Raw genomic sequence first — 41621 nt, forward strand, 5'->3', positions numbered from 1 at the left:
AGACGAAATTTCGGGACGGTTAATCATAAGCTTAAGGGATTGGCCTGGAATCGCATTGCCGAAAGCTAAATGGCCACTGGATGCGAGGACGATCTCTTAAGGAAGCTCCGGTACAGCTGCCCGATAATCGACCTTCCAAACAAGACGGGTAACGACGGCCCGCGGCCCAGGGACCTGACGATGGACGATTCGGTTCAAATCCGCTGCCACCGCTGCAAATCGTGTTTTCGCGAAAAGGCGCGACGGCTGCAGAGCGGCTACTCCCGGCAGTGCATCAGCTGCGAAACGATGCTGTTCTTTGACGACGGGTCCGCCGACAAGAACATCCAGCGGACGCTGCGGGATGCGAGAAGAATTCGCAAGGAGCTTCGCGAAGCCGAAGCCGAAAAGTTCGCCACCTCGGCGCTGGTGTCCTCAAGCCGTGAGTCCTCAAACGCAAGGTCCACGACTTCGGGTCGCGAAGATTAGGCCGGCCCTGTAAATTGAGCTAGCATTGGCGTCCCCGGGGGGCACGCCAATGAAAATTCAACGCCGACAATTCCTGCAGCTCACGGCCGCCAGCCTCGCCGCGCCGGCGTTTCCACATTCCGCCGTGGCGGAGGATTATCCGGCGCGGCCGGTGCGCATCGTTGCCGGCTTTGCCGCCGGCGGCGGCGTCGACATCACGGCGCGGCTGATCGGCCAGTGGCTCAACGAGCGGCTCGGGCAATCCTTCGTGGTCGAGAACCGCACCGGCGCCGGCGGCAATATCGGCACCGAGGCCGTGGTCGGCGCCGCGCCCGACGGCTACACGCTGCTGCTCGCCACCGTGCCGAACGCGGTCAACGCCGCGCTCTACAATAATCTCAAATTCAATTTCATCCGCGACATCGCCCCGGTCGCCGGCATCATCCACGTGCCGATGATCATCCTGCTGCATCCGTCGATGCCGGTCAAAACCGTCCCCGAATTAATCGCCTATGCCAAGGCCAATCCGGGCAAGGTCAACATGGCCTCCGCCGGCAATGGCAGCGCGCCGCATATGGCGGGCGAGCTTTTCAAGATGATGACCGGCGTCAACATGGTGCACGTGCCCTATCGCGGCCAGGGCCCGGCGCTGACCGATCTCTTGGGCGGCGAGGTGCAGGTGCTGTTCGCAACCGCGCCGGGCACGACGGATTACATCGCGAGCGGCAGACTGCGCGCGCTGGCGGTGACATCAGCGGCGCGGGCGGAAGTGGCGCCGGAGCTGCCGCCGGTCGGCGATTTCGTGCCGGGCTACGAGACCAGCCAGTGGTACGGCATGTGCGCGCCCGCCAAGACGCCGACGCAAATCATCGGCAAGCTCAACAGCGAAATCAACGCGGCCATCGCCGACGCCCGCATGAAAGCCCGCCTCGCCGCGATCGGCGGCGAACCACTGCCGGGCACGCCGGCCAATTTCGGCAAGCTGATCGCGGAAGAGACCGAGAAATGGGCCAAGGTGGTTCAGGCGGGCGGATTGAAGCCGGATTGAGGTTGGCATGAGCTGGAACGAATCCGACATTCTGGCCGCCCGTCGCGCGATATTTGAGGCCGCGCAAGATATGCTGGCGGGCACCCTTTCCTATGTCGAAGGTGCGCGGAAAATTTTCGCCGCGATGGAGGCGTCGAGACTTGATCAATGGGATGCCGATCTGTTGCCCTTCGTTGGCATCGTTTCCGAAACCGACGCGCTGCCGTTTGGCGAAATGAGAACGCATTGGCAAGCCGCCGCACTCGATGCTCTCCAGCCCAAAATCGCAGAGATGGAAGCTTGGGCTCGACGGGTTGGCGAACCCTATTGCATCAATCTCGTGGATCGGTTCTCAAGCGGCAAGATCGAACTCAGGCCGTGGGGTGGGTAGAGCGAAGCGAAACCCGCCGCAGATGTGGCCACGAAGATGGTGGGTTACGCTGCGCTAACCCACCCTACGAAGTATCGCTCTGCACTACCTTCCCTTATAAACCGCCCGGCGCTTTTCCTTGACCGCGGCGGCGGCCTCGATCGCGTCTTCGCTTTCCTTGACTTCATGAAGCTGGCGCTGGGCACGGCCGGATTGTTCGGAGGGTCCGTGCGGCAGGACGCCTTCGGTGACAAAGCGCTTCAGGGTTTTCAGCACCAGCGGCGAGAACTCGGCCATCTCGCGCGCCATCTTCAGCGCGACCTCGACCTGCTGCCCGACCGGCACCACCTCGTTGACGAGGCCGATATTCCAGGCGCGCTGCACCTCGACGATGCGGCACAGCAGCATCATCTCCATCGCGATCTTGTGCGGGATGCGCGCAGCTAACCCCGCGATCATGCCGCCGGTAAATCCCATCCGCGCTTCGGGGTAGGAGAATTTGGCGTTCTCGGCCGCGACCGTGAGATCGCACATCATCGACAGCACCAGCGCGCCGCCGACGCACCAGCCGCCCACCGCCGATATGATCGGCTTTGTCGTCTCAAAGCCGACGGTCGGAATGCAGCGCCACAGTTCGGGAAAATTTCCGGTATCGGCACCGCCGGAAAACGCCTCATTGCCGGCGCCGGTCAATACCGCGGCCTTCTGCATCGGCGAGCGCTCGAACTCCACAAAGGCCTTCTGCAGCAACAGCGCCGTCTCGGCGCAGATGGCGTTGCGGCGCTCGGGCCGGTTGATCGTGACCAGCGTGGTGCCGTCGGAATTGTTTTCGACCAGAACTTTTTGCATGTTGTTTTCCTCCCCGAATGCGGGGAGGTTAGCATCGCTCGTTCGCCTGTGCGACCCGCCCGGAAGGCGCGCCGGTGCCCGCTCAGCGCATGCGCCAGCTCTTGTCGATGTAGCGCTGGCGGTCGAGTTCGGTGAGCTGCAACGCGGCGCGATAGCTGTCGTCATCGGTTTTGACGAAATAGGTTTTGACCTGGATCGGCACCTGCTCCTCGTCGGGGCCACCAGCGAAGGCCTCGCGCAGCGGCCGTCCGTCAAAGCGGCTGAGGTCGACCTCGCTGTCGAGATTCATCAGTGCCAGCAAGGTCGGCGCAAGGTCGACATTGCTCGAAGGCGTGCGCACGGTCACGCCACGCTTGAAATCGGCGCCCCAGGCCAGGAACGTGTTGCGGACGGTCCATGGGCTCATGCTGCCGTGGTTGCCGGCGGTGCCGGTGAGCGGCCCCGTGGTGGCCGCCTCGGTGTAGTCGGATCCGCTCACGCCCGAGGGGCTCTTGGCCGAACTCCAGGGAAAGGTAAACACGATGTCGGGACCGCGCTCGCTGTTGGCGAGATGAACCAGTTCGAGCGCGAAGGTGCCGGGCACCTGCCCCTCCACCGGCACGCCCGAGCCGCCGGGTTTACCCGCGGTGAAAAGCACGCCGACCCATTGCTGCCGCTGCAGGAAGGAAACAATGGCGCCGATCCGCTCCGGATTTCGATCGCGGACGTGCAGCGACATGGTCTGTCCGCTGCTGGCCAGGACGACGTCATCGCTGTCAGGACCGAGCTTGAGCCCGGCCTTGATCAGTTCATCAGCGACATTGACGCCGAAGATGCCGTGACCAAAGCCATGGTCGGAAACGACGATGATATTGGTCTTGTCGATCAGTCCGAGTTCGCGCAACCGGTCGAGCACGAGGCCGACCTCGCGGTCGTCGTGACGGATGGCGGCGCGGGCCTCCGTGGAGCCTGCGCCGGCCGCGTGCTGGACGTGGTCCGGCTCGGTGAGCCAGTTGACGATCACATCGGGCTTGAGCTCGGGCAGCACGTAGTCGCGCAGCACCTGCCCGGTCCAGCTGACCTGATCGAGATACGGATCCTTGGCGCCGCCCTTTTTCGGTGCGGCCGGAAAGCGGCGCAGGATTGCCTCGTTCGCATTGTCGGGGAATGCCACCCGCACGCCCGGCTCCCAATCGGCATTCACGAGCACGCCGACGCCCTTTGGCGCGCGCGGGTTGACCAAAAGCGCGCTCCCGGTCGAACCCGAACTGACGACAGCCAGGGTCTTGCCGCGCTCGGCGAGAATTTCACCCAGGGTCTTGGTCAGCACCATGCGCTCGCCGGTGACGGCATCGAGGTGGAGCAGGTTCTTGTGATTATCATTGTTGAATGCCCGGTTCGGATCGACCTGCCGGACATAGAGTCTATTGCCGAAAATGCCATTGCGGTCGGGATAGACGCCGGTCCCGATCGCCGCCGCGTTGGCACGGGTCACGGTCGGAAATACCGCGTGACCGTTTGGAAAATTCACGCCCTCCTCGCGCAGCCGCCAAAGATTGGGGGTTTCCTGCTCGGTAATGGAGTCGGGCCGCAAGCCGTCGAGCACAAGCACGAGATTCAGGGTCGCTTTGCCGGCCGCTGCCGGGCTGGCCGCGGTTGCCGCGATGGCGGCGGCAATTGCAACCACGAAGGAAGGCTTCATCATCGATTGTCCCCGCTAAGCGCATTTTTCAGGATTTGGTGATGCGCGTGGATTAGACAAAAGCTGTTGCAGTTCGATGACTTGCAGGCGGAATAGCAAGAACCGCTCAGCACCATCAAGCCGTGGCCCCTAGCTGGGATATTTCGCCTCTACGAGTTGCGGAATGGTTCGTATCAGCCCGCCAAGCTCGCCTGACGTCAGCAACAGGACAACATCATCCGGCCGCAAGATGTCGTCCAATCTCGCCAATGCCTCGTCCGGGTCGCTTATCGCCTCGGCATCGTAGTTCGCCGCCCTGACGCGGGCGACGATTTCATCCTGGGTCAATTGGGCATGGGTACCGGCGCCCTGCGAAGCCGGCTGATAGATGAAAATCCTGGACGCTCCTGCAAATGCGTCGTCATAGGCTGATATCGCCGCCCGGTTTCGCCAGGTGAACGTATGCGGCTCGAACACGATGATCAGCCGACGATCGGGGAAATGGAGTTTCGTGGCGACGATGGCGCTTCTGGCCTTTTCGTAGGACGATCCAAAACCTTCGTAGACCGGCACCTTCGATGCGGGCGAGAGCAATTCCATGCGGCGCTTGACGCCCAGGAACGTGCTCATGCCGGCCTTCAGCTCCTCGGGCGACAGCAGCTTCTTCTCCAGCAGCATCGCGCTGACGCCCACGATATTTTCGATGTTGTGATCGCCGAGCATCCGGGTCGAGAGCCGAATGATCTTTTCGCTGCCGCGCATCAGGTCGAAACCGGTTTCCGCGCCACGCTCGATGTTGGCGGCATGCCAATGCGCCTTGTCGTCCAAGGCATAAAAAACCGTGGGACAGGCGAGGCTTCCGGCCAGGGCGCGCGCGTGAGGCTCGCTGCTGCAGACCACCAGAAGTCCGTCTGAAGGCAGTGAGCCAAGCAGGCTTTGATACGGGGCCAGATAATCCGCGTGCGTCGGAAAGACGTTGATGTGGTCGTGGGTCGCCGAGGTGAGCAGGACGTTTTTAGCGTTGTAGCGAAGGAATTTCGATCTGTTGTCCCAGTTCGAGGCCGGGTATTCGTCGCCTTCGAGAACGAACGTCGGGCCCTGCCCGCGGTGCGCGTGGCGCTCGAACCCATTGGTGATCTCACCGATAAAATAGCTCGGGTCCCTGTCCGAGACCTTCAGGCACCACGCCAGCAGCGCAGAGCAGGTCGATTTGCCGTAGCTTCCTGCGGCTACGATCGTCTCGGAATTGACGGTCATGTCGTGCAGCAAATCCGCAAACGATCGCACCAGCTTTCCGCTGTCCATCGCCGCGCGAACTTCTTCATTGCTGTCAGGCTGAAGCTTTGCGTTCTTGCCGATCACGATGACATCGGCATCATCAGGAATGTTCTCTTTCCGGTATCCCGCGGCAAACGGGATCTTCTCGTTCCTGAGATAGTCGCTGACCGGCGGGTAAAAGCCTTCGTCGGAGCCGCTGATCTGCACGCCCATCTGCCGGAGCAGCAGCGCGGTTGCGCTCATGCCCTTTCCGGCAATGCCAATGAAATGCGCTTTCGAAAAATTCATCTGTCCCCCCGATTCGGCGATATTAGAGCGTTTTCCAGCGAAGTGGATACCGGTTCGCTTCAAGAAAACGCGTCAAATCAAGAATCTGGAGCCCCGTTCCAATTCAATAGGAACGGGGCTCCGCTTGCCGAGGGGTGATGAAACCGGCGCAGCGCCAACCGTGACGCGTATTCGCGCGGCCGGGCAGCTCAATCTTCCCGGGCTGCCAGGCAAAAAGGGCCCCCGCATATCACGAGGGCCCCGTCCGCCTATTCCTCTGTTGTCTGCAATTCCTCTGTCTCGACCTTATCCGACGAAGATCTGATCCGCTCCAGCAGTTGCAGGAATTCAGCGGTTTCGTCCGCGATCGACTTCGGCTGGGGCTTGGGTGGGAACGGTATCACTTCAGACATGGGCAAAACCTCCCTGGGTGCAATTCCCTGCGGCATGTCCTTCTCATGCGCAATTGGCGCGTTTCTGCGGCGCGCAATTTCGCGCGCGCCCGGAAGCCGCCTTAAATAATTCCAATTCTGCTCGGGCGATCAGCCCCTGGATAATCCACGCACAACGCGATTGCGGACCGGGTGCCTGGCATCGAAGCCATCAGGCAATTTTCCCGCGCGGTTTCGATCGGGTTCAGGCGACTGTTCTTCGCGCGGGATCAGCGTGGCCTCGAACGGCAGGCCCGGCGCCTGCTTGGCGGTTCCCGAGCACGACGCCAGCCTGCCCTTGAATCTCCCCGCAAGTTCTACGTCAACCACGTCGAGGCCGAACAGCGTGGGCGGACCTGCGGCATGCCGCGTGGTCGTCAACGCCGCCGTGAAATGGTCGTTATCGACCTGGTAGGAGCCGCTATAGGTGAAGAAGCTGTCGCCGCCCGATATAATGCCATTTGCAAGGTGCACGATGCCGGTGCCTTCGCCGCGCGACGTCTTGAACCAAACCGCATACTGGCCGTCCCTGCGCATGAAGAAACTCTCGCATGAGGAGAACTAACAATCGGCACCAACTAAGGGTTGGCGCATCGAACCGCTACAAAGGCGTCGCGCGGTAGTTAATGATCCAGAAAACGCGAGGAGAAAATTGTAATCGCCTCAACACGTGAGCTGATTTGCAAACTGAATGCGCATGCCGATGCGCGCGCGAACGGCGGCCGCGGTCCGATGCCTGGCTTTTCGCGCGCTTCAAATGTTCACGTGAGTTTCAGTTAACAGAAGCTTTCGCAAGTGCCGCGGCATCCTTTCCTGGACAAGACAACCGTCACGCGTGACGACATTACCGCAGGATTTACCGCCGGCCATAGCGCTGTAGCACACAGTACATAACGGACCCAACCTGAGAGGTTAGCAAGTTTAGGTTGTGAAGTTAAGGAGTGCGTAAACTTTCCTCAGTATTTTCCCCTATATCGAACTGCCAGGGTCCCGGAAAGAACCCATGGCTGCGGCCGCTTCAATAACAACAACCGTCGCGGCTGCGCCGCGCTAGGGGGCTCTGTTGGCACTGCCGTTTCCATACAATCCAGCATTGGATGGATTGCGGGCGGTCGCAGTGCTCCTGGTCATCGCAGACCATTGCGACGTTACTGTATTCGACCAGGGTTATTTTGGCGTCGATCTGTTTTTCGTTCTGAGCGGCTTTCTGATTACGCGGCTTCTCGTGGACGAAATCGACGCGACGGGAAAGATCGACCTGCGGAGATTCTATCTGCGCCGGTTACTCCGTCTCACCCCGCCCCTGCTTCTGTTGCTGGCGGCGTATCTGCTGATTGCCCCCCTGCTCTGGCCGCAGCTCGACCTCATGTCGCATGTGCGCGACGCCGCGCTGGTGGCATTTTATCTGTCCGATTATTCGCAGGCTTTCTGGCATAATCCGAAAGTGCTGATTCACACATGGTCGCTCTCGGTCGAGGAGCACTTTTATCTGATCTGGCCGTTCGCAGTTCTGCTGCTCGCGCGCATCGGGCCTCGCGGGCGTGTGGTCGTTCTCTTCGGCCTCTACGTGCTCGCCAGCGCATGGCGCATATACATCTATGAAACCCTGGGATGGGACGCGACGTATTATCGCTTTGATACGCGGATCGACGGCCTGATTTGTGGCGCGCTGCTGGCGACAGCCCTCCGGCACAAGGACCTGATCTCGGAAAGAGCAGCCAATATCGCGGGCGTCGTCGCGTGGGCAGCACTCACCGTCTGCCTCTCGATCGGCTTTTGGCGCGCGCCCTGGTCGTTGGTGATCATGACCAATGTTGCCCATATCGCCGCGTTTGGTTTGCTGATCTCGGCCTCGAAAAAAGAATCGAGGGTCAGTTTGGTATTGTCCGCACCGCCGCTGGTTGGCATCGGCGTCATCTCTTACGGCATGTATCTGTGGCATTATCCGGCAGCCATCTACTTCAGAGAATTGTTTCCCTGGTACCTGACTGGCCCGATCGTCCTCGGCTTTTCGATCGCCATGGCTACGGTCAGCTACCTGGCTGTTGAACGGCCACTGCAACGCTATCGCCGCAGTCTCGGAGGATATCAGCGCAACGCCGCGACCAAGCCCGCAGCAGTGGGCGGCGAGCAAGTGCCACAGACCGCAATTGTCGCCACGACGACGTAGCGCGCAGTAGTCGCGCGCGACGACATCACCGTTGCCAACGGTCGACCGCAGCCCTTCGCCGCTCTAACGCACCTGCACGTCCACGACGCCGATGCCCTCGAGACTGAAACGATAGCTGGCATCGCTGTCCGGAAACACCGTCTTCATGACGCTGCCGGTCATCACCACCTGGCCGGCTTTCAGCCCCGCCCCCCGCGAATTGAGCTGCGTGGCAAGCCAGGCGACGGAGTTGAAGGGATGACCGAGGATGTCGCGGCCATGGCCCTCGCCGAGGTCAACGTCATCCTTTGTGGCACGTCCCATCACTGGCTCCAGGTCGGGCCATTTCGCCGCGAATTCCGACAGGACGATGCCGCCGTTCCAGGAATTATCCGATACCAGCGAAAGCACATCGAGATTGCCGTAATCGGCGTTGCGGTCATCCACCAGTTCGATGGCCGCGCTGACGCCGCCGACATGCGGCGCAATCATTGCGGCGGTCACCGGCGCAGCCGTGACCGGCACGTCGGATTTGATGCGAACGGCGATTTCGAATTCGAGACCGAGCCGCCCGAAATCCGCACGACGGACGATCGCACCGGATCGATGCACGCGGCTTGCGAGCACGACGCCAGCAATCGGATGATCGATCCCGCAGAATTTCTGCATCGTTGCCGACGTCAGCCCGACCTTGTAGCCCACGGCGTCGCCGTGCTCGCCACGAAGCAGCGCGACATAGCTGTCCTGGATGTCATAGGCGTCCGAGATCGTGGCGGGCTTGTCCGGCGGAGCAAGCGACGTGAACCGAACGTTGGCCTTGTGTGCCGCAAGCAGCGATTGCGCCGCGCGCCGGGCTGTTGCGTCATCCATGGGTGGTCTCCCCTTGTTGTTTGCTTGTAGCCCGCATAAGCGTACCGACCTGGAGGCCAGAAGGGGCTATGTCGCTGCAAAGGTCAAGATGCCCTTATATGATGTTGCTCCGATCGAAGTCCTTCGCGAAGCTCTCTCCCTCCGATCGGCCGGCATTGATCGTACTTTCAATAATTGCGTGAACGGCCGACATCCGTGTTGGCGGGCCACTTTGTTTTCGGTAGTGACTCAATTTGAAGTTTCGACGTGGTGAACGGCAGACCGGCGGGACTGACAAGTTCGCCATATTGAGGAGCGCTTCTCATGGGGACCAAGGCAGCACTGACCGCAGGGACGACTGCGGTCGCCTTGCTCCTATTGCTTGCCGGGTGCTCGGCAACGCCGGAATCCCTTGAGTCCAAATCGGACAACGTCAGCCAGAATTATGCCGATAACTACGAGGAAGTTTATCGGCGTCTAACCAGCACAGCCAGGCGCTGTGTTACGGGAGGTACCAACGCTGCAAGGAATGAGGTCGTCTCCAATCTTCACCAAGAACTCGGATTCGCAGTCGTTCGTTTCGTGGTGATCGGCGTATTCGCAGATAACTACTTTCTTTCGGCAAAAATTGAAAAGATGGGATCAGGGTCTCGCGTTTCCGTTAAGACCAATAACCCGATCATCAGCGACAGGCTAAACAAGAAGGTTTTCCGGTGGGCCGGGGGAGACCAAGAATGTAACCCGTAGAAAAGCCGGATGTTGCTTCCGCTCATCCGACGCTAGCGTTTGCCCGAAACTACCCGCTTGAACGCTCCGTTCGCCAGTTCAAAGTAATGCGGACCGTCCGGGCCCTGCTCGTTGATCATTCCGTTCAGGGCAACGAGACGGCTCTGCAACTGGAAATCGACCGGTTCGAAATTCTGGGGCACGTCGATCGCCCAACAGCAAACCGACCCTGGCAGAAAAATCACCTTTCCAGACTTCAGGTCCACCGCGGCGCCGAGCACGCAGCCGGTGCCACAGCCCCATGTGGTGAGAACGTAGTGGCCCGCGAAATTGGCCGGCTGGCTGGCCGCCTCCCTGAGCCGCGTCCGATATTCCCGGTTCTCCGGTGGACGCAAATCGACCTTTGCCGCGCGGCCTCGAAACACCTCGCCCGCCGGGTAATCCTTGGGCTGTGGAACGGGCGCGTCGGATTGGGCGTGCGCATCTTTCGATACGGCAAGCGCGAGCATCAGGAAGGCGAATGCCAGAGCAGGACGACAGGTTTTGAACGTTGGATCGGCCTGTCGCATCATGGATCGTGCAAATGGCGGGTCAAGAAGTAGGATGGGTTAGCGAAGCGTAACCCACCATCTTTCTTTTATTGGAACAATCGGTGGGTATCGCTTCCGCTCCACCCACCCGACGCACCTCACTCCGCCGCTTGCCGTGTCTCCGGCGCGTCGATCACTTCCAGCACCTTCGGCGGCGACATCGGCAGGGCGTAGAAGCGTTTGCCGAGCGCGTTGTAGATCGCATTCGCCACCGCGGCCATCACGGGGACCAGCGGCACTTCGCCGACGCCCTTGATGCCCTGCGGGTGCTTCGGGTTCGGCACCTCGACCATGATGCAGTCGATCATCGGCAGATCGGAGCAGACCGGCATGCGATAGTCGAGGAAGCCGGGATTATCGACCTTGCCCTCCTTCGTATAGATGTATTCCTCGTTCAGCGCCCAGCCGATGCCTTGCGCGACGCCGCCCTGCAGCTGGCCCTCGACATAGCCGGGGTGGATGGCGCGGCCGACATCCTGCACGGCGGTGTAGCGGGTCACGCGCGCGATACCGAGATCGACGTCGACCTCGACGTCGCAGATATGCGTGCCGAAGCCGCCGTCCGCGCCCGTGGTGTTGAGCTGCACGCCGGCGCCGATCGGGCCGCCCATCGCGGGCGCCTTCTCGGCGAGATCTTTCAGCGTCAGCGGCGGGAACTGGCCGGCATTCGGGCTCACCGGATGCGCCGCGCCGTCTTCCCACTTCACGGCCTCGGGGTCGATTTCCCAGATTTTTGCGGCGCGTTCGCGCAAGGTCTTGATGATCTGCTCGGTCGACTGCGTCACCACGATCGAGGAGGCGAACAGCACGCGGCTGCCGCCGGTGAGGTTCGAGAAGCCGATGGTGGCAGTGTCGCCGATCAGGACCGAGACGCGGCGATAGTCGATGCCGAGCAGTTCGGCGCAGATGTTGGCGATGCCGGCGCGCGAGCCGCCGATATCGGGATGTCCCGTGGTGACAACGACGTTGCCGTCCTCGGTGATGTTGACCTGCGCGGAGGATTCACCGCCGGCGTTGAACCAGAAGCCGGATGCGACGCCGCGTCCTTGAAGTTTTCCCAGCGGCGCCTTGTAATGATCCGACGCCTTTGCCGCTTCCACCGTCTCGATGTAGCCGATGCGCTGGAAGGTCGGGCCGTGCGCGGCTTTGGTTCCTTCCTTGGCGGCGTTCTTCAGGCGGAAGTCGAGCGGGTCCATCTTCAGCGCCTCGGCGACCTCGTCGAGCACGCATTCCACCGCGTAAGCGCCGATCGGCGCGCCCGGCGCGCGATAGGCCGCCACTTTCGAGCGGTTGGAGCAGACGTCATAGCCTTCCGACAGCAGGTTCGGGATGTCGTAGGGTGTGAAGCTGCAGCCGACGGCGCCGCGGATCGGCGAGCCCGGGAGGGCGCCGGCCTGCAGATAGAAGGTGCCGTGCGCGGCGACGATCTTGCCGTCCTTGGTGGCGCCGATCTTCACCGTGCTCTTTGAGCCTGACGTCGGCCCGGTCGCGCGCATCACTTCCTCGCGCGTCATCACCATCTTCACCGGGCGGCCGGACTTTTTCGCCAGCAGCGTCGCCAGCGGCTCGAGATAGACGATGGTCTTGCCGCCAAAACCGCCGCCGATCTCGGCGGGGATGGCGCGGATGTCGCTTTGCGGGATGCCGGTGAGATGGGCCGTCATCGCGCGGACCATGAACTGGCCCTGGCTGGAGCTCCAGATCGTGGTCTTGCCATCGGGCGCGACGCTGATCAGACAGGCATGCGGCTCGATATAGCCCTGATGCACCGGGCGCGTCGTGAAGCTGCGCTCGATGACGATTTCGGCCTTCTTGAAGCCTTCGGCGAGATCGCCCTTCTTGTGCTCGATCCGGCCGGCGATGTTGGAAGGCTTGCCTTCGAACTTGTTGAACTCGTGCAGGATCGGCGCGTCGGATTTGATCGCGTCCTCGATCTCGATCGCAAAGGGCAGCACTTCGTAGTCGACCTCGATCAGCTTGCAGGCTTCCGCCGCAATCGCTTCGGTGGTAGCGGCAACGGCCGCAATGGGGTGCCCGGGAAACAGCGCCTTTTCGCGCGCCATCACGTTGCGGCACATCCAGCGCATGTCCTGGATGCCGAGCATGACCGCGCCCTTATCGATCGGGAAATCGACGATGTCGCGCGCCGTGACGACGGCTTTGACGCCGGGCAGCGCTTCGGCCTTCGCCGTGTTGATCGATTTGATGCGCGCATGCGCGTGCGGGCTGCGCAACACCTTGCCCCAGATCATGCCGGGCATGTTGGTGTCGGCGGCGAACTGCGCGCGGCCGGTCACCTTGTCCATACCGTCTGGACGAATGGTGCGCTGGCCGATCCACTTGTTGTTGGTGACGACGGTCATGGTGCTGGCTCCGGCTGTTATTGGGCGCGCATTTCGGCCGCGGTGTCCATGACAGCGCGAACGATCTTGTCATAACCGGTGCACCGGCAGAGATTGCCGGCGAGCCAGAAGCGAACCTCTTCCTCGCTCGGCTTCGGATTCCGCTTCAGCAGCGCGTCGGACGCCACCAGCATGCCCGAGGTGCAGATGCCGCACTGAAGCGCGGCCATTTCCAGGAACTTCTGCTGCAGCGGATGCAGCTTCTCGCCCTGGGCCATGCCTTCGATGGTGCGCAGCTCGTGGCCTTCGGATTCGACCGCGAGCATCAGGCAGGAACAGATGAGGTTGTCGTCGACCGTGATGCTGCACGCGCCGCAGTCGCCGGAGGCGCAGCCTTCCTTGGAGCCGGTGAGCCCGAGCGGCCCGCGCAGCGCATCGAGCATGGTGTCGTTGGGCTCGCAGAGGAACTCTGACGGTTCGCCGTTTATCGTGGTGGTGACGTGGACCTTGGCCATGAAGCTTAATTCCCTTTGGCGCGTTGGGCGGCAATCGCGGTCGTGCGCTTGAGCAGCACACCGGCCACTTTGGTGCGGTAAGCGATCGTGCCGCGCTTGTCGTCGATCGGACGGCAGGCGGCGGAACAGGCGGCGGCGGCGGCATTGAGCGCGGCTTCGTCGAGCGTGCTGCCGATCAGGGCTTTGGCGGCCGCTTCGACCAGCAGCACGGTCGGCGCCACCGCTCCAAGGCCGACGCGGGCGGCGGTGCAGACGCAGTCCTTCAGCGTCAGGCTGACGCCGAGGCCGACCACGGCGATGTCCATTTCAGTGCGCGGGATCATGCGCAAATACGCGTCGCTCGAGCCTTTGGGCCGCGGCGGCAGCGTGAAGCTGACGAGGATTTCGCCGGGCTTGAAATTGGTACGGCCGGGGCCCGCCGGCACCTGTTCCACCGGCAACTCACGGCGGCCATCCGGCCCTTGCACCGTGACGATCGCACCGGCCGCGACCATGGCCGGCACGCTGTCGCCGGCCGGCGAGCCGTTGCAGAGATTGCCGCCGGCGGAGGCCCGCCCCTGGACTTGCTTGGAGCCGATCAGGTTGACGGCCTCCAGCACGCCGGGCCAGACCTTGCCGAAACTGACATGATCATGCAGCGCCATGCCGGAAACGGCGGCGCCGACGCGAAACCCGCCATCGGCGGTTTGCTCGATTTTGGTCATCTCGGCGATTTTCTTGATGTCGACGATCAGGCCCGGTTTCACGACGCCGGCGCGCATCTGCACCAGAAGATCGGTACCGCCGGCCAGGATGCGCCCCGCACTTCCGGCCGCGGCGAACGCCTTGATCGCTTCATCAAGCGAATTGGGCGCCAAATATCGGAGTTCCGTCATGGTTGTCCGTCATCTCCCATTTTCTGCCCGCCCCATTTGGACGTCGGCCTATGTGGCCGGCAGTTGCGGTAGCCTACACGGGCGATGCGGGTTGGAACAGCCTCCGGGCTGCGGTTCTGGCGGCAGGCTCCTATGCAGGAAGCGGGCTTGTTCTCACATCGTCGGAAGCACGGATATCCTTGACGCCAGCGCCCGCCACGTGGCCTCGTCTACCAGCCGCATGGGCACTTGCCTTCACCCTCCCCTGGAGGGGGAGGGTCGACGCTCATGAAATGAGCGGCGGGGTGGGGTGACGGTCTATCCTCTCGACAAGTGTTCCAGTTGAGAGACTGTCATCCCACCCCGTCTCACATTTCGCTACGCTCAATGTGAGCCGACCCTCCCCCTCCAGGGGAGGGTGAACATCACCTTCTCGCCGTTTGCTCGGAAACTGCATGCGAAATTTTTCGACGACCCATTTCCTTCCTGGCGCAGTCCTGCTGGCGATCCTCTCCGGGCCGCAGCAGGCGTTGTCCCAACCGGCCCCGGCTCCCGTGCGCCCCGCTCCCGCCAGGCCCGCGGCTGCGCCTCAGCCCAGGCCGGCCGCGGTGCCCAGGCCCGCTGCGGTGCCGGGCCAACAGCCCGCCGCGCGACCCGTCGCCGCGGCCCCGCGCGGCGGTGCGGCGTGCCACAACGGCATGAGTTTCGATCGCTTCCTCACCGACCTCAAGCAGCAGGCGGTGGCGGAAGGCGTCTCGCAGCGCGCGATGGCGGAAGCCGCCCCCTACCTCGTCTACGACCAGAGCATCGTCAACCGCGACCGCGGCCAGCGCGTGTTCGGCCAGGTGTTCACCGAGTTTTCGCGGAATAGAGCATCCGAAGGTGCTGCAAAAAATGCGCAGGCGCGAATCCGGATGCATCAGGCAGCGTTCAATCGCGCCGAGAAGGAATACGGCGTGCCGCCGGCCGTGATCGCCGCGTTCTGGGGGCTGGAGAGCAGTTTTGGCGCCGAGCTCGGCAAGCTGCATACGCTGCCGTCGCTGGTGTCGCTGGCGTATGACTGCCGCCGCTCGGAGATGTTCCAGAAGGAGACCATCGCCGCGCTCAAGATCGTCGATCGCGGCGATCTCACGGCAAGCGAGATGATCGGATCGTGGGCCGGCGAACTCGGCCAGACGCAATTTTTGCCGACGCATTATTTCAACTACGCGGTCGATTACGACGGCGACGGGCATCGCAATCTCCTGAGCAGCGCGCCCGACGTGATCGGCTCGACCGCAAACTACATCGCCAACGGATTGAAGTGGCGGCGCGGCGAGCCGTGGCTGGAGGAAGTGCGCGCGCCGCAGAATCTGCCGTGGGACCAGGCGGACCTGACCATCAAACTGCCGCGCTCGAAATGGGCGCAGCTCGGCGTCACTTTTGCCGACGGCAAGCCATTGCCGAACGACGATTTGCCGGCGTCGATGCTTTTGCCGATGGGCCGCACCGGTCCCGCGTTCCTGGCCTACGCCAATTTCGCGGCCTACACCGAATGGAACAACTCGCTGATCTATTCGACCACCGCCGGCTATCTCGCGGCCCGTATCGCGGGCGCCGCGCCGATGCGCCAGCCCAGCGCACCGGTGGCGCAACTGCCGCTCAACGAGCTCAAGGAATTGCAGCAACTTTTGGTGCGCGCCGGTTTCAACGTCGGCAAGGTCGACGGCATCATGGGACAGCTCAGCCGCACCGCGGTGAAGACGATGCAGATCAAATACGGCCTGCCGGCGGATTCCTGGCCTACGGCCGAATTGCTGGCGCGCATGCGCGGGCCGCGCGCCGAGCCGGCGGCGGCGGTGATGCCGCAGGCAAGGTGAGGCAAGCTCCGCTCTCTGTGCTCCCTCGCCCCGCTCTTGCGGGGTCGAGACGAGCGAAGCTCGCTCTTAGAGGGTCGGGGTGAGGGGCTTTCACCGCGAGTTCGACGTTGCGGATAGACCTGTACCCCCTCACCCGGATCGCAAGAGCGATCCGACCTCTCCCCGCAAGCGGGGCGAGGTAAGCAAGCGCCGGAAATATTTGACTACACTTCACGCCTTCCGAGCGTTGCAATCTCCTCTCCCCGGCCCCACCTGCAGCACGCAGTCTCTGCATGCCATAAAATTCCACACAACGAAAAGAGCATCATATGTCTTTCTACGACGCCACCGTTCCGGCCTATCTGCAAATTCTCAACAGCCTCTCCGGCTTGCTCACCAAAGCAGAAGCGCATTGCGAGGCGAAGAAGATCCAGCCCGACGTGCTGCTCGCCTCGCGGCTTTTTCCGGACATGCTGCCGCTCTCGAAGCAGATTCAGCTCGCCACCGATTTTGCGGTCAGGGGCTGCGCCCGCGTCACCCACAGCGAAGTGCCGTCGACACCCGATACCGAAAAGACCTTTGAGGAATTGCGCCAGCGGCTCGCCAAGACCGTTGACTACGTCAAGTCGTTCAAGCCCGAGCAGTTCGAGGGCGCCGACACCAAAGACGTCACCTTTCCGATGGGGCCGGACAAGACCATGACGCTGAAGGGCCAGCAATTCATCTCGAACTTCTCGCTGCCCCAATTCTACTTCCATGCCGCCATTGCCCACGGCATCCTGCGCCATAATGGCGTCGAGGTCGGCAAGCGCGATTACATGGGCGCGAAGTGATCTGTCTCGCCTTGCAAGACCGGACGCCTTAGCGTCACAGGCTACGCCGTGCTAGTGCTCCCTTCAGCAAGAACAAAATGCTGAAGGGAGACCGCTCATGTCCACCACCACGCAAGCACCAAAGCAACTCGATCCCGCCGCTTCGCTTCACGCCGAAACGCTCGGGCTCGCGAAAGGTCGCGGCCGGCTGGAAGGCCGCCGCATCATCGTGGTCGGGGCCGGCCAGCGCAACATCGTCGACGAGGAGCCGCCGATCGGCAATGGCCGCGCGATGTCGGTATTGTTCGCGCGCGAGGGCGCGCATGTCGCCTGCATCGACATCAACAAGGAGGCCGCCGACGACACGGTCAAGCAAATCACCAGCGAAGGTGGCAAGGCCTTTACCGACGTCGTCGACGTCTCCGACGCATCAGCGATTGGGCCGGCGATCGCGCGTTGCGCGAAGCAACTCGGCGGTCTCGACGGGTTGGCGCTGAATGTCGGCATTTCCTGCGGGCTGTCGCTGCCCAAAATGACGGCGGAAGCCTGGGACCAGGATTATGCCGTCAACGTGCGCAGCCACATGCTGTTCGCGCAAGCCGCGCTCGAAGTGATGGCGCCGGGCGGCGCGATCACGCTGACCTCGTCGATGGCGAGCCAGCGCGCCAATGGCCGCAACCCGGCCTATGAATCCTCCAAGGCCGCCCAGATCGCGCTCGGCCGCGCCATCGCGCGGGCCGGCGAGGAAAAGGGCATTCGCTGCAATGTGATCGCGCCGGGCTTCATCGATTCCCCGATGGGCCGCGATGCCAGCCGCAGGCGTGCCGACCGCGCGCTGACGGTGCCGTTCGGCCGCCAGGGCACCGGCTGGGAGGTGGCCTATGCTGCGCTGTTCCTGATTTCGAATGAATCATCCTACGTCAACGCCCACACCCTGTTCCTCGACGCCGGTCATATGGCCGGGATTGTGCGGGCCTAGCCTGCACCGGCCGAATGGCTTCCGAGTACCTTTGGGCATTGCGCAATCCGCCGTAATGCCCAACTCTTCCCCATCATCCACCTTTCGGAAATCCCTTCATGAGCCAGACCAAACTTTTTGAGCCCTACAAGCTTGGCGGAATCACGCTGCCGAACCGCCTTGTCATGGCGCCCCTGACCCGCAACCGCGCGGTGCCTGGCAGCTTTGTGCCGAGCGAGCTTGCCATCGACTATTACGGCCAGCGCGCTTCCGCGGGATTGCTGATCACCGAGGCCAGCCAGATCTCGCAGCAGGGCCAGGGTTATCAGGACACACCCGGTATCTATTCGAAGGAGCAGGTCGCGGGCTGGCGCAAGGTCACCGACCGCGTGCATGAAAACGGCGGACGCATCTTCATCCAGATCTGGCATGTCGGCCGCATCTCGCATGATTCATTGCAGCCCGGCGGCGGCAAGCCGGTGGCTCCATCCGCGATCCGCGCCAAGGGCAAGACTTTCGTCAACGGCACCTTCACCGACATCTCCGAGCCGCGCGAGCTCGAGCTGTCGGAAATTCCAGGGATCATCGAAGACTTCAAGCGCAGCACCGAGAATGCGCTCGCCGCCGGTTTCGACGGCATCGAGATCCACGGCGCCAACGGCTATCTGCTCGACCAGTTCGCCAAGGACGGCACCAACAAGCGTACCGATGCCTATGGTGGTGCAATCGAGAACCGCGCCAAATTGATGCTGGAAGTATCGAAGGCGGTAGCCGCGGTCGCCGGCCCGGAGCGCACCGGCATCCGCATTTCGCCGGTGACGCCGGCCAATGATGTGTCAGATTCAAATCCGCAGCCGCTGTTCGATCACATCGTGGATGGGCTCAACGCGCTGAAGCTGACCTACATCCACGTCGTCGAGGGCGCGACCGGCGGTCCGCGCGATCACGCGCCGTTCGACTACGGTTCGTTGCGCAAGCGCTTCAAGCAGGCCTATATCGCCAACAACGGCTACGATTTCGATCTGGCGACCAAGCAACTCGATGCCAACGCGGCCGACCTGATCGCATTTGGAAAACCGTTCATCTCCAACCCCGACCTGGTCGAGCGGCTGAAGAAGGGTGCACCGCTCAACGCGTTCGACAAGGCGACGTTCTATGGCGGCGGCGCCAAGGGGTATACGGATTATCCGACGCTCGGCGCGAAGCAGGCGGCGGAGTAGAAATTCGGTGCGCTCCCTCGCCCCGCTCTTGCGGGGAGAGGGTTGGGGTGAGGGGCTCTCTCCGCGAAGTCGGCGGTAGTTGCTGGACCTTTACCCCCCCACACCCGGATCGCAAGGGCGATCCGACCTCTCCCCGCAAGCGGGGCGAGGTAAGAAAGAAAAAAGGCCGGGATCGCTCCCGGCCTTTAGTTTTTGCATCACTCACAATGGCGAAGTTTACTTCGCTTCCGCTCGCTTCGGCGGCGTTGCCGGCCACGACTTCACCAGCGTGTCGTAGTCGACGGTTTCGCCCTTCGGCTTCTCGTTCGCCAGCTTGCGCTGCGGAGCGACGTTGCCGTCCTTCTCCGACTTGGCGAACCAGAATTCGGCGGTCTCCTTCTTGTTCAGCTTCGGTCCGCAGGCGCCCTGCACGTTGGATTTCTCCAGACGCTCGAGCACGGAGTCCTGGGCTGCCGCCAGGGCGTCCATCGCGGCCTGCGGCGTCTTCGCACCGGACGACGCATCGCCGATGTTCTGCCACCACAATTGCGCGAGCTTCGGATAGTCAGGCACGTTGTTGCCGGTCGGGGTCCACTGCACGCGCGCAGGCGAGCGGTAGAACTCGATCAGGCCGCCGAGCTTCGGCGCACGCTCGGTGAACGACTTGTCCCAGATGTCGGATTCACGAATGAACGTGAGACCGACATGGCTCTTCTTCAAGCTCACCGTCTTGGAGGTGATGAACTGCAGATAGAGCCAGGCCGCCTTGCGGCGGTCCGCCGGGGTCGACTTCAGGAGCGTCGCCGAGCCGGCGTCCTGGTAGCCGAGCTTCATGCCTTCCTTCCAGTACGAGCCGTGCGGCGACGGCGCCATACGCCACTTCGGCGAACCGTCGGCGTTCACGACGGCAATACCGGGCTTCACCATGTCGGCGGTGAAGGCGGTGTACCAGAAGATCTGCTGGGCGATGTTACCTTGCGCCGGTACCGGTCCAGCTTCGCCGAAGGTCATGCCTTGCGCCTGCGGCGGGGCATACTTCTTCATCCAGTCGAGATATTTGGCGATCGAATAGACCGCCGCCGGACCGTTGGTGTCACCGCCGCGCTCGACGGATGAACCCACCGGACGGCAGCCTTCCATGCGGATGCCCCATTCGTCGACCGGCTTGCCGTTCGGGATGCCCTTGTCGCCGTTGCCGGCCATCGACAGCCAGGCATCGGTGAACCGCCAGCCGAGCGAGGGATCCTTCTTGCCGTAGTCCATGTGACCATAGACCTTGGCGCCGTTGATCTCCTTGATGTCGTTGGTGAAGAACTCGGCGATGTCTTCATAGGCCGACCAGTTCACGGGAACGCCGAGATCGTAGCCATATTTGGCCTTGAACTTGGCCTTGTAGTCCGGATTGGAGAACCAGTCGTAGCGGAACCAATAGAGGTTCGCGAACTGCTGGACGGGCAGCTGATAGAGCTTGCCGTCCGGCCCCGTGGTGAAGGATTTTCCGATGAAGTCGTTGACGTCGAGCCCGGGGTTGGTGACGTCCTTGCCCTCGCCGGTCATGTAATCCGACAGCACGACCGTCTGGTTGTAGCGGAAGTGGGTGCCGATCAGGTCCGAGTCGTTGATCCAGCCGTCATAGACGTTCTTGCCGGACTGCATCTGGGTCTGCAGCTTTTCGACCACGTCGCCTTCCTGGATCAAATCGTGCTTGAGCTTGATGCCGGTGATCTCGGTGAAGGCCTTCGCCAGGGTCTTGGATTCATATTCATGCGTGGTGATGGTTTCCGACACCACGTTGATTTCCATCCCCTTGAAGGGCTGGGCGGCCTTTTCAAACCACTGCAATTCCTTCAGCTGGTCGGCCTTCGACAGCGTCGAGGGCTGGAATTCGCTGTCGATCCAGCGCTGATTGACCGCATCGTCCGCGCGAGCAGGTGCGGCGATCGTCACGGAAGCTGCGATCAGCGCGGCCGCGCTGGTCATCGTCAGAAAGCTCTCCTTGGTCAATGGCCCGTTCTTTCCTCTAAAACGTCGCATGTTGAGTCCTCCGGTTGCAGCGACAAACAATTTTCAGGCCCGGGTTGATCCCGGATCTGTCTTTTTTCGCTTCATCAGACGGTGCGGAAAACCACCACGGCCGAAACAAGCGAAATCACGGTAGCGAGCCACAGGCTCGATATTTCAACGCCCTCTCCGATCGGCAGCGTCGCGATTGCATCGATGCCGACAAAGGCGATCCACAACAGGTGGATGACGGCAGCGAGCACCAGCGAGATGAACAACCGGTCGCCGCGCGTGGTCGGAATCCGCAACACGCCGACGCGCTCGGCCTCGGGATACGCCGCCGCAAGCCAGGTCATGACACCCAGCGTCAGCGACAGCATCACGAAGAAGATCGCGGTCGGAAGCGTCCAGGCCATCCATGCAATGTGTTCCATGAATGCCCCCTACACTCGGCCGAGCGCAAAACCGCGCGCGATGTAGTTGCGGACGAACCAGATCACCAGCGCACCGGGGATGATGGTGAGCACACCGGCCGCCGCCAACAGGCCCCAATCCATGCCGGCGGCCGAGACCGTTCGGGTCATGATCGCCGAGATCGGTTTTGCGTTCACCGACGTCAGCGTGCGCGCCAACAGCAGTTCGACCCAGGAGAACATGAAGCAGAAGAACGCCGCGACGCCGATGCCGCTTGCGATCAAGGGCACCAGGATCTTGATGAAGAACCGCGGGAACGAATAACCGTCGAGGAACGCCGTCTCATCGATCTCGCGTGGCACGCCCGAGACAAAACCTTCGAGGATCCAGACCGCGAGCGGGACGTTGAAGATGCAATGCGCCAGCGCCACCGCCCACGGCGTATCGAACAAATTGATCGCCGAATAGAGATTGAAGAACGGCAGCGCATAGACCGCCGCCGGCGCCATGCGGTTCGACAGCAGCCAGAAGAACAGATGCTTGTCGCCGAGAAAACGGTAGCGCGAAAAGCCGTAGGCCGCCGGCAACGCCACGGCAATCGAGATCACAGTGTTGATCAGGACATAGGTCAGCGAGTTGATGTAGCCGGAATACCAGCTCTCGTCGGTGAAGATGCGCTTGTAGTTTTCCAGCGTCGGCTGGTGCGGCCACAGCGTCATGGTGGAGACGATTTCGGCATTGGTCTTGAAGCTCATGTTGACGAGCCAGTAGATCGGCAACAGCAGGAAGATCAGGAAGCTGACGAGGATGATGCGGCGTCCGGGAATCGAATGCATCATTCAGCTCCCTGTTTGACCGGGCGCTCGGCCCCGGCGTTTGTCATCACGGTATAGAACACCCAGCACACGATCAGGATGATGAGGTTGTAGACCAGCGAGAGTGCGGCGGCCTTGCCGAGGTCGAATTGGCCGAGCGCGATCTTGACCAGTTCGATCGAGACGAAGGTGGTCGAGTTGCCGGGACCGCCGCCGGTCACCACGAACGGCTCGGTGTAGATCATGAAACTGTCCATGAAGCGAAGCAGCACCGCGATCAGCAGCACGCGATTCATCTTCGGCAACTGGATCGCCGTGAACACCGCCCAGCGCGAGGCGCCGTCGATCTGCGCCGCCTGGTAATAGGCGTCGGGGATCGACTTCAGTCCGGCGTAGCACAACAGCGCGACCAGGCTGGTCCAGTGCCAGACATCCATTACGATGACGGTTGCCCAGGCGTCGAACTCGTTGGAGACGTAGTTGTAGTTGATGCCCAGACTGTTCAGCGTGTAGCCGAGCAGGCCGATGTCGGGCCGTCCGAAGATCTGCCAGATGGTGCCGACCACGTTCCACGGAATCAAAAGCGGCAGCGCCAGGATCACCAGGCAGGCGGCGACGCTCCAGCCGTCGCGCGGCATCGACAGCGCGACCACGATCCCGAGCGGCACCTCGATCGCGAGAATGATGGCCGAGAACAGCAGGTTGCGGCCGAGCGACGCCAGGAACCGTCCACCGAGATCGGTCGACGGGTCGAGCAATTCCTTGAACCAGCCGACGCCGTTCCAGAAGAACTGGTTGTTGCCGAAGGTGTCCTGCATCGAATAGTTCACCACCGTCATCAGCGGCAGGATCGCGGAGAACGCGACCACCAGAAACACCGGCAGCACCAGGAACCAGGCTTTTTGGTTGATCGTCTTGTCCATCAGGCTGTCCCCTCGACCAGACGGCTGTCGGCATAGACGTGAACATGCGACGGATTGAAAACCAGCCCGGCGGTTTCGCCGGAGACTGAAAACCCCGGCGGCACGCGCGCAGCGAACTTGGCGTCGCCGATCCGCACGCGCGCGAAGCGGACGCGGCCGAGATCGTCGATGCGCTCGATATTGGCGGACAGCAATCCCGGCGCGGGCGCGGCGACGTCGACGAATTCCGGACGCACGCCGACTTCGATCTTCGCGCCCGGCGGCAGCGAATCATAGCTGCGGTTCAACGCGATCGGATGGCCGCTGATCCGGGCCTCGCGGCCCGTCACCTCGGCCGGCACGATGTTCATGCCGGGCGAGCCGATGAAGTAACCGACGAACGTATGCGCGGGCTTGTCGAACAGTTCGGCCGGCGTGCCGCTCTGCACCACCCTGCCGTCATGCATCACGACCACAGTGTCAGCAAAGGTCAGCGCCTCGGTCTGGTCATGGGTGACGTAGATCATCGTGAGATCGAGGTCGCGATGCAGCGCCTTGAGTTTGGAGCGCAACTGCCACTTCAATTCGGGATCAATCACCGTCAGCGGCTCGTCGAACAGGATCGCGGCGACGTCTGATCGCACCAGGCCGCGGCCGAGCGAGATCTTCTGCTTGGCGTCCGCGGTCAGCCGCGTTGCCTTGCGGTCGAGATGCGGCGTGAGGTCGAGCAAATTGGCGATCTGCTTCACGCGCGCGTCGATTTCGGCTTTCGGGACGCCGCGGTTCTTCAAGGGGAATGCGAGGTTCTGCCCGACCGTCATGGTGTCGTAGATCACCGGAAACTGGAACACCTGCGCGATATTGCGCTTCTGGGTTGACAGCGGTGTGATATCGGCGCCGTCGAACAGTATCTGGCCGCGCGACGGGGTCACGATCCCGGAAATCAGGTTGAGCAGCGTGGTCTTGCCGCAGCCGGACGGCCCGAGCAGCGCATAGGCGCCGCCCTGCCGCCAGGTCATCGTCACCGGCTTCAGCGCAAAGGATTCGGGCGCGGCGTCATTGCCGCCGTAGGAATGTGCGAGATCGACGAGGTCAATGCGGGCCATGCGGCATCTCCCTCACGCGTGCTTGTTTTTGGACGCGTTTTCTTCACGCGAACCGCTATGCACTTCGCTTGAAAACGCTATGGGCTGGTTAGGCGCGGCGACCAGACGGTCAGCCGCGTCGAACACGAAAAGATTGTCAGGGTCGAGCACGGCGTCGAGCACGTGGCCCGGCTCGAACTCATGGATGCCCTGCAGCACCGCGACCCAGTTCGACGCGTCGCGGTTGAGATGCACGAAGCTTTCCGAACCGGTGATTTCGGTCACGGTGACGGTGGCCTGAAACGCGTGGCGGCCGGCGATGCCATTGGCGACTTCAAGCTGATGGGCGCGGAAGCCGACGCGATAGGGCCCGTCGGCAAGCGAGGCATAGAGCCCGCTGGCCGGCGCCTGGATGCCGCCGGCATATTGCACCGTGCCGTTCTTCTTTTCGATGCCGACAATATTGAGCGGCGGATCGGAAAACACCTGCGCCACGCGCAGCGTATCGGGATGCCGGTAGACCTTCGCCGTATCGCCGGCCTGCAGGACCTGGCCTTCCCACATGCAGACGGTTCGGCCGCCGAGCAGCAGGGCTTCGGAAGGCTCGGTGGTCGCATAGACGAAGATCGCGCCCGACGCCTCGAAGATGCGCGGCAGTTCGGTGCGCAACTCCTCGCGCAGCTTGTAATCGAGATTGGCGAGCGGCTCGTCGAGCAGCACCAGATCGGCGCCCTTGACCAGCGCGCGTGCAATCGCAGTGCGCTGCTGCTGGCCGCCGGACAGTTGCAATGGCGTGCGGTGCAGATACGGATCGAGCTTGAGCAGGCGCGACGCCTCCTGCACGCGCTTCTCGATTTCCGCGCGCGGCTTGCCCTGCACCCGCAACGGCGAGGCGATATTCTCATAGACCGTCAGCGAGGGATAATTGATGAACTGCTGATAGACCATCGCGACCGAACGCTTGCGCACGTCGAATCCTGTAACGTCCTTTCCGTCAACCAGCACGCGGCCTGATCCCGGCTTGTCGAGCCCGGCGAGCAGCCGCATGATCGAGGTCTTGCCGGAAAGCGTCGGTCCGAGCAGTACGCTCAGCGTGCCGCGCTCAAGCGTCAGCGACACATCGCGGATGGTCGCGATGCCGTCGACGGTTCGCGTGACGTGTTCGAGCGTGACGCTCATGTCCGTCCTCCCGCTTCACGCAGGGGTCGTTCACCGGACGCGCGATGGGCGGCCATCCATTCGTCGAGGACGGCGATTTCGCCCGCTGACAGCCGCAATCCGAGCTTCGAGCGGCGCCACGCGACGTCTTCGGCGGTGCAGGCCCATTCGGCCGACATCAGGTACCTGACTTCGCTCTCCGTCAAGGTCGCGCCAAAGGACTGGCCGAGATCGGCCGCCGATTTCGCGTTGCCGAGCACCTTGCTGGCGCGGGTGCCATAGGCATGCGCCAACCGCTTCGCATGTGCGGGAACGAGGAACGGATAGTCGCGCGTCAGTTCCGCGGTCAGCGCCGCGATTGCGGAAACATCCATGTCGCCGCCGGGCAACGCGGCCTTGCCGGTCCAGCCTTCCTTCTTTGAACTGCGCAAGTAGGGCGCCAGCCGTTCCAGCGCTTCTTCGGCCAGCCGCCGATAAGTCGTGATCTTGCCGCCATAGATCGACAGCAGCGGCGCGCCGCCGGGCGTATCGAGCTCGAACACATAATCTCGCGTCGCAGCTTTTGCTTCGCTGGCGCCGTCGTCATACAGCGGGCGCACGCCCGAATAAGTCCAGACCACGTCCTCCGGCTTGACCGGTTTGGCGAGGTATTCGCTGGCGGACGCGCAGAGATAGCCGATCTCTTCGGTGGAGGCTTTCACCTTGGCCGGGTCGCCGTCGTAATCGCGATCGGTGGTGCCGATCAGCGTGAAATCATCCTGATAGGGAATGACGAAGATGATGCGGCCGTCAGCATTCTGGAAAATGTAGGCGCGGTCGTGGTCGTAGAGCTTGCGCACCACGATATGCGAGCCCTGCACCAGGCGAACCTTTGCGCGCGCATTGACGCCCGATCCCGACGACAGCACCTGTTCGACCCAGGGCCCGCCGGCATTGACCAGCGCGCGCGCCTGGATCGTGGTGCGGGTGCCGCTTTGCGTATTCTCGACGGTGACGTGCCAGACGCCGTCGACCTGCCTGATCTCGACCGCCCGCGCGCGCGTGTGGATCTCGGCGCCGCGATCGGCCGCGTCCCGCGCCGTGAGCACGACCAGGCGCGCGTCATCGACAAAGCAGTCGGAGTATTCAAAACCTTTGGTGTAGCGGTTGGCGATCAAGGGTTTTCCGACCTCGTCATGCGCGAGATCGACCGAACGTGTCGGCGGCAGCAGATGACGGCCGCCGATGTGGTCGTACAGGAACAACCCTAGCCTCAGCAGCCATGCCGGCCGCAACCCCGAATGGTGCGGCAAAACGAAACGCAGCGGGCGGATGATGTGGGGCGCGATCTGCCAGAGGATTTCGCGTTCGATCAGCGCCTCGCGCACCAGACGAAACTCGTAATATTCAAGGTAGCGCAGCCCGCCATGCACCAGCTTGGTCGACCAGGATGACGTCCCGCTCGCCAAGTCATTCATTTCACAAAGGAAAACGGAATTGCCCCGGCCTACCGCATCGCGCGCGATGCCGCAGCCGTTGATGCCGCCTCCGATGATGGCGAGGTCGAAAATCCGATCCAACAGACGCTTCCCCGGCGATCGCCTCTTCACTTCGGCGATTTAACTTTCGGATCGGAGTTAATCACAAAGAAAAACGAAAGCAAGATGAAAACGGAAAGTGAAAGCGGAACCGGAAGTGGGAATTTGCATCGGTCGGGATGTATGGAGTTGGGGGTACATCACCGGGCCACCGCTTTTGCTTGGATGCGTTTTCTTCGCGCGAACCGGGATCCACTTCGCTTGAAAACGCCATGCGCCCGCTAAGAGTTCGTGAGCGAATGCCTGACATGATTTGATGTCGATGGCGGACGTTACGAAATTCGGCAGTTCAGACGGGCGGCTTAGCGGAGAATTGGCCGCGGCCCTCGCGCGGCGAGTGACCGCTCAACCTCACGGACCTCAGCAGCCCGGCGCCAAAGGCGCTGCATTCTACCACGATGCAATGTCAGCCTTCGAGGCGACGACAGAGGTGCTGACGAAGTTCGGCCTGCTGGAGCCGGTCCCTCGCGCCGATATGCCCGGCGAAACCTGGTATTGCCTTCACGCCTTGACCATTGACGCGAACGACATGCCGAAACTCCTGTCAAGCAGCGTCCCTCAAGGTGACGGCCGGCTGTTCGACTTGCTGGTCGCCTTCCTGCAGGTGTTTTGCCACTACGATTATCTCTCCGACCGGCATGCGCCGTTCTCGCCGCCGGCATACCTCCTGGCATCCATGTCCGTGCTGGCGCGATCAGGATACGCTGAAAGAATCGGCAATGAATTTCGTTGGTCAGAGCTCATCGGTCCCGCGATGCGTGCGGCCTATGTGTGGGATGAGAACTTTGTTTCTTTCGCCGAGACCGAACAAGCGAAGCTTGATGCAGAAGCAACGCTTGCGTGGCAGACGATCCCTGAATCCATTCAGGCTGCGCACTTTTCGGAGCGTCCGTTGAACAAGCTCGTTGTCGCCAAGCTACTTCATCAATGCTGGAATGGAGAAGTTTGGACCCCGCCATCGGAGAAATACGAGATAACGAACCAGTTCCAATTGGCTGACCGCATCATCCAGCTCGCGAACGGTCATCGGATTTGAGGTAAAGCGTAACGCGATCGATGCGCATCGGCGCGCGGCGCCGAAAATTGGACGCCACGCACCTTCGCGATGATCGCCTAACCCGCGGCGACGGCCTCGATCTCAAGCAGCCACGCCTCGTCGAAGATTCCGGCGATGACGACGGTCAGCGCGGTTTCCCGGCTGCCAAGCACCTCGCTTCGCACCGCGCGATTGAGCATGGTGTAGCGCCGATCCGCGAGATAGGTCCGGTGCATGACCAGATTGTCCAGCGTCATGCCGGCGGCCTTGAGCTGCGCTTCGACGTTGCTCCAGGCGAGCCTGCACTGCGCTTCAAAGCCCTCGGGCACGGCACCGTCGGCCCCGACTGGAATCTGGCCGCTCACAAAAAGCATCCTTGTGTGACCGGCCACCTCAAGCGCCTGGCTATAACCAGTCGTTGGCACGAGGGCCGCTTCGGAATTGATGCGTCGGATTTGCATTCGGTTCTCCTTTTTCCCGAGAGAACCTCGTGCACCGGCAGGTTCGTCCAGCACAAACCATTTTTTCTGCACTGCTGGATTAGATTTTCTATTCCAGGTCAGAATTCTCATGAAAAGGCCCCGGACGATGCCATTTCATGCTGGAACGAAGTGAAGGTCAGTACTTTCCGCGTCTAGCGCAGCCGCGTGACAGTCGAAGCCGTCTCCGCCACCGGCTCATCGATATCAGGCGCCGGCTTGTCCATCGCCTCGACCACCTCGATGCCGCGGGTGTGGCAGATGTTGGCGAGACCGGCGGGAAGCGCGGCGTCGGTCACGAAGGTCTGGATCTGGCTGAGATGGGCGATGCGCACCGGCGCGCTGCGCCTGAGCTTGGTCGAGTCGGCGACCAGCATCACGCTGCGCGCGTTCGCGATGATCGCCTGCGCGGCCTGCACTTCGCGGTAGTCGAAATCCAGGAGCGCGCCCTCTTCGTCGATCGCGGAGGCGCCGATGATGGCGTAGTCGACCTTGAACTGGCCGATCAGGCTGATCGCGGTCGAACCGATCACCGCGCCATCGGCGCGGCGCACCGCCCCGCCCGCCACGATCACCTCGATGCGCGGATGGCGATACAGCAGCATCGCGACGTTGAGGTTGTTGGTGATGACGAGCAGGTCCTCATGCGAGGTCAGTGCGCTGGCGACCTCTTCCGTCGTGGTGCCGATATTGATGAACAGCGAGCAGCCGTTCGGAATTCGCGAGGCGGCGGCAATGCCGATCGCCCGCTTCTCCTCGGCGGCGACGAAGCGCCGCGCTTCATAGGCGAGGTTCTCGACGCCGGAGGCGATGATGGCGCCGCCATGGATCCGCGTCAGCGAGCGCTGGTCGCAGAGATCGTTGAGGTCCTTGCGGATGGTCTGCGCCGAAACCTCGAAACGCTTGGCGAGATCCTCCACCATCACCCGGCCGAAGGCGCGGGCGATGTTGAGAATTTCAGTCTGGCGGTTGGACAGTCCGGCCACGGGTGGCGCCTCAAGGAAGAAGTTTCTTATGGTGCGGTGGTTTGTGGTTCCGGTCAACGCGGCCGAAACCGGATGCGCCTGACATCATGGTTAACCATCTGTTAAAAAGGCGGCGTTCGAGAGGCATGATAAGCCCATTGGCATTGCGCCAGCCGCATTTTACCGGTGCGATTTTGCCGTTCTTAACGGTTTTGTGATTGCATTGCCGTCGCTAGGCCCGGGAAACGGGCCAGATATCGGAAAATCGCTGCAATGCGGGTCGATCGAATCTGGGAATTCCTCCAGCGGTTGAGCCCGCTGACGCGCAGCTGCCTGCTCACCGAGCTGGAGCGGCTGGAGGCGTGCGGCGTCGACATGCCGGGCACCGCGGACCTGCAGGCCAGGCTGCGGGCCGAACTGCGCCCGGACGGACCGAACGAGACCCCAACGCCGTCGAAATATTTCTTCGCGCCGCTGGAGCCGCTGGTCGTCGCGGGTGCGCCGGAGCATGCCAATACGGGCCGGATTGCGCGGACTTCACTTGTTCCGATCTGGGAATGGATCAACCGCGATCTGCTGCCGATCATGGCCCGCGACTACGAAGGCCAGATGAAGGGGTTTATCGCTTCCAACCGGCCGCGCGACGCGCAACAGGCGGCATCGATCTTCCAGACCAAGGTCGCAAAATCGCTGGAGGGAAATCTGGCTTCGGCGGATGGCGCGGAGCGGGCACGCAAGAAGCTTGCGGCCTACACGGCTTCGCCGTCGGTCTATAGCGACCTCGTCAAGATCATGGGCGCGCTGCGCGCACGCGAGGCGCTGGCAGGGTTCAGCAAAGCCTTGCCGGAAAAGATCCTGAAAATCAACGACGCGCAGGTCGACAAGGTCACGGCGCTGCTGGATGCATTCCGGAAAAAGGATCCCGGCGCGGTACCCTTTGCGCTGGCGCTGGTTGCTGGACGTCTCAAGACGCCCCGCGAGTTGCTCCGTCTTGCCACCAAACCCGCGCGCAGCCGGCGCGCCGTTGATGTTGCTGCCACGCCCTATGCGATATCCGTCTCGATGGTGCTGGACCAGATCGACGACAAACGCATCGCCTTGCGCGTTGCCCTGAAGAAAAACCGTGTCGTCGACGCGCGCGACATCCTGGCCGACATCGACAAGACAGAAGCAGCGGTGCAGGCCGCCATCCGCGAACTCGCTGCCTCCGAATGGGGCGCGCGGCTGCGCGACATCAGGAGCGCGATCGTGGCCGATGTGGAGACCGAAGTGAGCCGGTTTCCCGATGAAGTCGGCCACATCCTGCAACTGCGCGGTGCGCACGGCAATGGAATGTTGTCCGGCCTGGTCTGGAAAGGCCGCGATGCGATCAGCGATAGCGCTGCATTTTGCAAGCGGCTGATCGGTCAGAGCTGAACGCGGCTCCGGCGCTCGCGCGGTCCGCGAGACGCCTTTGAGTTATGTCGCGGTGCGCATGTGGCCGGCTGCATCGCTGCGGCCCAGCAGATTGGCATAAACTTCGATCCGGCGCGGACGGCCGATCAGATAGCCCTGCATTTCATCGCATCCCTCTGATATCAGCGTCCTGAGCTGATCATTGGTCTCGACACCTTCCGCCAGCACCGGAAGTCCGAGCCCGTGCGCGAGACCAATGACGGCGCGAACGATCGCCAGCGATCGATCGGTGCGGCCAAGACTGGCGATAAAGGACCGATCGATCTTGATCCGGTCGAGCGGGAAGCTTTGCAGATAGGACAGCGAGGAATATCCGGTTCCGAAATCGTCCAATGCAATGCTGACGCCCAGCCTCTTGAGGCCTTTCAGCATCAGCGTCGCACGTGCAACGTTCTCGATCAGCACGCCCTCGGTAATTTCGAGTTCGAGACGCGCCGGCGAGATGCCGGTTTCGCGCAGAACATCGCCTACCAATTGCTGCAGATTGCCGCGGCGGAATTGAATCGCCGAGACGTTGACGGCGACCTGCAGCGGCGCCTTCCAGCACGCGGCTTCGCGGCATGCCTCCCGCAAGACCCACTCCCCGATCTCGACGATCAGATCGGTTTCCTCGGCGATCGGGATGAACTCCGCGGGCGGAACGATGCCGCGTTGCGGATGCATCCAGCGCACCAGCGCCTCAAATCCGATGATCTCGCCCCCGGCATGCCGCTGCGGCTGATATTCCAGATAGAGCTCGCCGTTTGCGACGGCCGATTTCAGATCGTGTTCCAGCGCCCGGCGGTCGCGCAACTGCTGATCCATCGTGGCGGTGAAGAACCGTATCGCCCCGCGGCCTTCGTGCTTGGCACGATACAGCGCCGCATCGGCGTTGGCGAACAACGACCGCGCGTCATGGCCGTCGCGAGGATAGACCGCGATCCCGATGCTGAGATCAAGCTCGAAGGAATGGCCGTCGATTTCGATATCCTGGTCCAGCGCGCCGCGCAGCCGGTCGGCGAGCAGCTCCGCACTCGATGGCAGCGGGTCCTGTTCGGTGATCGCGATGAATTCGTCGCCGCCGATCCGCGCCAGGAAGGCGCCCTGTGACGCCATCTGCAGACGCCGCGAAGCTTCGCGCAACGCCGCGTCGCCCATCGAATGCCCGAACAGGTCGTTGATCTGCTTGAAGCGGTCGAAATCGATGCAAAGGACCGCGAAGCTTCCGCTGCGTTCCCGGGCCGCGTCGAGCACCTTCGAAAAATGACCATCCAGCGCGGCGCGGTTCGGCAGATCCGTCAGCGCGTCATGCCAGGCCAGATGCAGGATCCGCTGTTCCGCGCGCTTGCGATCGGTCATGTCGAACGCCACCGCAACGCAGGCATCGCGGCCGTTGTAGCGCAGCGGGCGCGCCTCGATCGCCACCTCGATTATTCTTCCATCGGCCGTGACGTGTCGGCGGGTATCGTGCGCCGTCTGCATGCCCTGATGCTGCCGGAATTCGTCGCGAACCTTCCTGATGTCCTCCGGAACACGCAGATTCTCCACGTTCATCGACAGCATCTGCTCGCGAGAGTAGCCGTAGTGCCGGCAGGTCGCGGCATTGACGGCCAGAAGCTCGAGCGTATTGACGTCGGCCACCCACATCGGGAGCGGATTCTCTTCGAACAACAGGCGGAACGAGGCTTCGCGACGCCTCAGATCGGTGATGTCTTCGTGCGTGGCCACCCAGCCGCGATCCGGCATCGGCCGGTGGTAAATCCGGACAACGCGGCCATTGGCCAGTTCAACAACCGAGTCGTGCTGCTCCGCGCTGACGGCAAGCTGATCGCGCCAGGCGAGGTATTCGTCCACGGTCATCGCGGGATGGCTTCCCGCCTCGTAACGCAGCTGGACGATCTCTCTGAGCGAGATACCAGGTTTGACGCTGTCCGGCGGCAAATCGTACATGTCGACGTAGCGGCGGTTGCACACAATGAGCCGCTGCGCACCGTCGAAGAAGCAAAGTCCCTGCGACATGTTGTTGAGCGCCGAATCGAAACGGTCGGCGATCTCGCGCGCATTGGCTTGTTCCGTAAGGGCAGCCACCTCGGCGCTTCGCGCCCGCTCGCCTTCGACGGCGAGGTCCGCGCGCGAAGCGACGAGATTCACCAGATCGGAGTAGTTGGTGTTGATCATCCGGATCAACAGCACCACCAGCATGCAAAGATTGATGCCGATGCAGACGTGCAGTGCTTCACCCGAGATCAGTAACCGCAGCGAGATCGGAACCGCCGAAATCAGCAGCGTGAGCCGGGCGGCACTCGGGAAACTTCCGAGGCAGTAGGCGCTTCCGACCGAACCCAGGAAAACCAGCAGCGCCAACGGCGCGCGCGAGTCCGCCTCGACGCTGTCGAACAGCACCAGGGTCCAGACCGCGAAGACGGCGTTGAGCGCGGACGCCAGGATGCGGGTCTTGAACAGATGCTTCAGCGCCTGTTCGGCTGTCGGCACCACCTTCCGGAGCTTGATCCAGTAGATCATCCTGATCACGCTGATCAGCAGCAGCGCCCCCGGTACACCGAAGCGGAACCAGAGCGGCAGCGAGGCCGGCAAGACGTAGGAGACGCTGACGCTCTCGACAATCAGCACGCCGTAGAGGACGGGAATTTGGCTCGTCAGAATGCGGAACTGCTCGATGAGCAACGCACCGCCCGCCGGTGTGGCGGCGCTGCCGATGTAAAACCACCGTCGAAAATACCTGCGAATGTTCATCAGGGCGCCATACCGATTGGTCGGCAAGGCTAGCGGGGGGAAGGAAATTGCGCGTAAAAAACCTTGGTAAAGGGTGAGCTTAAAATCGTCGGAAATCAGCGCAGTTCCAACGCGCTGCGCTGTCCATCAGGCGGTGAACCTGGCCGGTATTAATACGGACCGGAAATGCCGAATCTACGCCGCCGGCCTTTCGGCGCTTCTGAATATCGCAGGGACGGCCGCTTCACGCGGCCAGCGTCAGAACGCCGGCGGCAAGACGTCTCGCCGCGCGCTCGGCTTCGCGCGCGTTGCGGAACAGCTGGCCTTCCAGCTGGTCGAAACGATGAGAGGCCGCAAAGAAACGATAGCCGCCGGGGCCACGCACGACGATCCCGGCGGTCTGCGAACCGACTTCGATAATGTAGGTATCCGACATATTATCCAGCCTCGATGGCATTCCGCGCAACTAACGGAGCGTCTGCCGAAATGTTCCTCAGACCGGACAGCCGCGCCTGCACGGAAACGTCATCGACGATTGTCTGGCGAATCAGCGCCCGGCAAGGCCGGTTCAATACGGATTCGTGGGACAAACGGCCCCTCCGCGGGCTTGACCTGCGGCAAAGTCGCCGCCAGTGTTCCCCGCGAATCCAGTGATTTGCGACAAACAGGCCGGAGAACGGACATGGTATCGAAATTGGCGGTTACGACGCTTCTGGCCCTCGCGATTTGCGCACCGGTCCAGCAGGCCGCCGCGCAGGATGCGATCGGCGGCGCGATCGTCGGCGGCGTGCTTGGCGGTGTCGTCGGCGGCGCCCTCGGTGGACGCGGCGGCGCGGCGGCAGGCGCCATCATCGGCGCCGGCACAGGAGCTGCGATTGCATCCCAGGGCGAGCCCCGCCCGGGCGGTTACCGCTATTACAACAACGGCTGCTATGTGGAGCAACCCGGCGGCTGGGTGGCCGTTTCGCCGCGTTATTGCGGCATGGAAGCGCAATACGTCGCGCCGCCGCCGGCCCGGGTTTACGACGACACGCCGCGCTGCATGCGCTCGCGGAGCTATGATCCGCGCCGCGGCACGTTCATCGGCCGTGACGGCTACGAGCGTCCCTGCCCATAAGACTCAAGTCGAGATTGGAGCCCCCTCACGCTTGATGGCTTGAGGGTGGCCCTGCTCGTCGATCGAGACGTAGGTAAAATTGCCGTCGGTCACCAGGATCGACAGCCTGTCTTCGCGGCGAAGCGACCACGCCTCGAGATGGACCGTGATCGAGGTCCGGCCGATCCGGACCAGATTGGCGTGCACCGAGACGAGGTCGCCGACATAGACGGCCTTGCGAAAATTCATCGCATCGATCGCGACCGTGACGGTGCGGGACTTCGCGATCTTGGAAGCAAACACGCCGCCGCCAATATCCATCTGGCTGAGCAGCCAGCCGCCAAAGATGTCGCCATTGGCGTTGGTATCCGCGGGCATCGCCAAGGTACGGATGCAAAGATCGCCGCGCGGCTCGGTTTCGGTGCTCAGGGGAGCATGCGTCTCGTTCACTTGAAATTCTCCCAGCCGGCATCGGGCGTGAATCTGCCGCCGAATTTTTCGGTGAGCGCGCGCAGGGTCGCGACCACATTATCCACGCCGCGAGTACGGGCATAATTCAGCGGGCCGCCACGGAACGGCGCATAACCAGTGCCGAAGATGACAGCGCCGTCGACCACATCGGCATTGTCGACGATGCCTTCGTGCAGGCACGCGACGCAGACATTCGACATCGGCAGCATCAACCGATCGATCATTTCGGCCGATGGCTCCGTCGTGGATGGCGCGGACGAAGACGTGTCCGCCTTGCCGTCCTTCCAGACATAAAATCCCTTGCCGGACTTGCGGCCGAGTTCGCCCTTGGCGACCTTTTCGCGCAGCCATGCCGGCGTCGGCGGCAGGGCGTCGCCGAATTTCGAGCGCAGCATGTCGCCGACATCGAGGCAGATATCGAGGCCGACCTGGTCGGCGAGTTCGATCGGGCCCATCGGCATGCCGAATTTTTTGGCCGCGGCGTCGATGACCGATTTGTCGATCTTCTCGTCGAGCATCACCATGGCTTCGAGCATGTAGGGCGTCAGCGCGCGGTTGACGAGGAAGCCCGGCGAAGACTTGACCGGCAGCGGCAGGCGGTCGATGGCGCCGACGAACGCCAGCGCCTCCTTCAACAGTTGCGCATCCGTGCCGTCATGACTGACCACTTCGATCAGCTGCAGCCGCGACACCGGATTGAAGAAATGCAGGCCGAGCAGCCGCTCGGGCTTTTGCAGACTGGTGCGCAAATCCTGCAGGGGAATACTCGACGTGTTGGTGGCGAGGATCGCGCCGGGCTTCATGATGGGCTCGAGCCCGGCATAGACCTTCTGCTTCAGAGCGAGCTTTTCCGGCACCGCCTCGATGATGAGATCGGCGCTGCGGACACCCTCGCCGCCCATGTCGGGTATCAATCGATCCAGCGCATCGCGCACGCTGGTGCGCTTGCGCAGGATCTTGCCGAACAAGTCAGACGCGCGCTTGATCGCGCCGGCGATCGGCTCGGGCTTCATGTCGGCCAGCGTCACCCGCATATCCTGACCTGCACACCAGGCCGCGATATCGCCGCCCATCGCGCCCGCGCCGATGACATGAACGTGGTTGATCTTGTTGCCGCTGCCGGCGAGCTTCTTCATCTGCTCGCGCAGGAAGAACACCCGGATCAGGTTCTGCGCCGTTGGCGTCACCATCAATTTGGCGAACGACGCCTGTTCGGCCCGCAGCATGCCGTACCTGTCACCGCCATAACTTTCCCAGAGATCGATCAGCGCATAGGGCGCGGGATAATGTTCCTGCGGCGCCGCCTTGGCCGCCTCGCCGCGCATCCGCGAGGCGAGGAGTTTGCGCACCGGCTCCCAGTTCAGGACCGAGGTGAGCAGGCCAGGTGCGGCGCGCTTCAGCCGCCCGAACACGGCATCCTTCACCGCGCTGCGGACGTGCCGCTCCTGCGTCACCGCGTCGACCAGACCCAGCGATTTGGCCTTGCGCGCGTCGATGGTCTTTCCGGTCAGCATCAACGGCATCGACTGCATCGGATTGACCAGTTGCGTGAAGCGCACGGTGCCGCCGAGACCGGGATGCAGACCGAGCATCACCTCGGGAAAGCCGAAGCGCGCATCATCGATCGCGATCCGCATCTGGCAGGCCAGAGCAACCTCAAGCCCACCGCCAAGACAGAAGCCGTGGATCACGGCGACCGTGGGGATCCGCAGCGCTTCGAGCCGGTCGATGACAGCATGTGCCCGGCCGATTTCGGTCTCGACGGACAGCACATCGCTCGCACCACGAAACGCGTTGACATCAGCGCCGGCGATGAAGCCGGATTCCTTCGCGGAACGGATCACGAGGCCCGCGGGCCGTGCGCTTTCGAGTTCGCCGAGCACCTTGCCGAGTTCTTCGATCAGATCCGCCGACAGCGTATTGGCGCTGGCGCCTTCGCGGTCGAACAGCAGCCAGGCGATCCCATCGGAATCGCGGGTCAGCTTGAAATTCTTGTACGGTCCGCCCGCGTCGGGCTTCGGCCCGAGTTCGAGCACGCGATCGCCGAGAACGTCCATGATCCTTGATTCCATGATCACACCGTCTCTATCAGCATCGCGCCGCCCTGCCCGCCGCCGATACATTCGGTGGCGATGCCGCGCCGTGTGCCCAACCGCTTCATGGCGTTGACGAGATGCAGCACGATGCGGTTGCCACTGCAGCCGACGGGATGGCCGAGGCTGATCGCGCCGCCATCGACATTCATTCTGGTCTGGTCGATGGCACCGGCCGCACCGTCGAGGCCCAAAATCTCCTTGCAGAACTTTTCGTCGTTCCAGGCTGCGAGACAGCCCAGTACCTGCGTCGCAAAGGCCTCGTTCAATTCCCAGGTCTCGATATCGCCGAGCGTCAACTCGTTGCGCTTCAACAGTTCAGTTGCCGACAGCACCGGCCCGAGACCCATGATCGAGGGATCGAGCGCCGACCATTGGCTGTCGAGGATGACGGCCTTCGGCGTCAGGCCGTGCTTGGCAACGGCTTTCTCGGAAGCGAGGATCACCCATGACGCACCGTCGGTGATCTGCGAGGAATTTCCGGCGGTGACCTTGCCCCAGGGCCGTTCGAACACCGGCTTCAGTTTTGCCAATGTCTCGGCCGTGGAGTCCGGCCGCACGCCATCGTCATGGTCATAGAATTTGCCGTCGCGGGCAAAAGCGGTTTCGACCTCGCCCTTCAGCCAGCCTTGGCTCTGGGCATTGGCGAGCCGCTTGTGGCTCTCGGCGGCATAGGCATCGGACTGCGCGCGGGTGATGCCGAAGAGATGCCCGACCACCTCGGCGGTCTGGCCCATGTTGAGGTCGGTGATGGGATCCGTCAGCCCGCGTTCGAGGCCGATGATCGGTTTGAAGTAGGACGGCCGCACCTTGAGCGCGGCCATGATCTTTGCGCCGACACCCCGGGCACCGGCAAGGCCGGCGAACCAGCGCACGCCCTGCTGCGGCCAGACCAGCGGCGCGTGGCTCAGCGCCTCGGCGCCACCGGCCAGGATCAGGTCGGAGACGCCCTCGCGGATGTAGCGGTAGCCGGTGTCGATCGACTGCATGCCGGAGCCGCAATTGATCTGCACGGTGAAGGCGACCATTTTTTCGCCCATGCCGAGCCGGAGCGCTGCGACCCGCGCCGGGTTCATCTCGTCGGCAACGACGTTGACGCAGCCCAAGATCACCTGATCGAAGGCGGTGGGCGCAAAGGGCTGCCGGGCCAATAGCGGCCGGCCGCATTGCACGGCGAGATCGACCGGGGTGAAGGGCCCGGGGCCGGAACGCGCTTTCAGGAACGGCGTCCGGCTGCCGTCGACAATAAAAACCGGTCGCGCCATCAGCTCGCCGCCCTCTGCTCACCCAATTCCTGGAAGAATTGATGCACGTCGGCGGCTTTCCTGTAAATCGGCGACAGCGCTTCCGGCGCAAAATCGTCAACCTCGATCACTTTTGCGACAGCTTCATGGGCAGCGGCGAGCTTTTCGCCCTCGGACTGGGTGATGACGCCCTTCTGCACCGCTTCTTTCCAGTCGTGCAGCCGCGCGGCGTGCATTTTCTTTGAAATGTCATCTGCAGCCGTGACGAGCAGGAACGCCTTCTCCAGCCTGAAAACGCCGCGGTCGTCGTCGACATGCGACAAATCAGCCGTCAACCGGTCGCGCGCCGCCGATGGCGACAGCACCAGCTGCGCGCAGAGATGGACGACCCGGTCTGATGGCCCGACCACCCGCGCCCCGAACGGCTGGATCAGGAATTTCAGGATGATTGCGACGAAGCGATTGGGCAGATTATTGAGGATCTCGGCAAAGCGGTTCTCGATCGTCTTGAAGCCGCTCGCCATGCACCATTCCAGTGCGGCGAAATCGGCTTGCTGGCGGCCTTCGTCCTGCCAGCGTTTCAGCGCGGCCGAAAGCAGATAGAGTTCGGAGAGGATATCGCCGAACCGGGCCGAGAGCATTTCCTTGCGTTTGAGCGCACCGCCCAAGGTCAACAGTGCCATGTCGGCGCAGAGCGCGAAGGCCGAGGAGTAGCGCGAGAGCTGGCGATAGAATTTGGTTGCATCACCAGCGTCTGGCGCCGGCGCGAACATGCCAAAGCTCCAGCTGCGGCCCCAGGCGCGGAACATGGTCTTGAAACTATGCCCGACATGGCTCCAGAACGCCTTGTCGAAAGCATCCAGCCCCCTGGCACGATCGGCTTCACCGAGCGCGTTCATCTCGTCGAGCAGATAGGGATGGGCGCGGATCGCGCCCTGCCCGAACACGATCAGATTGCGGGTCAGGATGTTGGCGCCTTCGACGGTGATGCCGACCGGCACCGAGCGATAGAGGTTTCCGAGATAGTTCTGCGGGCCGTCGATGACCGCCTTGCCGCCATGGATGTCCATGGCGTCGTCGATCGCAATCCGCATCCGCTCGGTGGCGTGCAGCTTCATGATGCCGGAAATGACCGCGGGATGACGGCCCTGGTTGAGCGCCGCACAGGTCAGCCGCCGCGCGGCGTCGAGCAAATAGGCCGTGCCGGCAATGCGCGCCAGCGGCTCCTCGATGCCTTCGAATTTTGAGATGGAGATGCCGAACTGCTCGCGGATGCGGGCATAGGCGCCAGAGGTGCGCGCGGCATAGGCCGCGCCCGCGGCCGACAGCGACGGCAGCGAGATGCCGCGGCCGGCGGCGAGCGCGGTCATCAGCATTTTCCAGCCCTGGCCGAGACGTTCCTGGCCACCGATGATGTAATCCATCGGGATAAAGACATCGCGGCCCCAGTTCGGGCCGTTCTGGAACACCTGCATCGCCGGCAGATGGCGCTTGCCGATTTCGACGCCGGGAAGATGCGTCGGGATCAGCGCCACCGTGATGCCGAGCTCTTCCTGCGAACCCACCAGATGATCGGGGTCGTAGGCCTTGAAGGCGAGGCCGAGCAGCGTCGCGACGGGGCCGAGCGTGATGTAGCGCTTGTGCCAGTTAAGGCGCAGCCCCAGCACTTCGCGGTCTTCGAACTGACCCTTGCAGATAATACCGGTGTCGATCATCGAGGCGGCGTCGGAGCCGGCTTCCGGACTGGTCAGCCCGAAGCAGGGAATGTCGCGGCCATCGGCCAGGCGCGGCAGCCATTGCTGCTGTTGCTCTTTTGTGCCGAAGCGCATCAAGAGTTCACCGGGCCCGAGCGAGTTCGGCACCATCACGGTGACGGCGGCGGTCAGCGAGCGCGACGAGAGTTTTCGCACCACCTCGGAATGCGCGTAAGGCGAGAAGCCGAGGCCGCCATACTCTTTGGGAATGATCATGCCGAAGAATTTGTGGCGCTTGATGAAGGCCCACGCCTCCGGCGGCAGGTCGCGCCATTCCCAATTGATCTTCCAGTCGTCGAGCATGGCGCAGAGCTCGTCGACCGGACCATGGAGGAAGGCTTCTTCTTCCGCCGTCAGCGTCGCCGGCGCGTAGCCAAGCAGTTTCGACCAGTCGGGATTGCCCGTGAAGAGGTCGGCGTCCCACCAGACGTCACCGGCCTCCAGCGCCTCGCGCTCGGTGTCGGACATCGACGGCAACACGCCGTGGGCCCAGGAGAAGATCGGCTTGGTGATGAAATCGCGGCGGAAGCTCATGGCGGTCCTCATGAATCGGCGGCGCGGAAGGGCTATTTTAGCTGATGATGCGGGGTTTGGGTGAACACTTCGCCTTGAAAATAGGGCGAAATTGACGCGGACGGGCGGCGGGAGATAACGGCCGTGGGGCGTGTCAGTTCCGGAGCTGAGGGGTAGCGTGCTCGCTCTCCGCCTCGCGTCGTCCCGGCCTTGAGCCGGGACCCATACGCCGCGGCCCATCGGTGAGAACGCTGGCGTCAGATACCTTCTTCAACAACAAGGGCCGCGGCGTATGGGTCCCCCGATGCGCAATTGCGCATCTGAGGCCAAGCCCGGGACGACAGTGAGTGTGTGGCCGCATGTCATCCTAGATGCACGTCCGCATTCTCGCGGCGCATTACGCCCGAGCTTTGCCAGAAATTCCTTACCCTCTTCAATTCAGAGGGCGCAGGGAATGCCGGATGCGCGCTGCACCCGCGGTCTCGTGTGCGATTGTGCAACAAGATGGTGCACACGAGCATACAGGGCAGCGGAGAGCATCCGACATTCCCTGCGCAATGGCTTTACGGCTTATGACGTGCTCTCCCCGGTGAGACGGCCTCTATTGCCACCGTCGCCCCTCGGAAGCGTTGGCTCCCGAAAGACTTGACGCCGTTACGGGCGCCAGGACCACACGCTTTCGCCGTACGC

The 41621-nt window shown here is 62.6% G+C and carries 36 protein-coding genes; 11 read left to right on the plus strand and 25 right to left on the minus strand.

The window, feature by feature from the left end:
• The first annotated feature begins 517 nt into the window (after positions 1–517).
• Both JQ600_RS26790 and JQ600_RS26795 read left to right on the plus strand, forming a co-directional pair.
• Complete coding sequence (locus JQ600_RS26790; protein WP_212387571.1) at positions 518–1495, plus strand: tripartite tricarboxylate transporter substrate binding protein; 978 nt, start codon at positions 518–520, stop codon at positions 1493–1495.
• Positions 1496–1502: 7 nt separating this feature from the next.
• The gene (locus JQ600_RS26795) at positions 1503–1865 is read left to right on the plus strand and encodes a hypothetical protein (RefSeq protein ID WP_212262571.1); all 363 of its coding nucleotides are present in this window, start codon (positions 1503–1505) and stop codon (positions 1863–1865) included.
• 84 nt (positions 1866–1949) lie between these two features.
• On the opposite strand, the gene JQ600_RS26800 is transcribed toward JQ600_RS26795, so the two are convergent.
• The 5 genes from JQ600_RS26800 to JQ600_RS26820 form a co-directional block, all read right to left on the minus strand.
• A complete protein-coding gene (locus tag JQ600_RS26800) occupies positions 1950–2693 on the minus strand; it encodes an enoyl-CoA hydratase/isomerase family protein (RefSeq protein ID WP_212387569.1) in 744 nt (247 codons plus the stop codon).
• Between the two features lie 82 nt (positions 2694–2775).
• Complete coding sequence (locus JQ600_RS26805) at positions 2776–4377, minus strand: alkaline phosphatase family protein (RefSeq protein WP_212387567.1); 1602 nt, start codon at positions 4375–4377, stop codon at positions 2776–2778.
• Between the two features lie 126 nt (positions 4378–4503).
• Entirely contained in the window at positions 4504–5919 is a 1416-nt protein-coding gene (gene murC / locus JQ600_RS26810) for a UDP-N-acetylmuramate--L-alanine ligase (RefSeq protein WP_212387565.1), read from the minus strand.
• A 248-nt stretch (positions 5920–6167) separates the two neighbouring features.
• The gene (locus JQ600_RS26815) at positions 6168–6311 is read right to left on the minus strand and encodes a hypothetical protein (protein WP_212262579.1); all 144 of its coding nucleotides are present in this window, start codon (positions 6309–6311) and stop codon (positions 6168–6170) included.
• A 129-nt stretch (positions 6312–6440) separates the two neighbouring features.
• A complete protein-coding gene (locus JQ600_RS26820) occupies positions 6441–6866 on the minus strand; it encodes a hypothetical protein (protein ID WP_212387551.1) in 426 nt (141 codons plus the stop codon).
• Positions 6867–7392: 526 nt separating this feature from the next.
• Here JQ600_RS26820 and JQ600_RS26825 point away from each other — a divergent pair.
• Positions 7393–8499 carry an acyltransferase gene (locus JQ600_RS26825; protein ID WP_212387550.1) on the plus strand — a complete coding sequence of 369 codons (1107 nt, stop codon included), beginning with the start codon at positions 7393–7395 and terminating at the stop codon, positions 8497–8499.
• A 63-nt stretch (positions 8500–8562) separates the two neighbouring features.
• On the opposite strand, the gene JQ600_RS26830 is transcribed toward JQ600_RS26825, so the two are convergent.
• A complete protein-coding gene (locus JQ600_RS26830; RefSeq protein WP_212490160.1) occupies positions 8563–9348 on the minus strand; it encodes a 2-keto-4-pentenoate hydratase in 786 nt (261 codons plus the stop codon).
• A gap of 303 nt (positions 9349–9651) precedes the next feature.
• On the opposite strand from JQ600_RS26830, the gene JQ600_RS26835 reads away from it, so the two are divergent.
• Complete coding sequence (locus tag JQ600_RS26835; protein ID WP_212387539.1) at positions 9652–10074, plus strand: hypothetical protein; 423 nt, start codon at positions 9652–9654, stop codon at positions 10072–10074.
• 32 nt (positions 10075–10106) lie between these two features.
• On the opposite strand, the gene JQ600_RS26840 is transcribed toward JQ600_RS26835, so the two are convergent.
• The 4 genes from JQ600_RS26840 to JQ600_RS26855 form a co-directional block, all read right to left on the minus strand.
• Positions 10107–10622 carry a hypothetical protein gene (locus JQ600_RS26840; RefSeq protein WP_212387537.1) on the minus strand — a complete coding sequence of 172 codons (516 nt, stop codon included), beginning with the start codon at positions 10620–10622 and terminating at the stop codon, positions 10107–10109.
• Between the two features lie 119 nt (positions 10623–10741).
• Entirely contained in the window at positions 10742–13006 is a 2265-nt protein-coding gene (locus JQ600_RS26845) for a xanthine dehydrogenase family protein molybdopterin-binding subunit (RefSeq protein ID WP_212387535.1), read from the minus strand.
• 17 nt (positions 13007–13023) lie between these two features.
• A complete protein-coding gene (locus tag JQ600_RS26850; RefSeq protein WP_192738509.1) occupies positions 13024–13500 on the minus strand; it encodes a (2Fe-2S)-binding protein in 477 nt (158 codons plus the stop codon).
• A gap of 5 nt (positions 13501–13505) precedes the next feature.
• The gene (locus JQ600_RS26855; protein ID WP_212387530.1) at positions 13506–14375 is read right to left on the minus strand and encodes a xanthine dehydrogenase family protein subunit M; all 870 of its coding nucleotides are present in this window, start codon (positions 14373–14375) and stop codon (positions 13506–13508) included.
• Between the two features lie 434 nt (positions 14376–14809).
• Between JQ600_RS26855 and JQ600_RS26860 the strand changes: the two genes are divergently transcribed.
• The 4 genes from JQ600_RS26860 to JQ600_RS26875 all read left to right on the plus strand — a co-directional run bounded on the left by JQ600_RS26860 (position 14810) and on the right by JQ600_RS26875 (position 19182).
• Positions 14810–16213 carry a lytic murein transglycosylase gene (locus JQ600_RS26860; protein WP_212490161.1) on the plus strand — a complete coding sequence of 468 codons (1404 nt, stop codon included), beginning with the start codon at positions 14810–14812 and terminating at the stop codon, positions 16211–16213.
• A 308-nt stretch (positions 16214–16521) separates the two neighbouring features.
• Entirely contained in the window at positions 16522–17025 is a 504-nt protein-coding gene (locus JQ600_RS26865) for a DUF1993 family protein (protein ID WP_212387527.1), read from the plus strand.
• Positions 17026–17122: 97 nt separating this feature from the next.
• Positions 17123–17983 carry an SDR family NAD(P)-dependent oxidoreductase gene (locus JQ600_RS26870; protein ID WP_212490162.1) on the plus strand — a complete coding sequence of 287 codons (861 nt, stop codon included), beginning with the start codon at positions 17123–17125 and terminating at the stop codon, positions 17981–17983.
• A gap of 98 nt (positions 17984–18081) precedes the next feature.
• On the plus strand, positions 18082–19182 hold the full coding sequence (locus tag JQ600_RS26875; RefSeq protein WP_212387523.1) for an alkene reductase: 1101 nt from the start codon (positions 18082–18084) through the stop codon (positions 19180–19182).
• A gap of 216 nt (positions 19183–19398) precedes the next feature.
• On the opposite strand, the gene JQ600_RS26880 is transcribed toward JQ600_RS26875, so the two are convergent.
• From JQ600_RS26880 to glpD, 7 genes are all read right to left on the minus strand, one after another.
• Positions 19399–21195 (minus strand): ABC transporter substrate-binding protein, encoded by a 1797-nt coding sequence (locus JQ600_RS26880; protein WP_212387522.1) that lies wholly within the window; start codon positions 21193–21195, stop codon positions 19399–19401.
• A 74-nt stretch (positions 21196–21269) separates the two neighbouring features.
• Positions 21270–21596, minus strand: a complete 327-nt coding sequence (locus JQ600_RS26885; RefSeq protein WP_192738503.1) for a DUF2160 domain-containing protein — start codon at positions 21594–21596, stop codon at positions 21270–21272.
• 9 nt (positions 21597–21605) lie between these two features.
• Positions 21606–22412 (minus strand): carbohydrate ABC transporter permease, encoded by an 807-nt coding sequence (locus JQ600_RS26890; protein WP_212262606.1) that lies wholly within the window; start codon positions 22410–22412, stop codon positions 21606–21608.
• Positions 22412–23314 (minus strand): carbohydrate ABC transporter permease, encoded by a 903-nt coding sequence (locus tag JQ600_RS26895; RefSeq protein WP_192738501.1) that lies wholly within the window; start codon positions 23312–23314, stop codon positions 22412–22414. Before JQ600_RS26895 ends, JQ600_RS26890 begins: the two co-directional genes overlap by 1 nt.
• Positions 23314–24399 carry an ABC transporter ATP-binding protein gene (locus JQ600_RS26900; protein ID WP_212262608.1) on the minus strand — a complete coding sequence of 362 codons (1086 nt, stop codon included), beginning with the start codon at positions 24397–24399 and terminating at the stop codon, positions 23314–23316. Before JQ600_RS26900 ends, JQ600_RS26895 begins: the two co-directional genes overlap by 1 nt.
• A gap of 12 nt (positions 24400–24411) precedes the next feature.
• Positions 24412–25557 carry an ABC transporter ATP-binding protein gene (locus JQ600_RS26905; protein ID WP_212387520.1) on the minus strand — a complete coding sequence of 382 codons (1146 nt, stop codon included), beginning with the start codon at positions 25555–25557 and terminating at the stop codon, positions 24412–24414.
• Positions 25554–27095 (minus strand): glycerol-3-phosphate dehydrogenase, encoded by a 1542-nt coding sequence (gene glpD / locus JQ600_RS26910; RefSeq protein ID WP_212387518.1) that lies wholly within the window; start codon positions 27093–27095, stop codon positions 25554–25556. The genes JQ600_RS26905 and glpD overlap by 4 nt, the downstream gene beginning before the upstream one ends.
• A 280-nt stretch (positions 27096–27375) precedes the next feature.
• Between glpD and JQ600_RS26915 the strand changes: the two genes are divergently transcribed.
• On the plus strand, positions 27376–28149 hold the full coding sequence (locus tag JQ600_RS26915) for a hypothetical protein (RefSeq protein ID WP_212387516.1): 774 nt from the start codon (positions 27376–27378) through the stop codon (positions 28147–28149).
• Between the two features lie 77 nt (positions 28150–28226).
• Here the strand turns inward: JQ600_RS26915 and JQ600_RS26920 are convergent, their stop codons facing one another.
• A complete protein-coding gene (locus JQ600_RS26920; RefSeq protein ID WP_312010939.1) occupies positions 28227–28721 on the minus strand; it encodes a RidA family protein in 495 nt (164 codons plus the stop codon).
• 62 nt (positions 28722–28783) lie between these two features.
• Entirely contained in the window at positions 28784–29614 is an 831-nt protein-coding gene (locus tag JQ600_RS26925; RefSeq protein ID WP_212033172.1) for a DeoR/GlpR family DNA-binding transcription regulator, read from the minus strand.
• Positions 29615–29866: 252 nt separating this feature from the next.
• On the opposite strand from JQ600_RS26925, the gene JQ600_RS26930 reads away from it, so the two are divergent.
• Positions 29867–31009: a hypothetical protein gene (locus tag JQ600_RS26930; RefSeq protein ID WP_212387514.1), complete on the plus strand. Its 1143-nt coding sequence runs from the start codon at positions 29867–29869 to the stop codon at positions 31007–31009.
• Positions 31010–31051: 42 nt separating this feature from the next.
• Here JQ600_RS26930 and JQ600_RS26935 read toward each other — a convergent pair whose 3' ends face one another.
• A complete protein-coding gene (locus JQ600_RS26935; RefSeq protein WP_212387512.1) occupies positions 31052–33781 on the minus strand; it encodes a bifunctional diguanylate cyclase/phosphodiesterase in 2730 nt (909 codons plus the stop codon).
• Positions 33782–34004: 223 nt separating this feature from the next.
• Entirely contained in the window at positions 34005–34196 is a 192-nt protein-coding gene (locus JQ600_RS26940) for a hypothetical protein (RefSeq protein ID WP_212387510.1), read from the minus strand.
• Positions 34197–34442: 246 nt separating this feature from the next.
• Between JQ600_RS26940 and JQ600_RS26945 the strand changes: the two genes are divergently transcribed.
• A complete protein-coding gene (locus JQ600_RS26945) occupies positions 34443–34877 on the plus strand; it encodes a BA14K family protein (RefSeq protein ID WP_212262618.1) in 435 nt (144 codons plus the stop codon).
• A gap of 3 nt (positions 34878–34880) precedes the next feature.
• Here JQ600_RS26945 and JQ600_RS26950 read toward each other — a convergent pair whose 3' ends face one another.
• The 4 genes from JQ600_RS26950 to JQ600_RS26965 all read right to left on the minus strand — a co-directional run bounded on the left by JQ600_RS26950 (position 34881) and on the right by JQ600_RS26965 (position 40952).
• Positions 34881–35234 carry an acyl-CoA thioesterase gene (locus tag JQ600_RS26950; protein WP_249136113.1) on the minus strand — a complete coding sequence of 118 codons (354 nt, stop codon included), beginning with the start codon at positions 35232–35234 and terminating at the stop codon, positions 34881–34883.
• A 68-nt stretch (positions 35235–35302) separates the two neighbouring features.
• Positions 35303–37399 (minus strand): 3-hydroxyacyl-CoA dehydrogenase NAD-binding domain-containing protein, encoded by a 2097-nt coding sequence (locus JQ600_RS26955; protein WP_212387506.1) that lies wholly within the window; start codon positions 37397–37399, stop codon positions 35303–35305.
• 2 nt (positions 37400–37401) lie between these two features.
• Positions 37402–38685, minus strand: coding sequence for an acetyl-CoA C-acetyltransferase (locus JQ600_RS26960; RefSeq protein WP_212262625.1), 1284 nt, complete (start codon positions 38683–38685; stop codon positions 37402–37404).
• Positions 38685–40952, minus strand: coding sequence for an acyl-CoA dehydrogenase (locus tag JQ600_RS26965; RefSeq protein ID WP_212387503.1), 2268 nt, complete (start codon positions 40950–40952; stop codon positions 38685–38687). The genes JQ600_RS26960 and JQ600_RS26965 overlap by 1 nt, the downstream gene beginning before the upstream one ends.
• Positions 40953–41621 lie beyond the last annotated feature (669 nt).

Source organism: Bradyrhizobium sp. AUGA SZCCT0176, from assembly GCF_018130145.1.
Classification (GTDB): domain Bacteria; phylum Pseudomonadota; class Alphaproteobacteria; order Rhizobiales; family Xanthobacteraceae; genus Bradyrhizobium.

Coding starts and splice junctions, on each gene's coding strand:
- JQ600_RS26790 (WP_212387571.1), top strand. CDS start 518: ATGAAAATTCAACGCCGACAATTCCTGCAGCTCACGGCCGCCAGCCTC.
- JQ600_RS26795 (WP_212262571.1), top strand. CDS start 1,503: ATGAGCTGGAACGAATCCGACATTCTGGCCGCCCGTCGCGCGATATTT.
- JQ600_RS26800 (WP_212387569.1), bottom strand. CDS start 2,693: ATGCAAAAAGTTCTGGTCGAAAACAATTCCGACGGCACCACGCTGGTC.
- JQ600_RS26805 (WP_212387567.1), bottom strand. CDS start 4,377: ATGATGAAGCCTTCCTTCGTGGTTGCAATTGCCGCCGCCATCGCGGCA.
- murC (WP_212387565.1), bottom strand. CDS start 5,919: ATGAATTTTTCGAAAGCGCATTTCATTGGCATTGCCGGAAAGGGCATG.
- JQ600_RS26815 (WP_212262579.1), bottom strand. CDS start 6,311: ATGTCTGAAGTGATACCGTTCCCACCCAAGCCCCAGCCGAAGTCGATC.
- JQ600_RS26820 (WP_212387551.1), bottom strand. CDS start 6,866: ATGCGCAGGGACGGCCAGTATGCGGTTTGGTTCAAGACGTCGCGCGGC.
- JQ600_RS26830 (WP_212490160.1), bottom strand. CDS start 9,348: ATGGATGACGCAACAGCCCGGCGCGCGGCGCAATCGCTGCTTGCGGCA.
- JQ600_RS26835 (WP_212387539.1), top strand. CDS start 9,652: ATGGGGACCAAGGCAGCACTGACCGCAGGGACGACTGCGGTCGCCTTG.
- JQ600_RS26840 (WP_212387537.1), bottom strand. CDS start 10,622: ATGCGACAGGCCGATCCAACGTTCAAAACCTGTCGTCCTGCTCTGGCA.
- JQ600_RS26845 (WP_212387535.1), bottom strand. CDS start 13,006: ATGACCGTCGTCACCAACAACAAGTGGATCGGCCAGCGCACCATTCGT.
- JQ600_RS26850 (WP_192738509.1), bottom strand. CDS start 13,500: ATGGCCAAGGTCCACGTCACCACCACGATAAACGGCGAACCGTCAGAG.
- JQ600_RS26855 (WP_212387530.1), bottom strand. CDS start 14,375: ATGACGGAACTCCGATATTTGGCGCCCAATTCGCTTGATGAAGCGATC.
- JQ600_RS26860 (WP_212490161.1), top strand. CDS start 14,810: ATGCGAAATTTTTCGACGACCCATTTCCTTCCTGGCGCAGTCCTGCTG.
- JQ600_RS26865 (WP_212387527.1), top strand. CDS start 16,522: ATGTCTTTCTACGACGCCACCGTTCCGGCCTATCTGCAAATTCTCAAC.
- JQ600_RS26870 (WP_212490162.1), top strand. CDS start 17,123: ATGTCCACCACCACGCAAGCACCAAAGCAACTCGATCCCGCCGCTTCG.
- JQ600_RS26875 (WP_212387523.1), top strand. CDS start 18,082: ATGAGCCAGACCAAACTTTTTGAGCCCTACAAGCTTGGCGGAATCACG.
- JQ600_RS26880 (WP_212387522.1), bottom strand. CDS start 21,195: ATGCGACGTTTTAGAGGAAAGAACGGGCCATTGACCAAGGAGAGCTTT.
- JQ600_RS26885 (WP_192738503.1), bottom strand. CDS start 21,596: ATGGAACACATTGCATGGATGGCCTGGACGCTTCCGACCGCGATCTTC.
- JQ600_RS26890 (WP_212262606.1), bottom strand. CDS start 22,412: ATGCATTCGATTCCCGGACGCCGCATCATCCTCGTCAGCTTCCTGATC.
- JQ600_RS26895 (WP_192738501.1), bottom strand. CDS start 23,314: ATGGACAAGACGATCAACCAAAAAGCCTGGTTCCTGGTGCTGCCGGTG.
- JQ600_RS26900 (WP_212262608.1), bottom strand. CDS start 24,399: ATGGCCCGCATTGACCTCGTCGATCTCGCACATTCCTACGGCGGCAAT.
- JQ600_RS26905 (WP_212387520.1), bottom strand. CDS start 25,557: ATGAGCGTCACGCTCGAACACGTCACGCGAACCGTCGACGGCATCGCG.
- JQ600_RS26915 (WP_212387516.1), top strand. CDS start 27,376: ATGGCGGACGTTACGAAATTCGGCAGTTCAGACGGGCGGCTTAGCGGA.
- JQ600_RS26920 (WP_312010939.1), bottom strand. CDS start 28,721: ATGAGAATTCTGACCTGGAATAGAAAATCTAATCCAGCAGTGCAGAAA.
- JQ600_RS26930 (WP_212387514.1), top strand. CDS start 29,867: ATGCGGGTCGATCGAATCTGGGAATTCCTCCAGCGGTTGAGCCCGCTG.
- JQ600_RS26935 (WP_212387512.1), bottom strand. CDS start 33,781: ATGAACATTCGCAGGTATTTTCGACGGTGGTTTTACATCGGCAGCGCC.
- JQ600_RS26940 (WP_212387510.1), bottom strand. CDS start 34,196: ATGTCGGATACCTACATTATCGAAGTCGGTTCGCAGACCGCCGGGATC.
- JQ600_RS26945 (WP_212262618.1), top strand. CDS start 34,443: ATGGTATCGAAATTGGCGGTTACGACGCTTCTGGCCCTCGCGATTTGC.
- JQ600_RS26950 (WP_249136113.1), bottom strand. CDS start 35,234: ATGCCCGCGGATACCAACGCCAATGGCGACATCTTTGGCGGCTGGCTG.
- JQ600_RS26955 (WP_212387506.1), bottom strand. CDS start 37,399: ATGGAATCAAGGATCATGGACGTTCTCGGCGATCGCGTGCTCGAACTC.
- JQ600_RS26960 (WP_212262625.1), bottom strand. CDS start 38,685: ATGGCGCGACCGGTTTTTATTGTCGACGGCAGCCGGACGCCGTTCCTG.
- JQ600_RS26965 (WP_212387503.1), bottom strand. CDS start 40,952: ATGAGCTTCCGCCGCGATTTCATCACCAAGCCGATCTTCTCCTGGGCC.